Origin of the sequence: Roseobacter insulae, assembly GCF_019375555.1 — a bacterium.
Lineage (GTDB): Bacteria > Pseudomonadota > Alphaproteobacteria > Rhodobacterales > Rhodobacteraceae > Roseobacter > Roseobacter insulae.
On sequence record NZ_JAHXDN010000001.1, the window covers coordinates 287,501 to 344,207 of the forward strand.

Consider the following 56,707-nt stretch of genomic DNA (forward strand, 5'->3'; position numbering starts at 1 on the left):
CCGTAGAGAAGGGTATATTCCCACGCGTTACTAACCCGTCCGCCGCTCACCCGAAGGTGCGCTCGACTTGCATGTGTTAGGCCTGCCGCCAGCGTTCGTTCTGAGCCAGGATCAAACTCTCAAGTTGAAAAGCATTTGCATGCTTATCCTTGACGTTCGAACCTCTGCACATCGTTCTACACCCATTACTGTAAGGTGCAGAACAGTCTCTGTTTGTTGTGCTTCAGGTTACCAAAGTAACCGGAAAGCCGTCCAAACAGTGAAGCTGACACTCCATCATCGGCCGAAGCCTAAGAGCGCGATATACAGACGTTGATCCATCGAATGAACCAAACCGCCCACATATCTCTTCAGATATTCATCAATTTCAAAGAGCGTAGAGACAAAAGTGACAGTGTGCGCCCTAACTTCTTTGGCGCGCCCCGCCTCGTTTACCTCTGGTTTTTTAGTCTTGCGTCTCGTTTCGGTCCGTTCCGTTTCCGGTCTGTCCCGCCCGTCTGGCGCCCCGTTGGTGCATCTCTGCGCCGCCGGTGAGGGGGGTTCTACGGTTAGTACGGGGTACCCGCAACCCCTTTTTTTGGAAAACGTCATTTTTTTTACATGTTTCTGCTTTTCCCTTTAAAAACAGCTATTTGCTTGCAGAAAATTTCCCGTATCAGGGCTTTTCAGCATGAAAATTACGTTTACCGAGGGTCAGGGCTTTGCCCCAAAACCCTATATATTGCGTTATCCACAACTCTACCCCCAAGACTCCCCGAGTCTTTTGGCAAATCAGGGCCGACTCGGGGCCTGAATCAGATGAATCGGGGCCGGTTCATCCGCGTCGCAGCAAAGGATTCGTCCAAATGGTCAAAAATGAATCGGCCGCGTGGGGTGACTCGCGCCGATTCCACCGTTCGCGGCTGTTCTGCCGGGGTGCAGGTCTCGCCGCAGGTCGTCAGGCGGCCTGTTTGCTGCGCGCTTTTGGCAGCCGCAGCAGCAGCAGGCCCAGAATCACGGCCATGTAAACCATTGGCTCCAGCGCCCATGTCTTGGTGAGCATGATGTAATGTACTCCGCCGAGGATCACCACAACGTAGGCCAGCCGATGAAGCTTGCGCCAACCGGCGCCCAGCCTGCGGACCGCGTAATTGTTCGACGTGACTGCCAGCGGCAGCAGCAGCACAAAGGCACCCATCCCGATGGTGATGTAGGGCCGCTTGACAATATCCGCCCAAATCTGGCTGGGAATGCCGACATCCAGCACCAGCCAGACCAGAAGGTGAAGCGTGACATAGATAAAGGCGAGCAATCCGAAGGCACGCCGGAACTTCAGCAGGTTCAGCCCGAGGTACCGGCGCAATGGTGTGATCGTGAGGCTGATGATCAGAAGCTGCAGCGCAATCTCGCCCAGCTCATGTTCGAGGGCTTTGATCGGCTCTCGCCCCAGCCCGCCGGTCTGCGCCAGATAAAGCAGGTAAGGCACGGGCAGGAGATACAGTATATAGAGCGCCCAGGACGGCACCCGGCGCGCAAACCTGTTGATCTGGTCAACGACTGACATCCACATACCCTAGCACAAACGGCTTAATAGAACTTCCGCAGGTCCATGCCTTCGTACAGGCTGGCCACGTCTTCTTCGTAGCCGTTGAACATCAGCGTCGGCACGCGTTTGGAAAACAGCCCGCCGCCGATCTTGCGTTCCGTCGCCTGAGACCAGCGCGGATGATCCACCGTTGGGTTCACATTCGCATAGAAGCCGTATTCATTTGGCAGAATCTGTTGCCACGTGTTCAGCGGTTCCTGATCCGTCAAGGTAATGCGCACAATGGACTTGATGGATTTGAACCCGTATTTCCACGGCACAACCAGACGCATCGGCGCGCCGTTCTGATTGGGAATGGTCTTGCCGTAGATGCCGGTCGCCATGATCGTCAGCGGGTGCAGCGCCTCGTCAAGGCGCAGGCCTTCGACATAGGGCCATTCGATCGTGCGGTATTTCTGTCCGCGCATTTCTTCAGGCCGGTAGAGCGTTTCAAACCGGACATATCTGGCGTCCGGTTTCACACCGGCCATCGCCAGCAGATCCGCCAGCTCAAACCCGTTCCACGGCACAACCATCGACCACGCCTCGACACAGCGCAGACGGTAAATGCGTTCTTCGATGGTCATCTCGGCCATAATGTCCCTGAAGGAATAATCGCCGGGGGTATCGACCATCCCGTCGATCGTGACGGTCCAGGGGTCCGTTGTCAGCGCGTCCGCATAGGCAACGGGATCACCCTTGCCGGTTCCGAACTCATAAAAGTTGTTGTACTGCGTGATGTCTTCCCACGCGTTCGGCTCCAGCGCCTCGTCGGCAGTCGCCCGTGCACCGATCCCGGCCAGCCCGACACCGGCGACTGCCGCTGCCATCACCTGACGGCGGTTCATGAACAGTGCCTCGGGTGTTACATCTGCCCGGGACAGCCTGTTGGTCCACCGATATGCCATCACTTACTCCTGAACAATCGCGATGCGTATGATGTAGGCAGAAGTGGGCACAGCGCCAAACCAATTCGAGTCACGAATGAGACAGGAGACTGTAACGTTTCCGTGCCGGCTCACAGACCAAGCAATGTCGGGACGTCATGCATCGACGCAAACAGCACGTCGCAGATCGGCGCCAGCCGGTCCGGATCACTCACGGCGACATAGCCCATGCAATACATTCCCGCGGCCCGGCCGGCGCGGGCGCCGCTTGCACTGTCTTCTATGACCACGCACCGATGAGGGCTGATGCCCGCAACGCTCGCCGCCTTGAGGTACACGTCCGGCGCGGGTTTGGGATTGATCACATCCTCGCGCGAATAAACGCGCCCCCGCAATCGCTCCAGCAAGCCGGTGCGCCCCAGAGTGATCTCCATTTTCCGGTGCGGCCCGTTTGACCCGACCGCATAGGGAATGCCTGCCACGTCCAGGACGTCCAGAACCGCGGCGGCCCCGGGAACCGGCTCGACCTTCGCGGCCAGTACCTCAAAGATGTCACTGTATATACTGTCCAGCCAGTCGCCGGGCAGATCGGCCCCCATGCCGCGCGCCGTTGTCATGACACCGGACATGGTGCCGCCCACGAACAGATCGACGATACGGTCAAGTGAGATGTCCAGCCCGTGACGCAGCAGGTTGTCCCGGATCACCACGTTTGTCAGCGGTTCGCTGTCCACCAGAACGCCGTCACAGTCGAAAATCACCAGATCGGGGGGGAGTATCATGAAAAAGGCCGGGTCATATGCCCGGCCTTTCTGACGTTATAACCAGGACCGCGTCAATGCACGACTGCATCGTCGGGTTTTGGCCGGTTCGTGGCCGACACCCTGTCGCCGATAAGCAGTCCTTCGGGACCCGACGAGATGCTCAGCGTATCGCCATCCTTGACGTCGCCTGCCAGCAGCATTTCCGCCAGCGGGTCCTGCAGGGCCCGCTGGATCACCCGCTTGAGCGGACGCGCACCGAAGACCGGATCATAGCCTTCGTCGGCCAGCCACTTGCGGGCATCCTTGGTCAGGTCCAGCGCGATCTTGCGCGCCGCCAGCCGTTTGAGCAGGCGTGCCATCTGGATGTCGACAATCCCGTCCATGTCCTCACGGCCCAGCCGGTCGAAGATGATGGTCTCATCCAGACGGTTGAGGAATTCCGGCCGGAAGTGCGCCCGTACCGCATCCATCACATCGCGCTTGGCGTCCGAAGCATCTGCCCCGTCAGGCAGTTGGCTCAGCGCCTGTGCTCCAAGGTTCGACGTCAGGACGATCAGCGTCTGCTTGAAGTCCACTGTACGGCCCTGACCATCGGTCAGCACACCATCGTCGAGCACCTGCAACAGCACGTTGAACACATCCGGGTGCGCCTTCTCGACCTCGTCGAACAGAACCACCTGATAAGGCCTGCGTCGCACGGCCTCGGTCAGCGCCCCGCCCTCGTCGTACCCGACATAGCCCGGAGGTGCGCCGATCAGGCGGGCCACCGAGTGTTTCTCCATGTATTCCGACATGTCGATGCGCACCATCGCGTGTTCGTCGTCAAACAGGAACTCGGCCACGGCCTTGGTCAGCTCGGTTTTGCCCACGCCGGTTGGCCCGAGAAAGAGAAACGAGCCCAGCGGGCGGTTTTCGTCGTTCAGCCCGGCCCGCGCGCGCCGCACCGCATTGGCGACAGCCCGCACCGCGGTTTCCTGACCGATGACACGCTTATGCAGCTGGTCTTCCATCCGCAACAGCTTGTCACGCTCGCCTTCCAGCATCTTGCCCGCCGGAATGCCTGTCCAGCGTTCCACGACACTGGCGATCTGCTCCGGGCGCACCGCTTCTTCGACAAGGACGTCACTTTCGTCCCGCCCTTCCGCTTCACCCAGCTGCTTTTCCAGCTGCGGGATCACGCCGTAAGACAGCTCCCCCGCCTTGGCCAGATTGCCTTCGCGTTTGGCGATTTCAAGCTCGGCACGCGCATGGTCCAACTGTTCCTTGAGATCCCGGGCACTCGACAGCTTGTCGCGCTCGGCCTGCCATTGCGCCGTCAACTCATCGCTGCGCTCCTGAAGGTCGGCCAGATCCTTTTCCAGCGTCTCAAGACGGTCCTTGCTGGCCGCGTCGTCTTCGGCGCGCAGGGCTTCCGCTTCGATCTGCATCTGGAGGATCGACCTGTCCAGCGCATCGAGCTCTTCCGGCTTGCTGTCCACTTCCATCCGCAACCGGCTTGCCGCCTCGTCCATCAGGTCGATGGCCTTGTCCGGCAAGAACCGGTCGGTGATATAGCGGTGACTGAGGGTTGCCGCGGAAACCAGCGCGGAGTCCGAAATCCGCACGCCATGGTGCAACTCGTACTTCTCCTTGATACCGCGCAGAATGCTGACGGTGTCCTCAACGGTCGGTTCCAGAACCATCACCGGCTGGAACCGCCGCGCGAGGGCGGCATCCTTTTCCACGTATTTGCGGTATTCATCCAGTGTCGTGGCCCCGACACAGTGCAATTCACCACGGGCCAGCGCTGGCTTGATCAGGTTTGCCGCATCCATCGCACCGTCGGCTTTGCCCGCCCCCACAAGGGTATGCATCTCATCGATAAAGAGGATGATCTCGCCGGCGGCTTCGGTCACTTCGGTCAGAACAGCCTTCAGCCGCTCTTCGAATTCACCGCGGTACTTCGCCCCCGCAATAAGCGCGCCCATGTCGAGCGCCAGCAGCTTCTTGTTGCGCAGGCTCTCCGGCACGTCACCGTTGACGATCCGCAACGCCAGCCCTTCGGCAATGGCGGTTTTACCCACGCCCGGTTCACCGATCAGAACAGGGTTGTTCTTGGTCCGGCGGCTCAGCACCTGCATTGCGCGGCGGATTTCCTCGTCCCGGCCGATGATCGGGTCAATCTTGCCCGCTTCCGCCCGCTCGGTGAGGTCCATCGCGTATTTCTTCAGCGCGTCGTAGCCTTCCTCCGCATTCGCAGTGTCAGCCGTGCGGCCCTTGCGGATATCGTTGATTGCCGCGTTCAGCCCCTGGGCAGTAACGCCCCCTTCATCAAGTGCGGATTTCGCGGCCGATTTCACCATGCAAAGCGCCATCAGAACGCGCTCTACCGGGACAAAACTGTCGCCGGCTTTCTTGGCCAGCGCCTCGGCCTCTGCCAGAACCTTCTGCGTCGCGTTATCGAGGTAGATCTGTGCCGCATCGCCGCTGACTTTCGGCATTTTCGACAGCGCCAGCTCAACCGCCTGCACCACCTGCGCAGGTTGTCCGCCAGCCGCCGAAATCAGGTTGCTGGCCAACCCCTGATCGTCATCCATCAATGCCTTGAGGATATGTTCGGGCGCCAGTCGCTGATGGCTGTCCCGTGTCGCGATGGTCTGGGCGGCTTGAATGAACCCGCGCGACCGCTCCGTGAACTTGCTCAAGTCCATGGTATTTCTCCTTTTCTAAAGCGTCCCGGGTGCTGCGCCCGGCTTGGCGGCGCGTCAGCGGATAGGACCTTGCGTGTTATCTGGGGGGTCTCCGGGACCGCTTCAAGAGGCTGCGGCACCTGCACCACCCAAAGTCAGAATAAACCAGGACGGATTAACAATCGCTGATCCAGATCAATCGGATTTCTCATGGGAAGCTGCGGTGGTGTTTCCCCGTTACCCGCAGCAGGCCAATGCCTATTGTTTTACCAGACACGCAGCTTATTCCACTTCCGACGCTCCGTTTCACTGATAGTACATAACGATTTGGCTTGTTCTGCCAGTTCCAGTCGTACCGCCCACACCACTAAGAGACGTCAGTTCGGGGGGTATGGCAGGCCGTAACGAAAGGGGCCTGGTTTGCCCGAAGGTCGTTTGCATCGAGGGTAAGATCAGGCCTGTTTCACGGCCAATGACGACCACTTGACCCGGAGCATGTCCTCGGCATGTCTTCCGGGTCTTTTTTTGGTCTTTTTGTCCTGCTCATAGACATGCGTCCGGCATCCGCCTAAGGAGACCCGACATCCAAGGGAGCATGAATATGAGTGATGACAGACTGATCGTGGCGCTGGATGTGCCCAATGCGCTGGCAGGCCACCAACTGGCCGAAACTCTGGGCGATGCGGTCGGCTTTTACAAAATAGGTCTCGGCATGCTGACGGGGGGCGGGCTGGCGCTGGCCAATGAGCTCAAACAGGAACACGGCAAACGCATCTTTCTCGACATGAAGCTCTTTGACATCGGCGCGACCATCGAGGCGGCAGTGCGCGGTCTTGCCCAGTTCGAGCTCGATTTCCTGACCGTTCACGGCGACCCGCATGTGGTGCGCGCGGCCAAGGAAGGCGCCGCCGGGTCGGAGATGAAAATCCTCGCGGTTACCATTCTGACCTCGCTGGACCGGGCCGATCTCGACAGCTGCCAGATCCGCGCAGGCGATGTTTCAGACCTTGTGCAAGCCCGCGCAGCCTGCGCCTTCGAGGCAGGGGCCGATGGGGTCATCGCCTCCCCGCAGGAAGCCGCGATGATCCGGGCGCTGCCGCAATCCGAAGACCGCCTGATCGTCACCCCCGGGGTGCGCCCCGCTGGCGCCGATCTGGGCGATCAGAAACGAGTCGCCACGCCAGCCAGGGCCATCGCCAATGGCGCGGACCACATCGTCGTGGGGCGTCCGGTGTGGAAATCCCCGTCTCCGCGGATCGCGGCAGAGGCTATTCTGGCCGAGCTCAACAGCCCACAGGCACACAATCCAAACCACTGAAACTGCGTCAAAAAGCCGAGTTACCCACAAGTCTTGCCGAGGCCCGGAAGACGCCTGCCCCCTCAACAAACTGTGTCCCGGAAAGCACAGAATACAGGATGTTGATGGCGCGGGTCATTCGCAGGTAGGCTCATTCGCCTTAAGGTGGTAAGTTGACGTGAGGTGATACTCCCCAACGAACCGCGTCTTCCTGAGGTTCGTTACCTCCCCCCGCTTAATGCAGCGGGGGGTTTTTCCGGGACCTGCTCCTCCAGATACATCCGCAACCGTTCCTGGAACTGCGGTATGACCCCGGGATGGGCCAGGAAATCTGATTGCGCCATCATCTGCCAGCACTGACCCTCGTCGCCCAGGCGAATGCACTTTTCGATGCTGTCCTCCATCCGGGCGACAAAGAACCAATTGGCCGTTGGCCCGGCTGTGAAGCGGCGCCCCCACAGAATGTCCTGCGCGCGCGGCAAGACGCCCAATTCCTCCGACGTTTCCCGCAGCGCACAGGCCACCGGGCTCTCACCGGCTTCGCGCCCTCCGCCCGGCAAATCCCAATACCCGGGATAGGGAATATCCGGACGGTCGTCGCGCAGCAGGGTGATGATCCGGGACCCGACCAGCAGCGCCAGCTTTGCCCCCGCAAATTCCATGTTCATTTGATCTTCGGTCGCATATGGTTGCCGCATCTCTCGAGGATAACCGATAAGCTTGCAGATGCCCGCCCTTTGCCGCGATTGCCTGACAGAATTTGACGCCGCACGCCGTTGCCCCGCCTGCGGCAGTCCGCGCATCGTGGCGCATGAGGAACTCTTCTCGCTGTCGATTGCCCATATGGACTGCGACGCCTTCTACGCCTCGGTTGAAAAACGTGACGATCCGGGCCTTGAGGGCAAACCGGTGATCATCGGCGGCGGGCGGCGCGGGGTCGTCTCGACCGCCTGTTACGTAGCCCGCATCCGCGGCGTGCGCTCCGCCATGCCGATGTTTCAGGCACTGAAACTCTGTCCCGACGCGGTGATCATCAAACCGCGCATGCAGGCCTACGTCGAGGCATCCCGGGCGATCCGGGCGATGATGGAGGAACTGACACCCGATATCGAACCCCTGTCGCTGGACGAAGCCTTCATGGATCTCAGCGGCACCGCGCGATTGCATGGCCACCCGCCCGCCGTCATGCTGGCCCGGCTGATCCGGCGCATGCGCACCGAACTGGGGCTGACCGGGTCGATTGGTCTGTCTCACAACAAGTTTCTGGCCAAGGTCGCGTCAGATCTGGACAAGCCGCACGGGTTTTCCGTGATCGGCAAGGCAGAAACGGATGACTTCCTGCGCGACAAGCCGGTGCGCATGATCTGGGGGGTGGGCCCTGCCGCGCAGGCCGCTTTCGACAAGGCGGGTATCCGGACCTTCTCCGATCTGCTCAGGTGGGAGCGCACCGAACTGATCGCGCGTTTCGGCACCATGGGCGACAGGCTGTGGCATCTGGCGCGCGGCCAGGATCGCCGTCGCGTCTCCGCCCATGCGCCGATGAAATCCATCTCGAACGAGACAACCTTTCACGAAGACACCAACGACCCCGACCTGCTGGACGGACACCTGTGGCGCATGGCGGAAAAGGTCTCTGACCGTGCGAAGGCCAAGGACATCGCCGGGCGTGTCGTGACCCTCAAGCTCAAGCGCTCGGATCACTCTGCGCTGTCACGACGGATCAGCCTGCGTGATGCCACGCAACTGGCCGATACGATCTACCGCACGGCACGGGCGCTGTTTAATCAGGTCGGCGATCAGGGGCCTTACCGGCTGCTGGGGTGCGGGATATCCGATCTGGTGGATGCGGAGGGGGCGGACCGTTCCGGCGACCTGCTGGACCAGAATGCAAAACAGCGCAGCGACGCCGAGCGCGCGACCGACAGGATCCGCGCACGCTTCGGACCGGATGCCATTCTGAAAGGGCGGGCGCTGCGCTAGCGCTATTCCGCAGCCAGCGGCATACGTTCCTGACCGATCTGCGCAATATCGGCGATCACCGCCTGCAAGGTGCGCTGCACATCCGCAAAATTCTTGGACGGCTTGATGCGCTTTTCGTCCATGTAGATGGCCCGGTCGATTTCCACCTGAACCGCATGCTGGCCACGCGACGGGCGCCCGTAGGCCTGCGTCACATATGCGCCCGCGAAAGGTGCATTGCGGGAGACGACGAATCCCGCCGCGGAAAAAGCCGCTTCGACCCGGTCCACGACATCCCCGGCGGCGGCCGCGCCAAAGCGGTCCCCCAGAACGATTTCCGGGCGTTTGGCACCTGATCGCGCGATCCCCTGCAGTGCTTCATGCGGCATCGAGTGGCAATCAATCAACACGGCCTGACCATGGTGATGCAGCGCCCGGTCCAGCAGGTTTTGCAACATGCCGTGGTAGGGGTGCCAATAATCGTCCAGCCGCTGCTTGGCTTCGATCATGCTCATCTTGCCCCGGTAGATCGCCCGGCCGTTCGCAACAACGCGCGGGATGACCCCCAGCCCCGATGAAACCCGCGGGTTGTGCCCCCGGCGACGCACCCCATCGATCAGGGCGGGGTCCAGTTCATCACTGCTGCGGTTGAGGTCAACAAATGCCCGCGGGGCACCCGCCTTGATAAAACTCGCCCCGAATTGCGGGGCGCATTCAAAGAGCTGATCGACAAAGGCATCTTCCGAAGACCGGATCGCGTGATCATCCAGTTCCGTTGCCCGCAGCAACGCCAACGGATAGTCCCGCCCGCTGTGCGGTGATGCGAAAACAACGCAGGATGAGCTGTTTTGCGGGTAAATGACTTCAAAAGCTGACTTGGGCATACCGGTTCCTCTTCAACAGACCATAGACCAAAAAATACAAAAGCCAAAAGCCCTTGATCTTAACCGCGACTCCTTTTAAAGACCCCGCTACCGGCGCGTCTCTTCGCGCCCCATTTTTATTTGGGGCCTGAAAAACCGCGTGACATAGGGGTGATTAGCTCAGCGGTAGAGCACTTCGTTGACATCGAAGGGGTCACTGGTTCGATCCCAGTATCGCCCACCACCTATTGAACTGGTTCGGAAATTCCGGATCGCCCGCAACCCGGCGCTGGCCCGCGCCACGACATGAGGAGACCGACCATGAAGGTTCGCAATTCGCTCCGCTCGCTCAAGAATCGGCACCGCGACTGCCGTGTTGTGCGTCGCAAAGGCCGCGTTTACGTGATCAACAAAACGCAGCGCCGGTTCAAAGCCCGCCAGGGCTGAACCCCGCAAGGCACTCTGACGAAAAGCCGCTCCTTCGGGAGCGGTTTTTTTTGTGGTGCACCGGCTGAAACGAAAGGCACCGCGTGTCTGCCGATACCTGCCCGGGCGGTTACGGCACCTGCCGACCGCGCCAGAGGATGAAAAGGCCCGACAGCACGATCAGGCCAGACCCCAGCAGCATGGAGAATTCCAGTCGCTCGCCAAAGACGGCGACGCCGATGGCAATGCCAAACAGCAGCCGCGTGTACCTGAACGGGGTGACGGAAGATACTTCTCCGGTGCGCATTGCCCGCATCAGGCAGGCATAGGCCGCGACGCCCGACACCACCGAGGCCACCAGAAAAAGTGATGCCATTCTGCCGGGGGTGACAAATGGCACGGCCTGCCAGGCAGAAAACAAGACACCTGCGACCACAACGGACAGAAATCCGTAAAATCCCAGGGCTGCGGTGTTCAGCGACGCGGGCGCGGCCCGGCTGGCCAGATCGCGCCCCGCAAAGCCGATCATGCCGATGACCGCCAATACCGACAGCAGCGAAAAGCTGTCCGTGCCCGGCTGAACGATGACCATGACACCTGTCAGACCGACAACGACGGCCATCCACCGGCGCCAGCCAACCTTTTCGCCAAACACAACTGCCGCACCCGCCACCACCACCAGCGGCGTCGCCTGCAGGATGACCGTCGCGGCAGAAAGAGGGGTCAGCGAAATCGCCAGCACGTAAAATAGCCGTCCGATCACTTCGAACACCGCCCGCACGCGCATCGTGCCCGAGACCGCTTCCGCGACAAACAAAGGGTCATTCCTGATGCGGGCAAGACAGGCAAAGAGACATGCGCCGCCCAAGCCGAAGATAATCAGGATCTGTCCAACCGGCACCGTCACCGAGGCTGCCTTGATAAAGGCGTCTTCAACGGCAAAGGCCGCCATGGCCGCAACCATCCAGATACTGCCGGTCAGATTGGCCTCGGCGTGCGTGTTGATGCTCTGTGTCACAAACGATCCATTCCGAAGGTTCCGAACACGATCGGCGGATGGTCCGATCGCCTGTTTCCCGTGGGGCGATGACCCAATTGTCACGACCAGTCAACGGCAAAGCGGATAGGCTGCAACCGCAGATAGGCGCCGCCCCGTGGCATCACGGTAAGTTGCACCGGGCCGGCCGCACCGGAGCCTTGCCCTGTCAAGGCAATCACTTACGTGCAATAGTCATAGTGACTAAAAAGAGAGAGCCCGATGATCGAATATACCCCGCCGAAAGTCTGGACGTGGGACGCCGAAAACGGCGGCCAGTTCGCCAACATCAATCGACCCGTTGCCGGGGCGACCCATGACAAGGACCTGCCCGTCGGCAAACACCCGTTCCAGCTTTACTCGCTGGCGACCCCAAACGGGGTCAAAGTCACGGTCTTGTTCGAGGAATTGCTGGCACTGGGGATCGAGAAGGCGGAATACGACGCCTGGATCATCAGGATTGGCGACGGCGATCAGTTCGGCAGCGGTTTTGTCGAAGTGAACCCGAACTCCAAAATCCCCGCCTTGGTGGACCGCTCCGGTGATACGCCGATACGCGTATTCGAATCCGGCGCCATCCTGCTGCATCTGGCGGAAAAATTCGGCAGGTTCCTCCCCACGGACCCCGGCGCGCGGGCTGAAACGCTGTCGTGGCTGTTCTGGCAGATGGGCTCGGCCCCGTATCTTGGCGGCGGTTTCGGCCATTTTTACGCCTACGCGCCGGAGAAATTCGAATACCCCATCAACCGCTTCGCGATGGAAACCAAGCGCCAGCTCGACGTGCTGGACCGGCAATTGGCCGAGCGTGATTTCATCGCGGGCACCGATTACACCATCGCAGATATCGCCATCTGGTCGTGGTACGGGCAACTTGTGCTGGGTCGGCTTTATGACGCCGCGGAATTCCTCGATGTCGAAAGCTACAAGAATGTCGTGCGGTGGGCCAAGGCGATAGACGCGCGCCCTGCCGTTCAGCGCGGTCGCATGGTCAATCGCAGTTTTGGCGAGCCGGAGATGCAGCTGCACGAGCGCCATGACGCAAGCGATTTTGACACGATGACGCAGGACAAAATCGGCGAGGACGCCTGACCGCCCGCTGGCGGGATGATGCAGGCCGGTCGCCCCGGGCGGGTCAGCGCTGCCGCCCGACCTGACGGCAGATCAGGATCACCGGCATAAGCCCGATTGCGACAATCACAAGACTGGGCACCGCCGCCCCCTCCAACCGTTCGTCCGAGGCCAGGCGGTAGGCCTGCACCGCCAGCGTGTCGTAGTTGAAGGGACGCATGATCAGCGTCGCGGGCAACTCTTTCATCACGTCGACAAAGACGATCAGCAGGGCGGTCAGCAGGCTGGGGGCGAGAATCGGCAGATGCACCCGGCGCAGGGTGCCGATCGCGCTCTGCCCCAGTGATCGCGCTGCGGCGTCCATATTGGACGGCACCATTGCCTGACCGCCCTCATACGCCCCCATCGCGGCCGCAAGAAAGCGCACCATGTAGGCGAGCACCAGAAGCCAGATCGACCCGGTCACCAACAACCCGGTAGAGATATCGAATGTGCTGCGCATCCAAGCGTCCAGCGTATTGTCAAAGAGCGCAAAGGGCACCATCAGCCCCACGGCGATGACCCCACCCGGAACGGCGTACCCCAGTCGGGCGATATAGGCGGCGGATTGCGACCGGCGACCGGGATGGGATCTTTGGTAGAAACCCACCAGAATGGCCGCCATCACCGTGACCAGTGCAGCGGTCGCGGCGAGGGTGACCGAGTTTTGAATGAACCCCAGGTAGCGCGGGCTGAACAGGTTCTGCTCTGACCCGATGCCCATGTTCAACAGCACGACGACGGGCAGCACCGCGCCGAACAGCACGGGAATCCCGCACAGGACAACCGCCAAAGCCGCCTTGGCCCCGGCAAGCTGCGCGGGGTCCATGCGTTGCTGCCGCCGCGAGGTGTCATGATACTGCGCCCGGCCACGCTGCGCGCGCTCCAGCATCGCCAGAAACAGGGCAAAGCTCAGCAGGCAGAGCGCAAGCTGCGCCGCGCCCGCGCGATCCGCGAGGGCGAACCAGCTTGTATAGATGCCGGTGGCAAAGGTCTGCACCCCGAAATAGGCAACGGTACCGAAGTCCGCGATGGTCTCCATCACCGCCAGCAGAACACCGCCCGCAATCGCCGGTCGTGCCAGCGGCAGGCTGATCTTGAAAAACGCGGCCCAGGCAGAGGCCCCGAGCGCGCGGGCGGCGAGGAAGGTGGTGGCGCTTTGCTGCAAAAACGCCGCGCGCGCCAAGAGATACACATATGGGTAAAGCACGAGAACCAGCATGGCCGCCGCGCCGCCAAGGGACCGGATCTCGGGAAACCAGTAGTCGCGCGGCCCCCATCCGGTGACATCGCGCAAAGTGCTCTGGACAAATCCGGGATGATCCAGAACATGGGTGTAGGCATAGGCCAGCACATAGGCCGGGAAGGCCAGAGGCAGCACCAGTGCGATCTCGAAAAAGCGCACGCCGGGAAAGCGGGTCATCGTGACCAGCCAGGCAGCCCCGACACCCAAGGCGAAGGTCCCCACCGAGACCAGAACCGCCAGCATCAGCGTGGCACCGGCATAGCGCGGCAAGACCGTTTCCATCAGGTGGGAAATCGTTTCCGTACCGCCGCTCAGGGCGGCAATCGCCACCGCCAGCATCGGCAGCAGACAGATGCCCGCAACCAGCATGGTGAGGAACGCAAAACCGCGCAATCCGTCTCTGGGTCGGCGTTTTGGGTTCGCACGCGGTTGTGGCATCAGGCTCGGCACATCGGACATAAGGGTCTTTTTCGACGGTTTTAGTCAGAATTACCAGCCCTGTTCCGATGCGCGGTTCAGGTTACTTCGTAGTCGCGCTGATCCTCGATCACCAAACCGTCTTTCGGCAGGCTGCCCGGTGACACCACCTCCACGGCGCCCTTCAGCTTCAGCGTCGCCACAACGCTGTCGGCGAAGTCCGCCGCAGCCCCGCCCGTGGCCTCGACCTGTACCGTCATCGCATCGCGCCCGTCTTCCCGGCGCGCGATGACCCGTGCCTTGACGATCTCCTCATGGCGCGCGACGAGGCGCGCAACCTGTTCCGGCCGCACGAACATGCCCTTGATCTTGGTTGTCTGATCGGCCCGCCCCATCCAGCCCCTGATGCGCATATTGGTGCGCCCGCAAGGGCTTTGGCCGGGCAGCACGGCGCTCAGATCGCCCGTCGCGAACCGGATCAGCGGGTAATCGGGGTTCAGCGCGGTCACCACGACTTCGCCGACTTCGCCGGGGGCGACGGGATCGCCGGTACCGGGGGTGACGATTTCAACGATGACCCCTTCATCGACAATCATACCCTCCATCGCGGGCGATTCGTAGGCGATGTTTCCCAGATCGGCCGTGGCGTAGCATTGCAGGCAGGCAATGCCACGATCCGCATAGGCCTGGCGCATAGCGGGAAACAAGGCGCCACCGCCCACGACCGCCTTGCGGATGCCAAGCGAAACCCCCATCGCATCGGCTTTGTCCAGCAGCACCTTGAGGTAGTCCGGTGTGCCCGCGTAGGCCGTGGACCCCACCGCCTGGGCTGCCTGGACCTGCAGTTCCGTCTGGCCGGTGCCAGCGGGCAGGACCGTTGCCCCCACCGCGCGGGCACCGCTTTCAAAGATCATGCCGGCGGGCGTCAGGTGGTAGCCAAAGCAGTTTTGCACGACGTCTCCCGGGCCGATCCCGGCGGCGTGCAGAAAGCGGCCCATGCGCCACCAGTCGTGACTGACCCCACCGGGTTCGTAGATCGGCCCCGGCGACTGGAAGACATGTGCCACATTGCGCACAGGGATGCCCCCGAAAGGCGGCTTGTCGGCCTGCCATGCCGCCAGATCGGACTTGCGCAGGACCGGCAAGCGCTGCAAATCACCGAGGTCGCCGACCGCCCCCGCCTCGATCCGGCACGCGCCCGGCGCGGCGGCAACACGTTCGACATTGGCCTTGAGGGCGGCCAGCTGATCGCTTGCGCGCGCATCGGCACTGCGGGTCTCCAGATCGTCAAAATGAGAGGTCATGGTCACTCAGCCAGTGTTTGAAAGGGTTGGTCCGCACGCAGGATATGCGTCGTGACGATCTCGATATCGGTGTCTCCCTGATTGGTCACGCCCCCGTGCACCTGACCGGCCGGGAAAAACATTGGCGTACCGGCTGGCAAGCTCACCTCCTTGCCATTGGGCATCAGGGCCGCACCGCCGACAATCATCACCGCGTGTTCGTCGCCGGGGTGTATGTGCAGGGGGATGCGCCCACCGGGTTTCAGCGTAAGCTTGGAGACGATGACAACCCGGCCTTCCACGCCGCTCAGAGGCTCTTCGCTCAGGATATCACGCGTCACAAGCTCTTCGGCGAAGGCGGGGGCCGTCATCGATGCGGCTGCGACAGCAAGTGCAAACTTTCTCATAAGTCTCTCCCAGGTTTCAGGGTTTACGACAGCCAGCGTTTGCGGCGCCGGTAGCTGCGCACATCGCGGAACGACTTGCGCCCCTCTTCCGACATGCCCAGATAGAACTCCTTGACGTCAGGGTTTTCGCGCAGCTCCGCGGCAGGGCCATCCATCACCACGCGGCCCGATTCCAGAATGTAGCCGTAATGCGCAAAGCGCAGCGCCACGTTGGTGTTCTGTTCCGCCAACAGAAAGGTCACGCCTTCGTTTTCATTGACCGATTTCACGATCTCGAAAATCTGCTCCACCAGTTGCGGGGCCAGCCCCATGGAGGGCTCATCCAGCAGGATCGTCTCGGGCCGGGACATCAGCGCCCGCCCGATGGCGCACATCTGCTGTTCCCCCCCCGAGGTGTAGCCAGCCTGTGATTTCCGGCGCTCTTTCAGACGGGGAAAATAATCGTAAACCAGCTCCAGATCAGCCTGGATCGCGGCCTTGCCATCCTTGCGGGTGTAAGCACCGGTCAGCAGGTTTTCCTCAACCGTCAGATGTTCGAAACAATGACGCCCCTCCATCACCTGCACCACCCCGCGTTTCACGGTCTCTGCCGGGTCCTGATGCTGAATAACTTCACCGCGGTAGCGGATCGACCCTTTCGTCACTTCGCCGCGCTCCGAGGCCAGCAGCCCCGAGATCGCCTTGAGGGTGGTCGTCTTGCCCGCCCCGTTCCCGCCCAGCAACGCGGTGATACCGCCCTTGGGAACGTTCAGGCTGACGCCCTTCAACACGAGGATCACGTGGTTGTAGATCACCTCGATATTGTTGACCTCCAGCACCGTATCGGGCTTCGTGTCCTGTTCCTTCGCGGCATCGAGCATGGGGCGGTGACCTTTGTTGTTCACAGTAGGGCCCCGGCGGAAAAACCGCCGGGGCGATGCGTTTAGTTACAGTTGGAGGGGATGTTGTTTTCCGCTTTGTAAGCTGCGGAATCCTCTTCGATCAGAGGTTGTATGACATCCATGTCCGTGGGCGCGAAATCCGCGATCTTGACGAATTCGCCCGCACCGGCATCCCACTGGGTCACCGCGACCATGCCTTCACCGCCATGGTTCTCGCAGGAAACGGAGAACGACGGACCAAAGCCCGGCAGACCCGCCGCCGCCATCACTTCCTCGGTGATTTCCAGCGCTTCCATCCCGTCGCGCATCATGCCCGACGTGATATCGGTGACCCCGTGGATTTCCTGCGCCGTCTTCACCGCTTCTGCGGCCAGCATCGCCGCGTAGATTCCGCGGTTGTATGGCACCGTGCCAAGCTGATCGCCCGCACCGGCGGCCTTGCCGGTATCCACAACGTATTTCTGCAAATCGTCATAGAGCGGGAAATCATCGCCCACCGCCGTCAGCGCCAGCGCCTTGAAGCCGTTGGCCTTGTCACCCGCGGGCTGCACATCGATTTCCGCACCTGACCACCAGATGCCGATGAAATTCTCCATCGGGAACCGGATGTTGGCGGCTTCCTGCACGGCGACCTGGTTCATCACGCCCCAGCCGTACATGATCACGTTGTCCGGCTTTTCACGGCGGATCTGCAACCACTGCGATTTCTGCTCCTGACCGGGGTGATCGACCGCCAGCAGGCTCAGCTCGAACCCGTGCTTTTCGGAGAGTTTCTCCAGCGTCCGGATCGGCTCCTTGCCGTAGGCGGAGTTGTGGTAGACCAGTGCAATTTTCTTGCCCGAAATGTCACCGCCGTTCATGTCCAGAATATGGTTGATCGCCGCCGACGCCCCGTTCCAGTAGTTGGCCGGATAGTTGAAGACATGGCTGAAGACATCGCCGTTTGCAGCAGACGTCCGGCCATACCCCATGGAGTGGATCGGGATGTCATCCGCCGTTGCCTTGGGGATCAGCTGGTAGGTGATCCCGGTGCTGAGCGGCTGATACACAAGCGCGCCTTCACCCTTGGTGCTCTCGTAGCATTCCACACCCTTTTCGGTGTTGTAGCCGGTTTCGCATTCCAGCACGCGGGTCATGACCCCGCCGATGCCGCCGTCACGCTCGTTCAGCAGCGTGAAATAATCCGCATAGCCATCGGCAAACGGAATACCGCCCGCCGCATAAGGTCCGGTGCGGTAGCTCAGCGATGGAAAGACAAGATCCGCCATCACGGGGCTTGCCGCCATCAGGCCGGCCACGGCCATTGTTCCCAGTTTATACTTCATCGGTGTTACCTCCCTTGGTTTTTGTCCGATGTCCCGGTTACCCCGGGGTCTGTCGGGCGGGTTTGCCCGCCGTTTTTCTGTGGCCGCCCTAATGCGGGAATGGCCACAATCTCAGTTTCTCCTTGGCGACGCGCCACAGCTGAGCGAGCCCGTGCGGTTCCGCGATCAGGAACACCACGATCAGCCCGCCGACGATGACAAGGTTCAGGTGCGCCACGATGTCCGTGGGCCAGCCCAGCCAATCGACGCCGATGATCTTCAGCAGCACCGGCAACAGCACCAGAAAGGCCGCCCCTGCAAAGGAGCCGAAAATAGAGCCAAGACCGCCGATGATGATCATGAAGAGCACGAGGAACGACTTGGTGATGCCAAAGGCCTCGCCGACTTCGACAGCCCCCAGATAGATGGCGAAGAACAACGCCCCCGAGATGCCGACGAAGAAGGACGACACCGCAAAGGCGGTCAGTTTGGCCTTAAGCGGGTTCACCCCGATGATTTCAGCCGCGATGTCCATATCCCTGATCGCCATCCACTGCCGCCCCACCGACCCGCGTGTCAGGTTACGCGCGACCACGGCCGAGAAAATCGTGAAGATCAGGCAGAACAGATAGGTGGCCCAGGCTTCGGTATTCGGCCCGGTGATCAGGATGCCAAAGGTATCGCGTTCCGGCGCGTTGATCTGCCCGGAGGCCGAGTAATTGTAGAACCATGATACCCGGTTAAAGAGCCAGACCAGAAAGAACTGTGCCGCCAGCGTCGCCACGGCCAGATAGAATCCCTTGATCCGCAAGGACGGCAGGCCGAACAGCACACCCACCGCTGCCGTGATCGCCCCGGCCAGCAGCACGTGGATGAACATGCTGACCTCGGGAAAACCCGTCATCAGCTTGTAACAGGCATAGGCCCCCACGGCCATGAACCCGCCGGTGCCTAAGGACACCTGCCCGCAATAGCCCACCAGAATGTTCAGCCCGATCGCCGCAATTGCATAGATCAGGAACGGCATGAAGATCGAATTGACCCAGTAGTCATTGATCAGGAACGGAATGACAAAAACAGCAACGAAGAGCACCACGTAATAGCGCCACCGGTCGAACTTGATCGGGAACGTCTGGCTGTCTTCGGGGTAGGTGGTGCTGAAATCACCGGCTTCACGATAGAACATTAGGGGGTCCCCTGATTTTCTGGGTTGTAGTTCACACCGTCCAGCCACGGCACCGGGTCAATGTCGCGAGGGTTGATCCCCTCAAGACCGCCCACGTTTACGCCGAAGTCCGACGTGTCCGAGCTGCGCCTGTGGTGGGTGTAGCAGCCGCAGATGCTGCAAAAGTAATGCTCGGCCCGTCGCGGGCCAAACTGGTACAAGGCAAGCGCCGCGCCACGGATGATCCTGAGATCCCCGTCCCGCACGGAGACGTTCATGGCGCCACGCCGCCTGCAGAAAGAGCAATCGCACCGGCGGGCCGACTCCAGGCCCTCGGCCAGAACCACCTTCAGTTCGTTGGCGCCACAGTGGCACGTCAGACGCATCGGCTCCGCCATTGTCATGCGCGCCCTCCGGGTCCTTGAGGTGCAGGGCGCCGACCCTTGTCACCGTTAACCATTTCACAATCTTTCACGGATTTTCCCAATTTCGCCCCATTTCCCCCGGCAAAACCGTTCGCGGGGGCAGGAGCGGAAGACATGACAGCCATCCTGAAGGATCTGCGCGAGCTCGACACCCGTCTGGCGCGCGGCGAGATTACGGACGTGGAATACACAGCGCAGCGCGCGTTGCTGATCGAAAGCGTCGATGTCGTTGACACCGACTTCGTCGCAACGGGCAGCCCTGCGCCGCCCCCCGAGACGGAGCTTTCCGGCTCCATGACATGGGGTCTCGGCATCGTTATCTGCCTTGGCGTGATCGGCCTGTGCCTTTGCTTCGCGATGCTGGTTTTCGGTGACATGAACCTCGCGCTGACGCTGGGCGTCACGATCCTCGCCGCCCTCACCGTCGCGCTGTTCCGCTCGCTGGAGGAATAATGCCGCGCATTCGGTGCGCCACCCTCAGCGAGGCTCAGAACCTCCTCCGGAGGGGTTGCAAGGCAGCCGTCACACCCGTTCAATGATCTTCTCCCCGAAAAGACCCTGCGGCCGGAACACCAGAAACAGCAGCGCCAGCATATAGGCAAACCAGTTCTCGGTCGCACCGCCGAGATAGGGCGCGCCGATCAGGAACTCGAAAAGCTTCTCGCCCACCCCGATGATCAACCCGCCGACAATCGCGCCGGGGATCGAGGTGAAGCCGCCCAGCATCAGCACCGGCAGCGCCTTCAGCGCGATCAGAGACAGCGAGAACTGCACGCCCGACTTTGCGCCCCACATGATGCCCGCCACAAGGGCGACGAACCCCGCCAGCGACCACACCAGTATCCAGATGAAATTCAGCGACACGCCCACCGACAGCGCCGCCTGATGGTCGTCCGCTACCGCCCGCATCGCGCGGCCCTGCTTTGTGTATTGCGCGAACATCACCAGCGCTGCCACCAGAATGATCGCGACGACGCTCGCCACGATGTCGAGGTTGTCGATGAAGAAGCCATAGCCGAACCAGCCGAAGGTCACCTCATCGATCGTTTCGTTGATCCCCTGCGGCAGGCCCACATCCAGCGTCTTGATGTCGGAGCCCCACATCAGATCGCCGACCCCTTCAAGGAAATAGGCAAGCCCGATGGTGGCCATGAAAAGAATGATCGGCTCCTGCCCGACGAGGTACCTGAAGATGAACCGCTGCACCATCCAGGCCAGCAGGATCATCACCGCAATGGTCAGCAGGATCGCCGCAAGCGCGGGCACGTTCCAGCCGAAATAGTGGATCTCCGTGCCGAAGATCGCATTGATCAGATGCGCAAAGGGGACCTGCCCGTTCATGATCCCGTAAAGGGTCATGGCCGCGAACAGCGCCATGACCCCCTGCGCAAAGTTGAAGATGCCGCTGGCCTTGTAGATCAGGACGAACCCGAGGGCGACCAGCGCATAGAGCACCCCCGCCATCAGCCCGTTGAGAAACACCTCGATGGTAAAGGCCAGCTGTTCCGGCATCAGTTTGCTCCTTGCCCCAGCAGAAGCCGCGTGTGTTCGCGCTCCGGCTGATATGAGACTTTAAGCCGGGTCAGACCCGCCTCGCTCAGGTTCCAGTTCAGGGTGATCTCGGTCACCCGCCCGTCTTCCCGGGGGGCGGCAAGGAACACCGCCGCATAAGCGCGCGGCATCTCGCGTTTCGAGACCGGCTCGAACGGGGCGGTGGCGGCGAACTGCGCCCCTTCTCCCTCGCGCCAGTCGCGATAGGCGATCAGCAGGTCCGAGAACTGCATTCCCGTCATCAATAGCTCGCACGACGGGTATTCATCCCCGTAGACCACCGCCACCTGCGGGTTCGCCGTGGTGCGGTAGCCCAGCGTCACCTGCGTCAGCTCGCTGGCCGCGAACCGCGCCCGCGCGCCGCTGGGAATTTCGCGCAAGGTCGAGCGATCCAGCGAGGCCGGATCGTCCAGATAAGCTGCGCAGTAGGTTTGATAGACGGCGCAGGTCTCTGCCATCGCCGGGGTCGGTTCTCCGCAGAACTGCGGTGCCGCCTCGGCCTGCGCGCCAGTGAACAAGGCACTTCCAAGGGCGCATGCGCCCAGATACAGCCACTTACTCATATGTACCCTCCAAACGGTATACACTATCCGTCTGCACTATTACTCCGGCCTTCATGGACCGGTGTGATGAAAGAGGCAGGGCCACTGGCAGACAAAGCATGCTCATGCCTCCGCCATCGTCATTAGCATACAACCCATCGGCGAGCGGTTAACCATTTGTTCAAAAAATGTAACAGAAAGAGAAGGTTCGTGACCGTATGTTGGGGCTGCATAAAAGGCCGGCGTCCCGTCCCGGTCCGCGCCGATACTCTCCGGCGCGAAGGCATGTCGCGGTTCAGCTCTCACGGTACGTCTCCAGCACGGAATAAGAGCCCGCACGCAGGCCTTCCAGCACAAGCGTCACCTGCAACCGCGGTTCGATCCACTCAAGGCTCAACAGGACAGTTGCCGCGCCGCGCCGCGCCATCTCGTATCGATCCATGCGTATCTGTTCGACAATCCATGCGGCAATCTCATCCCGGTCTTCGATCTTGCCTGCGACGGCACACAACCGGTCACCCGGGGCCAGGGGCGCCGGGTCCAGAATAACCACATCACCCGCCCCCGTCGGGCCATATGCCGAGGCCTCTTGCGAATACGCCGCGGGCAATTGCGCATGCGTGATCCGCGGCAGATCGACAACGACGGCCGGAGAGAAAGCTTCAAAAGCATCGAGACAGCGTGTCTGAAACGTCCGCCAGGCATCGGCATGCGCCGCGCCTGCAGTCAGAAGCAACGCAAGAATGAGCGCACCGCACCCGCGTGCAACCGCCACGCTGCCAAAGCAGGACCGGCTGGTCGGTGACGGGATAACATCTCCGGGCGGTGTACGGCCTGTGCACAGGCGGTGCACAGATGTCATACCGCGTATTCCCGGCATTTCGCGGGTCAGGCGATCAGTCATGCGCGACCCCCAGATAGGCGTCGATCACCGCCTGATTTCCGCGCACCTCGGCGGGTGTGCCATCGCCGATCTTCTTGCCGTAATCCATCACCACGACCCGGTCGCTCAGGTCCATCACCACGCCCATGTCATGCTCAATCAGCGCAATGGTGGTGCCGAACTCGTCGTTCACGTCGAGGATAAAGCGGCTCATGTCCTCCTTCTCCTCCACGTTCATGCCCGCCATCGGCTCGTCGAGCAGCAGAAGCGACGGCTCCGCCGCCAGCGCCCGCGCCAGTTCCACGCGCTTTTTCAACCCGTAAGGCAGGCGCGATACCGGTGTCTTGCGGATCGCTTGGATCTCAAGAAAATCGATAATCTTTTCAGCAACTTCCCGATTCTCGGTTTCTTCCTTTTCGGATTTCCCGACCCAGAGCGCCTGGGAAAACAGCCCCGTCTTCATATGGGTCAGCCGCCCGGTCATCACATTGTCGAGCACGCTCATCCCTTCGAACAAGGCAATGTTCTGAAACGTCCGCGCAATCCCCTGCTGCGCCACCTGATAGGGCTTCATCGGCGGGCGCGGCGCGCCCTTGTAAAACACCTGCCCCTCCTGCGGCACGTAGAACCCCGAGATGACATTGAGCATCGACGATTTGCCCGCCCCATTCGGCCCGATGATCGCCCGGATCTCCCCCTCGCGGATGTCAAAGGAGATATCCTTGATCGCCTCAACCCCCCCGAATCGCAGGGTAATATTGCGCATCTCCATCACGACGCCGCCGATTTTACGGCCGTCCTCGGTGATATATCCGTCGCCCTGATCAAGCATGTTGTGCCCCCATCGTTCCAAGGGTCCGCGAAATATTAACCAATTTCGACTTAAGGTTGTCGAAGGAGCAGCAAGAGGGAACGTCACAATGCGCAAAGATTGGGAACGTAACTGCCTCATGTCGATGGCCGCAAAACGCAAGCGCAAAGGTCTCAGCCGCGCCGAAGCCATCCGCGACATCGAAACCATCCTGTGCGGATTTTCGACGCGATTTCACATCAGCCGGGCCGTCAGTGCCACCTATAACGGACCGTCGGGCGAGTATTAGGTGCTCCATATTCCAGGGCGCCCTGCGGGATGGTGGGTGGGGCGATGGCGCAGCCGAGCGTCGTCCCATCATTCCGCCGCCATCTTGGTAGCGACCGCCTGAACCGCCGCCGACCGCACTTCCAGCGTTGCTGAAATCGATCCCTTGCGGCCGTCTTCATAGGTCACTTCCGTCACCGTGCTGACCTCCGTCGACCCATCGTAAAGAGCTGCGATGATGTCGGCGAATTTCTCCTCGATGATCCGGCGTCGCACCTTGCGCGTCCGCGTGAGTTCGCCGTCATCGGCGTCCAGTTCCTTATGCAGCACCACGAAGCGATGGACCTGGCAGCCTGACAGCATCTCGTCCTGCGCGACCGACCGGTTGACCTCCTCCACGTGCGCCTGGATTGTCTCCATCACTTGGCTGTGCCGCGCCAGTTCCTGATAAGACGCGTAGCCGATGTTATTCCGCTCCGCCCAGTTGCCCACCGCCGTCAGGTCGATGTTGATAAAGGCCGTGCACTCATCCCGCCCGTTCCCGAAAACCACCGCCTCCAGAATATTGGGGAAGAACTTGAGCTTGTTCTCCACGTACTTCGGCGCAAAAAGCGACCCGTCGGCCATTTGCCCCACATCCTTGGCCCGGTCGATGATCCGCAGATGCCCGGTGTTTTCCTCGATGAAACCGGCATCTCCGGTGGCCACCCAGCCTTCCGCATCCTTGGTATCCGCCGTGCTTTCGGCGTTCTTGTAATACTCAACGAAAACACCGGGTGAGCGGTAAAACACCTCGCCATTCTCCGCGATCTTCAGCTCCACGCCCGGGCAACATACCCCGACCGTGTCGCTGCGCACCTCGCCATCCGGCTGCGCGGTGATAAAGACGGTTGCCTCGGTCTGCCCGTACAGCTGTTTGAGGTTGATCCCCAAAGAGCGGTAGAAATCGAAGATTTCCGGCCCAATCGCTTCACCTGCGGTATATCCAACCCGGATGCGACTGAAGCCCAGTGTGTTCTTGAGCGGTCCGTAGATGAGAAACTCGCCGATCTTATACTTGAACCGATCCCACTGGCTCACCGGCTCACCGTCCAGAATCGCCGGACCGACCTTGCGCGCGTGCGCCATGAACGTATCGAACAGCCATCTTTTGAAACGGCTCGCGTCCTCCATCCGGATCATCACGCTTGTCAGCTGCGTCTCGAAAACCCTTGGCGGCGCGAAATAATACGTGGGGCCAATTTCGCGCAGGTCCGTGTGCATGGTTTCGGCGCTCTCCGGGCAGTTGGTGCAGAAACCCGTCCACATCGCCTGACCGACCGAGAAAATGAAATCCCCCACCCACGCCATCGGCAGATAGGCCAGAATATCATCTGTCTGGCGCAGATCATCGAATTCAGAGGATGATTTGGCCGTCTCGATCACATTACGATTGCTCAGGACAACGCCCTTGGGCTTTCCGGTCGTGCCGGAGGTGTAGAGCATCACACAGGTGCTGTCATAGGTCAGTTTCGCCTGCAGCGCGTTGAGCGTCTTGGTCAACTCGTCGCGCTTGGCTCGTCCGGCTTCCTGAACATGCGCATACTGGTGCAGTTTCGAATGATCGTACTTTCGCAATCCCCGCGGGTCGAGATAGATCATCTGCTCGAAATTCGGCAGCTGATCCTGCACCTCGATCACCTTGTCGACCTGCTCCTGATCGCCGACGATCACAAACCGTGCGCCGCAGTGTCCCAGCACATAGGCCATCTCCTCGGCCACAGCATCCTGATAGAGCGGCACAGGGACAGCGCCACACATCTCCGCCGCCACCATGGCCCAGTACAGATAGGGCCGGTTGCGTCCGATAATCGCAACGAAATCGCCCTCCGCCACGCCGAGATCCAACAGGCCAAGCGCCAGCGCTTCGATCTCGTCGCGCGTCTCTTCCCAGGTCCAGGTCTGCCAGATGCCATATTCTTTTTCACGATACGCGGGCGCGTTCGCAAATTCGGTCGCGTTACGATGCAATAGCGCCGGGACGGACTGCGGTCCGTCAGCGCGCGTGGTGCGATTATTCAACTGTTGTCCTCCCAGACCTTGCCTGTCGCTGGCAAGCGCAGCCTTTTGGCTGTCATGTGAATAACAATGTTACTTTTAAGCTTAAGGTCAACTTTTTCGTCATGATTTCTCAATCCTTACGAATTGTTACAAGGTCGCTTTCCCTGCATCGCCGCCAAAAACCAGATTTTCGCGGTCGGTTTCCATGATAGGCTGCTATGGCGATGCCGACATGACAGGAGCGCCCCTTGGCCTTTTCCACCAACAAAACCCAGGAACTGACCGCTGCGGGCCTCAACCTGATCGGTCAGGCGCTGACAATCTACGATTCTGATCTGAAACTGGCGGTGTGCAACGTGCCTTTCCAGCGCATGTTCGATCTGCCGGACGCGCTTGTCACCCCGGGCGCGACCTTCGAAGACACCATCCGGCATCTGGTGCTGCGGGGCGAGTATGGCGAGGTTGCCGACGTCGATGCATTCGTGTCCGAACGCGTCGAACAGGCCCTCGCCTTCGAAGTGCATTACATGGAACGCACGCGGTCAAACGGGCGGGTTATCAGCGTCGAAGGTGCGCCGTTGCCGCAGGGGGGGTGGGTCACGGTCTACACTGATATAACGCGCACCAGACAACAGGAGGCACTGCTGCAAAGCCGCTCGGAAGAGCTGTCTGACCAGTTGATCACCTACGCCGAGGAACTGTCATCAACCAACCGCGAGCTTGCGGCGATGAACGCGGCGCTGGAAGAGGCCAAGCGCGAATTGACCGAGATCGAGGCGCGGACACGCCTCACGACAGAGATGATGCCCGCCCATATTGCCCATGTCGATGCCTCCGGGTACTACACCTACTCCAACCGGCAGCTCAGCGCGGTGATACCGGGCCGCCCGTCGGACATTCATGGCATGCATATCAGCGCAGCCCTCGGCCCTTCTGCCTATGAACGGATCACGCCGCATCTTGAACAAGCCTATTCGGGTCAGGCATCGGTATTCGAGTTTACCGATGATGTCAGCGCACGCCGTATCCGGGCCGCGTTTACGCCTGACGCGCGGGGTGGTGCGTATATCCTGTCAATGGACGTCACCGCAGAGATGCAGGCGCGTGTCGCCATGCAACAGACACGGCGGCGCACTCTGGCCGCGCAGATGACCTCGGGCCTCGCGCATGATTTTTCAAATCTGCTGACGATCATTCTGGGTCTTCAGTCAAAGCTGTTGCGAACACAGCCACTGCCACCAACCGTCACGGAACTGGCCGAGGGCACTTTGGCCGCCGCCCGCCGGGGCGGTGCCCTGCTCAGCAGTATCGCCGGAATGACGGCGCAACGCACCTTGCGCCCGGAAGCCACGGAACTTCACCGGATGATGGCAAACCTTGAAACGCTGGCGGCGCCGACACTGCCCCGGGGCGTGACCCTGCACGTCGAAAACTCCGCCCCTCAAGGCCCTGTCATGCTGGACGCTGGCATGGCGACGGACAGCCTCCTGAACCTGATCCTGAATGCCCGCGACGCCTGCGGTGCAAGCGGCCGGATTTCGGTATCCGTCAAACTGGTGCATGACACGTGGATTGAATGGCTCATCACCGACACCGGGCCGGGGTTCTCCGATCAGGCCCTGAGCCATGGATTCGATCCCTTTTTCACGACCAAGGGCGCGGAAGGTTCGGGCCTTGGATTGCCGATGGTCTACGACATGACCAAACTGGCGGGAGGCGATCTTCGTCTTGAGAATGCACAGACGGGCGCACGCGTTGTTCTGCGGTTGCCCTATCGGCCGGCTGCAAAAGCCGAGAAAGGGCTGGTGCTTCTGGTCGAAGACCGCGACGACCTGAGGGCTATTTACCGCAACATGCTGATAGATCTGGGGCACTCGGTAATCGAGGCGATCAATGCGGACGAGGCCAGCGCGCTGATGGCGGACTTGCCGCAAATCTCCTTTGTTCTGTCGGATGTGCAACTGGCGGGCGAGGCCACCGGCATCGACCTTGCCAAGCGCTTGAGAGGCGTGGTTCCGGTGCTGTTGATGACCTCGCTGCCACCCGATCACGCGCTCTACATCGCGGCGCAGCAAACGGCACCGGTCTTGCGCAAACCGTTTGATTCCGGCGATTTACGGGTTCTATTGGCACCAACACCCCCGGCAGAGATCACCGCATGACGGCACCACTTGTCACGATACTGGATGATGAACCCGCGATTCGCAGTATGCTGACCGACGCGCTGGAAGAGGCCGGGTTTCGCACCCTGAGTTTCGCGCGCGCGCAGGCGTTCAACGCAGCCCTTGCCCAGCACAAGCCCGACGTCTGTCTGGTTGACCTGTCATTGCCCGACACGGACGGGCTGACCCTCGTGCACAAGCTGGCGCTCGAACAGGGGGCCATCGTCATCATCATCTCCGGCCGCGCCCTTGTGCAGGACAAGGTGACCGGGTTGGAACTGGGCGCGGATGACTACATCATCAAACCCTTTGATCCCGCCGAAGTCGTGGCGCGGATCCGGGCGCGGCTGCGCACGTCCAAACCAGCACAAACCGTCGGACAGATTGCCCGGTTCTCCGGATGGCGCGTTTTTTTCGATCAATACATAATGGAAGACGACGATGGCCAGCAGACAGCGTTTTCCCATGCAGAGGGGGAAGTCCTGCGCCTGTTTTTGGAGAATCCGAAACGACTGATCAGCCGTGCGCAGATGCAGGACAGCCTTGGCGGCGCTGCAAGTGAAAGCTTTGACCGCGCGATGGACGTGCGCATTTCGCGGCTGCGGACCAAGCTGCGCGACGATCCCAAGGTGCCGCAACTCATTAAAACCATCTACGGGGCCGGGTACATCTTTCTGGGCGACGTGGAATGGCTTTAGCCAGAGACGGCTTGCAGGCCCGTCTTCTCACAGGGTGGACACGGCACGCGCCAGCACCCGTAGGCCGGTGACGAGATCTTCCTCCCTGGTGTCTTCTTCAAACGCGTGACTGACCCCGTTGATGGAGGGCACAAAGAGCATTGCCGCAGGCATAAGACGCGAAACATTCGTGGTATCATGCAGCGCTCCGGAGGGCATCTCGCGCCAGCGACCGGGCACCACGTGCCCGGCGGCATCCGACAGGGCCGCCCGCAACCTGCCATCCATGACAACCGGGTCGAGGCCCAGCAGCGGGCCATGGGTAAACGTCATCCGGTGCCGCGTCGCGATGTCCACGGCCGCGTCCCGGATGACCTGCTCCATCCGCGTCAGGCGATCCGTGTCCGCATCCCGCCACTGCATCGAAAATGTCGCCTTTCCCGGCACAATCGACGATGCATTGGGATGCAGGGCGATATGACCAATCGTCCAGACTGTCTGCGGCGTCACCACATTGCGCAAGCGGTCGTTCAATAACGTGTTGAATGCCGAAACGGCCTGGAAAGCGTCACGCCGCAGGTGCATCGGGGTGGTACCTGCATGGTTTTGCTGTCCCTCAAAAGTGATGTTCATGTCACGGATGCCAACAATGCCGGTTACAACGCCAATGGCGTCGCCACTGGCATCCAGCACCGGCCCCTGCTCGATGTGCATTTCGATGAACCCGGTGAACTGCCCGGGATCGACGCGCCCCGTCACCATGTCGGCCATCGCCTCTCGCGCATCCGATAGTTGTACTCCGGTATGGTCAAGCAGGGTGCAGGCCCGTGCGTCGCTGAGTTGCCCTGACCAGACAGAGCTGCCCGTCGTGACCCCAAAGCGTCCTTCCTCGTCCTGAAAGGACGCCACTGAAACCTGCGGGCCACCGTTTTCGCGGCTGCTTCTTGCAATCTCCAGACCTGCAATTATCCCCAGCGCCCCGTCGAGCCAGCCGCCCTCCGGCTGGCTGTCCGAGTGTGAGCCCAAAAGCAGCGAAGGTCCCTCGGCCAAGCCGAAGACATTGCCCATCGCATCCACCCTTGCCGTCAGACCGGCTTGCCTGAACTGCCCGGCAAGCCAGCGGCGCGCGGCGATGTCAGCCTCAGAGTAAGCCGGGCGCACGACACCTCTGCCCACGCCCGCAGCGCCAAAGCTGCGCAAATGATGGAGGTTCGACAAGAAGCGATCAGGGTTGATCATGGGGCACATCCGACCTGGTGAAGGTGTGGCCTGCATACCCTCTGACACGCGGAATTTGAAGGTCAGTCGATAACGCCCGTCGTCGGGAACCCGCATTGCTCGGCCATTTTGCCATAGGCTGCGGTAAAGCCGGCAAGCGATGCGCCATAGACCACCTCCCCGTCGAGGGTGATCCAGAGCACGCCGGCCCGACGCATGGTTTGCAGCAGGCCAAGGCTGTCGTTCTGGTGGGCGCGCGCAACCGCCTGTGCAAACCCCTCGTCATCGAAACCGGCGGTCACAAACCCTTCGGTGCGCCAATCGACATCAAACACGAAAAGGACACGCGCACCATCCTGCATAACGGTGCCATAACCGCGCGGGGCATGTTCATGCAGTTCGGGGCCGGGGTAGTAAAAGGGTGGTGCTGCGTCGCCGTTGGAGAGCGTAATGGAAAGGGTCGGGTCACCGTCCCCTCCGGTCGACGCGGTACAGGTGATACGCAGGTCTTCCCCGGTATCGACCTGCTCAACCCAGACGGTCCAATCCTTGTAATCCCAGTATTGGCTTTCCGCCTGAGCCGCCATCGCCCAGAGGCTCGCCAAACCCGCCAAAAGACCACGCATCCCACGCCCCCCGTTTCCAACTGTCTGTCAGACGAGATAGGCGATCGCCTTAAAGAAAAGATTTACGACATCCCGCCCGACTATTCGGCCGCGATGTCGCTTTCCGCTTTTTCCACGCGTACGGCAGAAAACTTGAATTCCGGAATCTTGCCGTATGGATCAATCGCCGGGTTGGTCAGAACATTTGCCGCGGCTTCTACATAGGCAAAGGGCACGAACACCATATCGGGTGCAACCGCGCGGTCCTCGCGCGCCATGATCGAAATGCTACCGCGTTTGGTGGTCAGGACAACATGTTCGCCCGGTGCCACGCCCAGCTTGCGCAACGTGCTGGGGTGCAAAGAGCAGTTCGCCTCGGGTTCCAACCCATCCAGAACGGCCGACCGGCGGGTCATGGATCCGGTGTGCCAGTGTTCCAGCTGACGGCCCGTGGTCAGGATCATCGGGTAGTCGGCATCCGGCACGTCATCGGGTGCGATCACGCTCGCCGGGGTGAACCGGGCACGGCCATCGGGGCGCGGGAAACCTTCGCCGAAAACAATCGCCTGACCGGGGTCTTCAGGGCTGAGCGATGGGTAGGTCACGGCGTTTTGTTCCATCAGCCGTTCCCAGGTGATGTTTTCCAGGCTGCGCATGTTCTGCTTCATCTCGGCAAACACGTCAGCGGGGCTTTCATAGCTCCACCCAAGGCCAAGACGCTTGGCCAATTCCACCTCGATCCACCAGTCCTCGCGCGCCTCGCCGGGCGGCGGCACCGCAGGGCGCCCCATCTGAACCTGACGGTTGGTATTGGTCACCGTGCCGGATTTCTCGGCAAAGGCGCTTGCGGGCAGGATCACGTCAGCATAATTCGCCGTCTCGGTGATAAAGATATCCTGCACCACAAGGTGGTCCAGTTTCGCCAGAGCACTGCGCGCATGTTCCACGTCCGGGTCGGACATGGCCGGGTTTTCGCCGAGCACATACATCCCCTTGATCGCGCCATCGTGCACAGCATCCATGATCTCGGTTACGGTCAGGCCCTTCTCCTTGGAGAAGTCCTCCGATCCCCAGACCGAGGTGAAGGCTGCGCGCACGCCGTCGTCGGTCACCGGCTGGTAATCCGGCAGGAACATCGGGATCAAACCCGCATCGGATGCCCCTTGAACGTTGTTCTGACCGCGTAGCGGATGCAGGCCCGAACCCGGCCGCCCCACCTGCCCCGTCATCAACGCCAGGGAGATCAGACAGCGGGAGTTATCCGTGCCATGAATATGCTGAGAAACCCCCATCCCCCAGAAGATCATTGCCGCCTTGGCACCGGCAAAGGTTCGGGCCACATCGCGCAGCACCTCCGCTTCGATCCCGCAGATCGGGGCCATCGCTTCGGGTGAGAAATCCGCCAGATGCGCTTTTTCCGCCCCCCAGTTCTCGGTGTAGGCGTCGATGTATTGCTGATCGTACAAGCCTTCCTCGACGATTGTATGCATGATCGCGTTCAGCATCGACACATCCGCGCCCGGGCGGAATTGCAGCATGTGGCTGGCAAAGCGTTTCAGCGCCTGACCGCGCGGGTCCATCACGATCAGCTTCCCGCCACGCTTGGTGAACTGCTTGAAAAAGGTCGCGGCGACGGGGTGATTCTCGACCGGATTGGCCCCGATCACGATCGCCACATCGGCGTTTTCTATCTCGTTGAAGGTCGCCGTCACTGCGCCGGAGCCTACGTTCTCCATCAGCGCGGCCACCGAGGAAGCGTGGCAAAGCCGCGTGCAGTGGTCGACGTTGTTATGGCCAAAGCCCTGACGGATCAGCTTCTGGAAGAGATACGCTTCCTCGTTCGTGCATTTGGCAGATCCGAATCCTGCAATCTCGCGGCCCCGTCCTTTCATGCCCGCAGCGGCGAAATCCAGCGCTTCGTCCCAGCTCGCCTCCCGGAAGTGGGTCTGCCAGTTTTCCGGGTCCACGTTAAGGCCCTTCCCGGGCGCATCCTCGCGCCGGATGAGCGGTTTGGTCACGCGGTGTTTGTGGTGGATGTAATCAAAGCCAAAGCGCCCTTTAACACACAGCCGCCCCTCGTTCGCCGGACCGTTGATGCCATCGACATATTTGACCTTGCCGTCCTTGACCTTGAGCGACACTTGGCAACCGACGCCACAGAACGGGCAGATGCTCTCAACCTCGCTGTCGTAATCCGCACTGTCGCCGACCTGGTTCTCGTCCACCACCGTCGCGGGCATCAGGGCGCCCGTCGGGCAAGCCTGCACACATTCGCCACAGGCCACGCAGGAGCTGTCGCCCATGGGGTCGGCCATATCAAACGTCGGGTATGCGTCATGTCCGCGTCCCGCCATGCCGATCACGTCATTGACCTGCACTTCGCGACAGGCCCGCACGCAAAGCCCGCACTGGATGCAGGCATCGAGGTTTACGGACATTGCCACATGACTGTCATCAAGCAAGGGGATGCGGCCGTCTTCAAGCTTTGGAAAGCGGCTTTCCGACACACCGTTCAACGCCGCCATCTCCCACAGGTGGCTGGACCGGTCGTGCGCAACCTCCTGCTCGGGCTGATCAGCCAGCAGCATCTCAACGACCATCTTGCGCGCACCTTCTGCCCGCGCGGAGTTGGTGGTCACCACCATGCCGTCCGCAGGCTCGCGAATGCAGGAAGCGGCCAACGTGCGCTCGCCCTCGATCTCCACCATGCAGGCGCGGCAGTTGCCATCGGGCCGGTATCCGGGCGCGGGCTTGTGGCAGAGATGCGGGATCACGAGGCCACGCCCGTTGGCGACCTCCCAGATCGTCATGCCCGCGTCGGCCTGAACTTCCTGTCCATCCAGCGTGAATGTGATTTTGCCCGACATCGGCGCATGTCTCCTCAGATTCTTTTGCCAACTATACGGATCACCCGGCGCGTTCAGCACCCCAATCCCGACACATCCCACCAGATTTCCGCCAGATCCGTTTCCCATGGGAAAACCCGGGTCCCGATCCACCCCGCACCGCTGGAAAAACACTCAGGCTGTACGGCCACCCTTCCAACCCCGCGGACAGTCGCCTAGAAAAGCGGGAACAGCGACGAAAGCAGATATGTCCCATATTACCCTCATCCGCCACGGTCAGGCAAACTCCGGCGCACAGGACGAAGCCAGCTATGACAAGCTGAGCGCCCTGGGGCACCAGCAATCCCAATGGCTTGGGGATCATCTGCGCGCCCAGCGACAACATCATGCGCGGTTGTATACCGGCACGCTGAAACGACACATGGAAACGGCCGCCTCCATGCAAACCGGTCTTGAGCCGATAGAAGATGCGCGCCTGAACGAGCTGGAATACCTGACGCTGGCGAGAGCCCTGGAGTCTGAAAAAGGTGTTCCGTTTCCACAGGATCAGGCCGCTTTCACATCACATCTGCCCCAGGTTTTCGCGGCCTGGCAAAATGACGAAATCAAGGGCGCGCCGGAACGCTTCGCCGATTTCGAAGCGCGGGTACTGGCTGCAATCAAGGAAATCGCACAGGGCGAAGGTCCTGCGCTGGTGGTAACGTCAGGCGGGTTGATCTCGATGGTGATGCGGCAGGTGCTGCGGCTCGACATTCACGCAACGGCGCATATGGCGCTGGCGATCTACAACACATCGCAGCATCGCCTGTTTCCCATCGGGGGCAATCTCTCCCCGACGATGTTCAACGCCATTCCACATCTGGAAAACCCAGACCGGCACTACGCCCAAACCCACGTTTGAAAGGTCATCCAATGCGTCTCTACTATGCTCCCCGCACGATTTCGATTGCCGTTGCCATCGCCCTGGAAGAAGCGGGCCTGGCCTATGAGTCCACGCCCTTGGATTTCACATCGGCGGAGCAGACCAAGGAACCCTACCTGACGCTCAACCCCAAGGGCCGGGTGCCGACGCTGGAAACCGACGATGGTGTCTTGCTGACCGAAACCGGCGCGCTGCTGGAGTATATCGCAACGCTGGCGCCCGAGGCAAAGCTGGTGCCCGAGGATCCTGTGCGCGCGGCCGAGATGCGCAGCGTGATGTATTATCTCGCGTCGACCATGCACGTCAATCACGCCCACATGCGCCGCGGCGACCGGTGGGCAACACAGCAATCGAGCTTTGACGACATGGCCGCCAAGGTGCCGGAAACGATGGCCGGGAGCGCGCGCTACCTCTCCGATCACTGTCTGCGGGGTGACTTCGTCCTGGGCGCCGGGTTTTCGCTGGCCGACCCCTATGCCTACATGCTGTGCAGCTGGTTACCGAGGGACGATGTCGCCCTGTCCGGCTTTCCGAAGATCGCGGCCTATCTGGATCGGATGAACGCCCGGCCCTCGGTGCAGGCGGTGACCGCGAAAGGGATGCTCTGATCATGACGCATCTGTGGGTTCGCGCCGAACAGCGCGCCAATGAGACACGGGTCGGCCTCACCCCAGTGGGGGCCGCGGATCTGCTCGCGGCGGGCTTCGATGTAACGGTCGAGGAATCGCCCAGCCGGGTCATCGGGGATGCCGCATACCGGCAGGCCGGATGCACGATGGCCGCGCCGCACACGTGGCCGCAGGCCCCCGCCGACGCCATTATCTTCGGCCTCAAGGAATTGCCGGAGGTAGATACACCCCTGACCCACAGACACATCATGTTCGGCCATGCCTTCAAGGGTCAGCCAGCCGGGTTGCGGCTGCTGGACCGGTTTCGCCGGGGGGACGGCACGCTGCTGGATCTGGAGTACCTGACCGATGAAGACGGTCGCAGGCTGGCCGCTTTTGGCTATTGGGCAGGATACGCAGGTGCTGCCGTCGCCCTAAAATGCTGGGCGGCACAGCAAAACGGGTCGATTGCCGGGGCTTTGAGCGCTTACCAAAGTTCCACGGCGCTGCTGTCGGAATTGCAGGCTGATCTGGTGGCGACCGGCAGTCACCGGCCCACTGCGCTGATCATCGGGGCCCTGGGGCGCGTTGGCACCGGTGTTGCGGATCTGTGCACCGCGATGGGCGTTCCGACAACCAAATGGGACATGGCAGAAACTGCCACCGGCGGGCCGTTTCCGGAAGTCTTCGCACATGACCTGTTTTTCAATTGCGTGCTGGCGCGCCCCGGCACGCCCGTTTTCGTGCCCGCTGACACGGTTTCGCGGCAACGGAAGCTGAGCGTCATTGCAGACATCGCCTGTGACCCCGACAGCGATTTCTCCCCGATCAAAGTATACGACAAGACAACGACCTGGGATCGTCCGGCCCTGAGGGTGCACGACACCCCGGTTCTGGATTTCACCGCCATCGACAATCTGCCATCGATGCTGCCCCTTGAAAGCAGCGAGGACTATGCCGATCAACTGTTGCCGGTCCTCAAGACGCTGGCACAGCCCGACGCGCCGGTCTGGTCACGGGCCGCTGCCACTTTCGCGCAGCACGTCGCCAGACTTTAGGAGAACACGCGGTAGTAGAGCCAATCCGGCAAAAACTGGCTTCCCCGGAACACCAGAGAAAAAAGCCGGGGGAAGCTGACTTTGAACTTGCTGGTATTCATCTGCCGGTACATCTCTTCCGCCGCTTCTTCGGGCGTCATGATAAATGGCATCCGGAAGGTGTTCTTCTCGGTCAGCTGTGTCTTGATGAAGCCGGGATTGGACAGCTGAACCTGCACCCCGGTATCCCGCAGATCGGCGTATATGCATTCGGCCAACGACATCGTGCCCGCCTTGGATGCTGTGTAGCCGATCGACCCCGGCAACCCGCGAAAGCCGCTCAGACTGCCGGTCACCACGATATGGCCCGCATCACGCGACACCATGTCCGGCACAACCTGACCCAGGACGCGGACAAGCCCTGTGAAATTGATATCAGCCATCGCGGTTGCCTGATCACTGTTCCAGGCTTCGGCGCCAAAAGGCCAGTAGACACCCGCCAGATACACCACGCCATCGATCCGCCCCACCGCGGCAGCGGCGGTTTTCACGCTTTCGTCACTCGCGACATCCACCGTCTGGTATGATCCTTCGCCGAGCAATTCGGCCACCAGTTGCTTCAGCTTGTCTTCTGACCGTGCCGACACGATGACATGCGCGCCCGCCTTGCTCAGGCGTTTGGCGAGCGCGGCCCCCAGACCGTCGCTGGCCCCAACGAGCCAGTATCTCTTGCCTGACCAGTCCTTCATTGAGCGCCTTTCGGTCTCATCGTGGCAACCAGTTCGGCGACCTTGACACCGAACTTGCGAAACTGGGAGCGGTTCATGATCGTGCCATTCGGCGTCAGGTACATCCAGTCCACTGTATCCAGAATGTGACCTCCGGAGGCCTCGGGCAGTCTGATCTTGTACTTCAGCAGGACGGTAGGCCCGGTCTGGCACCCCGATCCCTCACCCACCACATCATCGGCGGTGGCGCGAATGGATCCGTCGTCTCCCACCGTGAGGTGCCACTCACGGTCCTGAATGCTGCCGTCGTCATAGGTGAACCGCTCTTTCATCGACCCGGAATTGCCGGACCACGATGCCTCGAAATCCGCGACAAAACGGCTGCTCACACGTCCAAAAGGACCATAGATGACGCCCTCGCAGAGGATTGGCCCGTCAAGATGCTGCCGCACATCGAAGGCAGGCGCGGCATCTTCGTAATCTTCCGGTTTCTGTGCCGCGAAGCCCATCCAGCGCCGCAGGCACCAAACGCCGGTCACCCCAAGAGCGATGCCGATGATCACGTAAATCCAATCACTCATCCGTCAAACCTCTCTCAGATTGGTTACTGCCAACAGGGCAACCGCGACAAGTTTCAAAACACAGGGCACCGCTGCGTAGAGCAGGGCGAGCAGCGCCAACGCCTTTTGCGGGTTGTCCGCAGCGCTGCCGCTCTGAAATCCGGCCTGCTCCAACAGCGGCAGCAATGTGACCGCCGCAAATGCCAGGGTAAGCTTGGACACGAAAGACCACAGGCCAAAGCCTTCCGCAGCGGAGGGCGATATCTGGGCCAGACGTTCGGCAAAGAGTGCGGGCAACAAGGTCAGGTCCGCACCCAAGGTCGCACCGGATGCCACGCAGATGAGTGCGAACAGAACCCAATCACCCGGCCCGAGGGTTAGGGTCAGTCCAAAGGCCCCGATGGCAAGGATCATCGCAAGGATCAGCACGTCCTTCGCGCCGAAGCGTTCGGCCATTTTCCCCCAGAACGGCGCCGCGACCGCTGCTGACAGGAAAAAGACCAGTAAGAGCGGACCTTCCAAACCGGGTGATTCCAGTCTGCTTTCAACGAAGAACAAAAACAGCGTCGAGCTTACCGCGACCGGCGCTGCATTCACCAAGGCGATCAGCAGCAGCCTGCGGGCCAGCCTGTCTTTCAGAACGGTGCCAAACCCGGTGGAGGGCGCTGTGCCCGCCATGCTCCACTCAGGGCGCATCACCAGCGCCGCCAAAAGCGCAAGGCAGGCAAAGCCGGCTGCAAACCAGCCAAACGGCGTGTCAACGTAAGCGGCAAGTCCCACCGGCGCCACGGCCGCAATGCAGACGCCGATCAACGCCCCGCTTTCGCGCCATCGGGCCAGCTTCAGATGACCTTGACCGGACAGCTGCGATGCTTTCAGGACGCCCTGCGCATAGAAGTTGATGGTCAGGAAGCTGAAGGCCGAAAACACCAATGTCAGCGTCACGCCGAACCAGATCAACGGAGGCAGCAAAGGCGGCACCGCAAACAGTCCGATCATCGCAGCGGCGATCAGCGCACACCCGATGAGCACGTTCGCCGCGCGGCGGTCACGCGTTCTCTCGGCCAGCTTTCCCAACAGCGGATCCTGCACCACATCGAGCAACCGCAACCCAAAGAGAACCGCCCCCAATGCCGCAAGAGACACGCCGTATTCATCGACATAGAATTTCGGAGCATGGATATAGATCGGCAGACCCGCGGCAGACAGCAGGGCCGCGAACATCGAATAGGCTGGCAGCCGTTCAGCGTGTTGCGTCACCGGGACACCTCTTTTTCAGGTGGTGCCGGCCGCGGTCTGTACTGCGCCCGTTTGAACCAGAGCTTCAAAGCCTGCCAATGGATCAGCGTCAGGACACGTCTCGCGCCGAACGGGCGGCGCAGGGCGGCCCGCATGATTGAGCGGTTTGTCAGGGGTTCACGTTTCCCGGTCAGGGTTGCAATCAGACCGCCTTTTTCGCAGGCGTAGTCGATCCAGATACCGATGCGCGCCTCGGTGATATCGAAACGGAAGGTATAGCCCCCTTCAACCGGCTGAAAGGGAGACACGTGAAAAATCTTCGCCGCCTGCAACGTGTCGCTGGGGTCAATCGGGCGCAAGTCGGGATGATGGCACAGATAGCTGTGACGGTCGCCGAATGTGTTGCTGACTTCGGCGATTACCGCGATCAGGGCATTGTCCGCGCGTCGGCACAACCAGAAGCTTACCGGGTTGAAGACATGCCCGAACATTCTTGGCTGTGCGAGCAGTTCGACCTTTTCAACGCCGGTGATCTGATGGCTTTCAAGCACACGCCGAACCCAGAACGCCCCCGTGCCTGCCCCGGGCGCACCGCCGTGGTCACTGTCATGCAGTGACGTGACCCCACGCCCGTTGCGCGTGAACAGGCCCGGCGTCCGCACCTCGGCCTCCGCGTCCAGCAACACGTAGTCCACAGAATAGCGAAAAGCGTTTTCGATCGCGCCCTTTCGCCCGTGATAGGTTTGCCCCGCGATATGATCGACCTGAGATGTCATTCTGCCGCAAGGGTCCCGTATTGCTTCTGTTTCAACGCCCGCACCACATCCACTGCGCTGGACAGTCCGTCCTCGTGAAACCCGTTCTTCATCCAAGCGCCGCAGAACCACGTATTCCGTGTGCCGTTGAACGCGGCAACTTTCTTCTGTGCGCTCAGCGCGGCAAGATCGTAGACCGGGTGGCGCAATGTCACCTGATCATAGATCAGATCGTCGCGGATCGTGCGTTTTGTGTTCAGGGTCACGAAATGCGGATCGTCCAGCGGAATGGGCTGAAGGGAGTTCATCCAATAGGTCAGGTCAATCCGGTCTGACCGCGCGGCGCGGTCTTCGGTGTAGACCCAACTGGCCCATGTCTTGCGTCGTTTCGGCATAATGCTGGTGTCGGCATGCAATACGATGTCATTGGGCTGATACGCGATGGCGCCGAGCGCCGTCTTTTCTTGCGGGGTCGCGTCATCCAGCAGCCGCAGGCTGTCATCGGAATGCGTTGCAAAAATCACATCGTCGAAAGCCTCGGGGTCACCTTCATAGGGCCGCACGATCACCTGCCCGGCCGCCCGGGTCACGGATTCTACCGGCGCCCGCATGCGCAGATCCACGCCAGCGCCTTCCAACGCGTTTTCAAGCCGACGCACATATTGGGTCGATCCGCCATCAACCGTGTACCACTGGTGCTGACCGGTGACGCCCAGCAAAGCATGATTTTCGAAAAACCTGATCATCGCATGCGCCGGGAAATCCATGATCTTCTCGGTGGGGGTAGACCAGATCGCGCCCGACAGCGGCAGCAGGTAATAGTTGCGAAACCATGCACCCGAGCCAAGCTCGTGCAAGAAATCCGCCAGCGTCAAGGATTTGTCCTGCGCGATAACGACCGCCTGCCTGTTGAATTTCAGGATGTCCCGGACCATGCGCAAAAAGGCCGGTGTTGCGGCATTGCGGCGCTGCGCGAAAAGAGCGTCAAGCGAGGTCAGCGCGTATTCAAGACGGCCACCATCAATCGATGCGCCAAAGCTCATGTTCGATTTGACCACCGGCACAGCCAATTGTTCGAAAAGCGCTGCCATGTAAGGATAATTCGCATAATTATATACAATGAAACCCGTATCGACCGGTTGGTCGCCAGACTTTCCTGCCATCACGGTGCGCGCGTGACCACCCAGCCGCGGTTCCGCCTCGAACAGGGTCACCTTATGGCTGTTGCGCAGCATGAACGCCGCGCCCATGCCGGAAATACCGCCGCCGATAACTGCTATTTTTTTGGGATGTTGGTGGTGCTCAGCTGGCGTGAATGTGCCTGTTGTAAGCGCGTCGAAAGGCATAGAAATCGGTTCCAGAACTCGTGTCAGTGATGCGATGTATACGCCCTGCCCGGAAAAATGGATGCATCCATATGCAAACAAAAATAATTTGATCCAATTATGCACCTGCAGCGTAACCATGGCATGTTAGCAGATGTTGAGATCGATCCGACTTTAGGTGATGCAGTCAGCATCCCCGCAATGGTGGCGAAAGCTGCCGCGACGAGTATGAAGGCTAGGCAACGACAGGTGACGCCGAAGAACGCAGCAACAAGGCTTCTCTGGGTCGAGCATGTGGCCCGTATCAGGGACCATAAAGACACTCAGGCCTTTGCAGAACTGTTTGGCCACTTCGCGCCGCGCGTGAAGGGCTTTTTGATCAATTCCGGCGCGGATGCGTCGCTGGCGGAGGAATGCACGCAGGATGTGATGGCGACACTGTGGAACAAGGCGCATCAGTTTGATGCTTCCAGAGCTTCCGTGGCCACGTGGATTTTCACCATCGCGAGGAACCGCAAGATTGACCTCTTGCGGCGTCAGCGCAGACCTGAACCGGAAGACCTAACCTGGGGTCCCGAAGAAGAACCAGATCAGGCGGATGTTCTGACTCTGCAACAGGAAACGGAACTATTGGGCGCAGCGCTGGCCGATCTGCCGCACGCCCAGCGGGAGTTGATAGAAAAGGCGTATTTCGGGGATCTGACCCATAGTGAAATCGCCGCGGAAACCGGTCTGCCTCTGGGCACGATCAAATCGAGAATACGACTGGCGCTGGACCGTCTGCGCCATGCAATGAAGTGAAACGCAATGACTGACAACATTAAACATCACCTGAACGACGCCGTGCTGATGGCCTACTCAGCAGGTTCCCTGCCCGAAGCCTTCAACCTGATGGTCGCGGCACATTTGTCGCTTTGCGATGCGTGCCGGGCCCGGGCAGAGAGCTTCGATGCCCTGGGTGGCGAAGTGCTGGAGCAGCTTGAAAGCGCCGCAGTTGCTGCATTGCGCCCCGGCAGTTACGAGGCCACCTTGGCGCTGATCGCCGGCGGGCCGGTCGCTGAAAAAACCAGGGATGACTTGCCCTGTGCGGTATTGCCCAAGCCCTTGCGCGACTATGTGGGCGGAGATTTGAACGCCGTCCGCTGGAAGCCGGTCGGTATGGGCGTGAAACAGGCGATCCTGCCAACGTCCAAGGATGCCTCCGCCCGTTTGCTGTTGATCCCGGCGGGTACCGCGATGCCGGACCACGGTCACCACGGCACTGAAATGACGATGGTGCTTCAGGGCGCGTTTCAGGACGAAGATGACTATTTCGCCCGGGGTGACGTGGAAATCGCAGACAGCGACCTGCACCATACGCCGGTGGCAGACATTCACGAAGACTGCATTTGTCTGGCTGTGACCGATGCTCCGCTACAGTTTGACCGGCTGATCCCGAAGATCGCGCAAAGGTTTTTGCGCATCTGACAAAAAACGGGCCACCTCTGGCCCGTTTTTGTGGGCGTTGCGACACTCGCGCTTTACATATCTGCACATTCCGGCACCGGGCTTACCACGGTGCCTTCTTGCAGATGCTGCAGCAGGTTATCCACGGTCAAGGCCCCCATTGCGACACGGGTCTCAACGGTTGCGCTGCCGACATGCGGTAACAAAACGACGTTGTCGAGCTTGCGCAACGCCTCCGGCACTTTTGGCTCCGCCTCAAATACGTCGAGGCCAGCCCATCCCAGACGTCCCTCCTGCAGGGCGAGGATCATTGCCTCTTCGTCAACGACTGTCCCGCGGCTGACGTTGATCAGGGTGCCCTGTGGCCCCAGCGCGTCCATCACCTCGCGATTCACGATCTTGTTCGTTGCCGGCCCACCCGGAGTGATGCAGATCAGAACATCCACATCCCGCGCCATATCCGTCAGGTTGCCATAGTACTTGTACTCAACATCCTTGGGACTGCGCGAGTGATAGACAATTGTCGTGTCAAAAGGGGCCAGCTTGTCAGCGATCGCCTGACCGATCCGGCCCAGCCCGAGGATGCCAACGGTTTGCCCGTCAACCGACCGCGTCAGAGGCGCATTGCCTTCCACTTCCCAACGACCGGAGCGCACGTATGCGTCGTCGCGCAGCAATTCGCGATAGCAGGCCATCATCAGCATCACAGCCGTGGTTGCAACCTCGGCATTCAACACGTTGGGCGTATGGGTGACCACAACACCCTTGGCCTTCGCCGCATGTGTGTCGATAGCGTCATACCCGACCCCGTAGCAACTGATCACTTTCAGGTTTGGCATCGCGTCCATGAAAGATGGTTTGACACCGTCATGACCGTTGGTTGACACATATTCAATCATGGCGCCGTTTTCGTTCAGCCAGGCCTGCGGGTCGTCCATATCCTTGGCTCGGTGGATGGTGAACTCAGCACCCAGACGTTCCAGCATCGCGTCTGTCGCCCCGCCAATCATAAAGAGATCTGCCATGCTCACGTATCCTCTGTCACTGTCTGGCGCTGTTGGCCCAAACCTTCGATGGTCAGTTCCATCACATCGCCCTTTTTCAGGTACACCGGTTCCGGTTTCATCCCCATGCCGACACCGGGCGGGGTGCCCGTTGTAATCACATCACCCGGATGCAGGGTCATCAGGCCCGACAGATGTTCGATGATTTCAGCGACCGTGAAAATCATGGTCGACGTATTGCCGGTCTGCATCCGCTTGCCATTGACATCGAGGCTCATGGCAAGATTTTGCGGATCAGTCACTTCATCGCGCGTCACCAGCCACGGCCCCGTGGGACCAAAGGTGTCGCAGGATTTACCCTTGGTCCACTGGCCGGTCAGCTGCGTCTGGAAATGCCGTTCGGACACATCGTTGACCACGCAATAGCCTGCGACGTGATCCAACGCATTTGCCTTGCTGACATATTTCGCCTTCGTGCCGATCACCACGCCAAGTTCGACTTCCCAATCCGTGTGGGTCGATCCGCGCGGCATCGACACCTCGTCATAGGCACCAACCACAGCCGAATTCGCCTTGAAGAACAAAATGGGGTGTTCCGGGATCGCGGCGCCTGTCTCTGCAGCATGGTCCGAGTAGTTCAGACCGATGCAGAGAAATTTGCCGATATTGCCGACACAGGCGCCGATCCTTGGGGAGCCTGGCACCTCGGGCAGTGTCGTCGGATCAATGGCGCGCAGCTTCTCAAGACCCGCATCCGATAGGGCTTCGCCAGCGATGTCGCTGACGTGGGCCGACAGGTCACGCAAGGTACCCGCCGCATCCAGCATACCGGGCTTTTCGGCGCCCACCGCGCCATAACGTACTAATTTCATGTAATTTTCCTCAGTGGTTGTCGCGTGGCATCGACGTGCGCGCGATATCTTGGTATTTGTCTGCGTCCTCCAGGATCATGCCCTGATCGAAGCGGCCTACTTTTTCCCGGAAATACTGCTGCCACGGCGATTGGCTTTCCGGCGCATCATAACCGCCCTCGGCCTCAAATTTGCGCGCACGCTCAGCCAGCTCCTCCAGCGGGACCAACATGTCCGCCGTGCATTTGTTCAGGTCTATGCGGACCCGGTCACCATTTTGTAGCAGCGCAAGGCCACCGCCGTCTGCCGCCTCGGGTGACGCATTCAGGATCGACGGGCTGCCCGACGTGCCGGACTGGCGGCCATCACCGACGCAAGGCAACGCTTCGACACCCTTTTTGAGCAGGTAGGACGGCGGACGCATATTCACGACTTCCGCGCCCCCGGGGTATCCTTTCGGACCCGCTCCGCGCATGAACAGAACGCAATCTTCATCAATATTTTCAGACGGGTCGTCGATCCGATGATGAAAATCCTCGGGGCCATCAAAGACCACGGCCCGCCCTTCGAACGCGTTCACATCGTCCGGATTGGACAGGTACTTTGCGCGAAAGCTGTCGCTGATCACGCTGGTTTTCATGATTGCACTGTCAAACAGATTGCCCGTCAGGTTGATGAACCCGGCCTGCGGTTTCAGCGGATCGGACGCAGGCTTGATCACCTTGGTGTCTTCGCTGCGTCGGTCACCGCAGTTGTCAGCCATGGTTTTGCCATTCGCCGTTATCACATCCGGGTACGGCAGCAGGCCGGCGGCAATCAACTCGCCAACAACGGCGGGCACACCGCCCGCATGCTGGTAGTCTTCGCCGAGGTATTCGCCCGCAGGCTGCAGGTTCACCAGCAGGGGCACATCGTGGCCGATGGCCTGCCAGTCGTTGTTGTCTAGCGGCACGCCCAGGTGCCGCGCGATAGCGTTCAGGTGGATCGGGGCGTTGGTGGACCCGCCAATCGCCGAGTTGATCACGATGGTGTTCTCGAAAGCTTCGCGTGTCATGATGTCGGAGGGTCGCAGATCTTCCCAGACCATATCGACGATCCGGCGACCGGTCTCGTAACTGATCTGTCCCCGCTCACGGTAGGGTGCGGGGATGGCGGCTGAACCGGGCAGCTGCATGCCCAGGGCTTCGGCCAGGGAATTCATCGTCGTCGCCGTGCCCATCGTGTTGCAATACCCGACCGAAGGTGCAGAGGAGGCCACAAGCTCCATAAACCCATCGTCGTCGATCTCACCCGCGGCCAGCAATTCGCGCGCTTTCCAGACGATCGTGCCCGACCCGGTGCGTTCGCCGCGGAACCAGCCGTTCAGCATCGGACCGACGGAGAGTGCGACGGCGGGAATATTCACCGTTGCCGCCGCCATCAGCAGAGCTGGCGTGGTCTTGTCGCAGCCGATGTTCAGCACCACGCCGTCCAGCGGATAACCAAAGAGCGTCTCGACCAACGACAGATAGGCAAGATTGCGATCCAGCATGGCGGTCGGGCGCTTACCGGTTTCCTGAATGGGGTGGACGGGCACCTCGATACAGGTACCGCCTGCGGCGATGATACCGTCCCGCACCCGTTTGGTCAGCTCCAGATGGTGGCGATTGCATGGGCTGAGGTCACTGCCGGTCTGGGCGATGCCGATAATCGGTTTGCCGGACTGAAGCTCCTCGCGGGTCAGCCCGTAGTTCAGATACCGCTCAAGATAGAGCGCCGTCATTTCCGGATTATCGGGGTTCATGAACCATTTGCGTGACCGCAGATCCTCAATGCCGATTTTCTTGCTCATTGGCCTGACCAGCCTCCGTCGATGATATGTGGATGTCCGGTTGTGAAGGCGCTTTCGTCACTGGCCAGATAAACGACCAGCGCTGCAATCTCCTCCGCCGTTGCGACCCGCCCCATGGGCTGGCGCGACACGAATTGCTTCAGCGCTTCCTCCTTGCTGCCCAGCTGTTTACCGAGCGCGTCAACCCGGTCGTGCCAGCTGGGGCTTTCAACCGTTCCCGGGCAAATGCAGTTGCAGCGAACGCCGGTCGCCACATAGTCCACCGCAACCGATTTTGTCAGTCCGATGACCGCCGCCTTGGTTGTGCCATAGATGAACCGGTTGGGGGCCCCGATCACAGAGGAGCAGGCGGAAGACATGTTGATGATTGAGCCGGATCGTCGCTCGACCATGCCCGGCAGCGCGGCGCGGATCGTGCGCCACATGGATTTGACATTCAGATCGAAGGCAAAGTCCCACTCGTCATCGGTGGCATCCAGAACGGTACCGTGATGAACAAACCCGGCGCAGTTGAACAAAATGTCAGGGTTTGCCTGGGCGATCCCTGCCGCGACACTGTCGTCACTCCGCGCATCAAGTTCGAAAATTTCGATATTTTCGTGATTCGCATCGCGAATCGTGGATAGCGTTTCGGCGTTGATATCGGTGGCAAACACTTTTGCGCCTGCCGCAGCCATTGCCAGCGCGCTGGCCCGACCGATCCCCTGACCTGCCGCCGTCACCAGCGCTCGCTTTCCAGTAAGCCTTTGTCCTGGCATGTTTTTCCCCCGTCACACTGCACCCTCGACCTACCGCTCTTCGCATCGGTCCCCATCACTTCGGCGCAGGCTTTATGCTTTCTTCGTCAAAAAACCATCGGACGGGCTGGTCCAATGGCTGGTTTACGTTAGCGTATGACACAGGCATGGATTTGGCTACAGCTTTGCAAACGATCATCAAAGGACAAACGCAAAAATGACAACAGCGCGCAGGATCACCTTGATCGGAACCGGATTAATGGGGTTCCCGATGTCGCAGAACCTGATAAAGGCAGGCCATCATCTGACAGTGTGGAATCGCAGCGCCTCGCGGGCAGAACCGCTGGCCGCCGAGGGCGCGACCCTGGCTGCCAGTCCGGCAGAGGCCGTCGCAGATGCGGAAGTCGTCATCACCATGCTGTCGGATGGGTTCGCGTCAGGCGCGTTGATCGGTGATGCGGCGGTGCAGAAGGCACTTGGCAGGGGAACGATCTGGCTCGATATGTCGAGCGCCAAACCGGAACATGCGCGCTCGCAATCCGCTACGCTCAAGAAACTGGGCGTGGCCCATCTGGACGCACCGGTCTCCGGCGGGACAAAGGGGGCCGAAACCGGATCACTGGCCATCATGGTGGGTGGCGATGCCGAAACATTCGAAGCCGCGCGCGAGGTTTTCGAAGCCATGGGGCGACCGGTGTATGTCGGCCCGTCGGGTGCGGGTCAGCTCTCCAAGCTGGCCAACCAGACCATCGTGGCCGTGACCATCAGCGCCGTTGCCGAGGCCATGCTGCTGGTGGAACAGGGCGGCGCTGATCCGGCAGCCGTGCGTGCAGCACTGAAGGGCGGTTTTGCCGACAGCACGATCCTGCAACAACATGGCGCCCGGATGACGAGCGGCGATTTCGAACCCGGGGGCCTGACCAAGTTTCAGGTCAAGGATCTCAACAACACGCTCGACGAAGCGCGGCAGCTGGGGCTTGAACTGCCCGCGACGCAAAGCGTGCGCGACCGGTTTCAACACTTCATCGATGCGATGGACGGTGCGGAGAAGGACCATTCCGGGCTCTACCTCGAACTCAAAGCCCGCAACGGGCTGCCGACATGACCCGGGTCGTGATCATCGGCGGCGGCGGCATGGTTGGCCAGAAACTGGCCGGCCGCCTGATCCGTGAAGGATTGCCGGGCCATAAAGCCCTGACCATCACCCTTTTTGATGTCGCTTTCCCTGCGCGTGGCGTCTCCGGTCTGGTGCAGAAAACCGGCAACCTATCGACGCCCGGCATCGCACAGACACTTGCCGCCGAACGTCCGGACATCGTGTTCCACCTCGCGGCCATCGTCTCTGGCGAGGCCGAGACGCATTTTTCGAAAGGCTGGGACATCAACATGATGTCCATGTGGCATCTGCTCGAAGCCTTTCGCACCGAACATGAGGCATCGGGTGGCAGCTATGTGCCCCGTATCGTTTTTACCTCGTCTATCGCGGTGTTCGGTGGTCCTTTCCCCGAGAAGATCGACGACCTGTTTCTGTCTGCGCCCCAAACCAGCTACGGCGCGCAGAAAGCCGTGAGCGAACTGATGCTGACAGACTTCAGCCGAAAAGGGTTTGTCGACGGGCTGTCCCTGCGATTACCAACAATCTGCGTGCGGCCGGGCAAACCCAACCTCGCGGCCTCGTCGTTCTTCTCAGGCATCATCCGTGAACCGCTGAACGGTCAGAAGGCGATCCTGCCGGTGGATGATAGTGTTCGGCACTGGCATGCATCGCCCAAATCCGCGGCTCGATTCCTCGCTCATGCGGCCGGGCTGGACACCAGCCTGCTAAACGGCCGGCGCGCCCTCAATCTGCCCGGTCTCAGCTGCACCGTGGCGGAGCAGATCGACGCACTTCGGGATCTCGCCGGGCAGAAAGCGGTCGATCTGATCACACCGCATCCCGACCCGGACATCATCAAGATCGTTCAGGGCTGGCCGCGCGATTTCGATCCCGCCCGCGCCATTGCACTGGGCTTTGAAGCTGAAAGCAGTTTCGACCAGATCATCCAGACCTACATCGCGGAAGACCTGCCTACCGCCGCGGGTTGAGATTTCTGTGGAAGCGGCTTGATCAGGTTACGCGCCAAATGATCGTGGACGCGCACGCGCATCAGATCCTCATTGCGTTCGAGCGCCGCATCGAGAATCGCCTGATGCTCGCGAATGTTCTCGGGAAAGTAGCCATAGTTCGTTTCCGCCGAGACGAGCTGCTGCCGAAATTGCTCGTAGATGACCTGATGCGTGCGTTTGAGCAATTTCGAATCGCAGGCATCAATCAGCGTTTCGTGAAACTCCTGTTCGGCGCGGCTCCAGAGGCCAAGAAGGGGAATCACATCTCCGGACGACCGCACGCGCATCTCGATATGGGACAGTTTGTGATGCGCTGCGGTCAGGCGGGATTCCCATTCCACCCCGCCCAGCCGGATTGACAAACATGCGCCTTCGCTCTCCAGCATAATACGCATCTGCGTCAGATCGTGCTGCCGCTCAAGCGATTGATGTGGCGCGCGAAATCCGCGTTGTTCCTGAAATTCGACCAGCCCGACAGTGGATAGGCGAAACAGGACTTCCCGCACCGTGCTGGCTGAGCAATTGTAATCTTCCCGTAGCTTTTCAGCGCGCAACTTGCTACCGTAGCCGAACTCGCCAGTGATCAGGCGGTGCCGCATATCGTCGAAAATGTCGGCGTCTTGCCCGGCCATTCCAATCCTCCCAGTGATCATTTTTGATACCGCCAAATTTTCGAATTTCAAACAAAATCTCGAAATTTCGGAAAAATAAAATATTTTCTTGCCTGCAACCGCTGCCTCAGCCTAACGTTCCGTTAGCGTAATCACGAATGGGATTTCACCGTCCCGACTTAAACGTGCGCTCAACGTCTGGGAGGACAACAATGAAACTTATGAAAAAGGCGGCCACTGTCGCCGCGCTTGCAGCGCTGACTGCAACGTCTGCATTGGCGGATGGCCACGCGACCACCAAGCTGCGCATCCAAACGCACTATGCACCTGAAACCGTATCCGGCAAACTTGCCGCACAATACGTCGAAGATATCGAGGCGATGTCCAACGGTGAGATCGCAGTCGAAATGTTCTACAGTGCGTCCGTTGTGAAGCCGACAGAGACATTCGACGCGGCAGCAACGGGTATTCTTGACTGTGACATGACCGGCGGCGGTTATCAGACCGGCAAGAACTCTGCATTCCAGTTTGTCGGCGATATCATGGGCGGCTACGAGACGCCCTATCAACAGCTGAGCTGGTTGTATTTCGGTGGCGGTCGTGAAGCGGCGGCTCCGCTCTACAATAAATACGGCATGGAGCTGATCGGCTGGTGGGTCTACGGTCAGGAATCCTTTGCCTCCGGCAAACCGATCGAAAAGGTTGCCGACTTCCAGGGTTGGAAGTTCCGGTCGCCCCCCGGCATGGAAACGAAGATCTTTGAGAAGCTCGGCGCAAACCCGATCGTCATGGATTTCACCGAGATTTTTACCGCTCTGGAAACCGGCATCATTGATGGCGCGGACGCCTCCGGCCTCGCCAACAACGTGGGTCTCGGTCTTTATGATATCGTGAAATATGCCAACTTCCCCGGCTTCCACTCGATGCCATCTGACCACCTCGCGTGCAACAAGGCCGTTTTCGACGCGATGCCGGAACACCACCAGCGCATCATGAAAGTGACCATGGAAGCGCTCGCACTGCGGACCGCTCTGACGTTCGAGAAGAAGAACGCCGAAGCAGCCGCGCAACTGCGTGAGCAAGGTGTGACCCTGTCGCAATGGGCACCGGAAGAGCTTCAGAAGTTCCGGGACGCGGCCCAGGCCACATGGCCGGAGTTCGCAGACACACCGGAAGCCGAAGCGCTGGTAGAGGCACACCTGTCCTACCTCAAGCAACTCGGCCTCGTTTCCGAATAAACACACTGTTTGTCAGGCCCTGCACATCTGTCGCGGGGCCTGACAGCTTTTTGACCGTGGTAAAACAACCAATCACCCGGTCATCAGGGGGGACATCATGCAGGAAAAATCAGGCAGCCTTGTCGAATGGCTGGTGCCATTGGGCTTCATTTTCTGCGGGAGCTGGCTCATCTGGCACATGCCCGCCTTCATTCTGGACTGGGGCGGCCACGCCGATCAGCTTGCCGCGCATTTCGCCCGCGTCGATGTGACGCCCAATATGCCGGTCGTGATGGGCGCCCATATTGACGTCTTCGATCTTCTGGCCTTTGTGCTGCTGCCGGTTCTGGCGGTCGTGGGCATCCTGACTGTCCGGCGCGCGCCAATGGAATTCGAAGCATGGGGGCCGCTTGACCGGACGGCCGTTTTCGTCGGTCGCGTGACAATGATGCTCATCGTCTTGCTGATGTGTGTCATGCTCTATGAGGTGTTTACGCGCTACGTACTGGCGTCCGGCACGCTTTGGGCAAATGAGTTGTCGCTCTGGCTCGCGGGATTCATCTTCCTCTGCTCTGGACTTTACGCCATGCAGCAGCGCAGCCATATCCGGATTTTCATTATTTATGACGCGATGCCGCGCTGGCTGCAGCATGTTTGCGACGTCATCTCGACGCTGATGATCGTGACGTTTGCCTTCTTCCTCTTCTACGGCGGCTACGGTGAGGCGTTCCAGAAATTCGCCCGGTGGGAGTTATACGGCTCCGCTTTCAACCCGCCTATTCCGGCCACGGTCAAACCCGCGGTGCTGTTCATCGTGTCTATGGTGGCCGTGCAATCGGTTATCAACCTGATTGCCGACTGGAACACCGAACCCGTTGTTCACACAGCGGCAGATGACATTGACGAAGACGAAATTGCCCGCTTGCGCGAGGCCGTTGGCGCAGACGAAGCGGAGCAAAAGTAATGGATATCGGAACCATCTCGCTGGTCCTCATGCTGGGCCTTGTTCTCTTGCTTGCCATCGGGATGCCCCTGGGGTTTGCCTCGGCCATTCTGTCGGTGCTGGTGCTGGTCATGAAGTTCGAGCCCACGTTGCTCTATGCGCCGTGGACCTTCGGGGATGGCATCCTGACCGGACGACCCGGCAGCGGGCCGCTCAACATCCTGGCCCAGAAGATATTCGGGCTCTTGACCGACTACGTGCTCATATCCATTCCGCTGTTCATTTTCATGGCAGCCTTGCTGGAACGCTCCGGCATCGCCAAGGAAATGTACTCCTCGCTCAATGTCTGGCTGAACCGGACGCGCGGCGGCATTGCCATTGTGACATCCATCATGGCGGTCATCATGGCGGCGATGTCGGGCATCATCGGCGGCGAGGTTGTGCTGCTGGGCCTGATTGCCCTGCCGCAGATGTTGCGGCTGGGTTACAGCCAGAACCTCGCCATCGGCACGATCTGCGCCTCCGGGTCGCTGGGCACGATGATCCCGCCATCGATTGTCCTGATCATCTATGGGCTGATCACCGAAACCTCGATCAAGGCGCTCTTTACGGCGTCCTTCCTGCCGGGGTTCATGCTGGCGAGCTTCATCATCATCTACATCGTCATCCGAACTCAGCTGCGCCCACAGGATGCACCCCTGCCTGAGCCGGTCGAAGGCGAGCCCTACGGGTTCGAGAAATTCAAGCTCTTCTCGGCCTTCCTCTGCGTCCTGGTCGCTGGCTTCGGCACGGTACTGTTCCTGCGCGCGCTCTTCTTCGAGCTGAGCGGACAGAACGCTGCCCAAACCGGCGATGCCATTGCCTATGGTACCGCCGATTACCTGCCGTGGTTCGGCGGGGCGGTGCTCGTTGCCTTCGGGATCATGTTCGGGGTGCTCGGCCGGGCCCGCACTGCGCTGGGGTGGTCAATGGGGAAGGGTCTCGTGCCGCCCATTGTCGTGATCGGCGTGGTTCTCGGGTCCATCTATGGCGGCATCACCGGCATTACCGAAGCGGCCGGCATGGGCGCGCTGGCGGTTCTCGTCATCGCGATTTTCCGGGGCGAGGCGTCCTTTGACCTTGTGTGGGACAGCCTGATGCGCACGCTGAAATCCACCGGCACGATCATCTGGGTAACCATCGGGGCAGCTGCCCTCGCAGGGGCCTATACCATCGCCGGGGGACCGGTCTACGTGGCAGACTTCATCGTTGGCTCCGATCTGCCCACCATGGGGATCATCCTCGCGATGATGCTGATCCTGCTCTTTATGGGGGCATTCATGGATTGGGTGGGCATCGTACTGCTGATCATCCCGGTTTTCCTGCCAATCGTTCAGCGCCTGCCGATCGAGGAAATCGGGCTGTTCGGCGAGCTCAACCCCCGTCACGTGGCGATCTGGTTCGGTGTCGTTTTCTGTATGAACATGCAGGTCAGCTTCCTGTCGCCACCCTTCGGTCCTGCCGCGTTTTATCTGAAATCCGTGGCGCCACCGCACATCAGCCTGACCGATATCTTCAAAGGTTTCCTGCCCTTCATCGGCATTCAGCTATGCGCCCTGTCCGTGCTGCTGATCTGGCCACCTATCGTGTCGTTGCTCTTGCCGTAACTGATGGAGACCACGAATGCTGTCTTATGGGCAAAAACGCACGTTTGAGACAGACGGCTACCTCGTCCTGCCCGACATCGTGCCGCAGGGCATCCGCGACGCGGTCATGTCGGAATACGCCGCCCTTCTGGACGATCTCTGCGCAGCGTGGCAGGCGGAAGGACGCTTGCCGCCGTCAGTGCACGATGAGGATTTCTGGGGTAAACTGCTGACAGCCTACCAAGCAGGCTGCGACTGGTTTCAGCCGATGGACATCAGCCTGCCGGGTGACGAAATCGACGCGGATACGCCGATGCATTTCGGACCAGCGGTTTTTGATCTGGTGACCTGCCCAATGATTCTGGATGTCGTTGAGGCCCTGATCGGGCCGGAGATCACTTCAAATCCAATCCAGCACATCCGCATCAAACCGCCACGTCCGGCGCTGAAGAGCCACGAAGTGCGGGCTCATGTCACACAAACCGACTGGCATCAGGACCGTGGCGTGGGTCTGGAAGAAGCCGACGCGACGGAGATGGTCACGGTCTGGATCGCCATGACCGATGCAACGCTGGACAACGGATGCCTGCAGGTTCTTCCCGGGTCCGGTCAGAAGATGCTGCCGCACTGCCCGAAAACGCAAACCGCCATCGCGGACGGATTTATCGAAGAGGCTGACGCGGTCCCGCTTCCTGTCCCGGCGGGCGGTATCGTGATCCTGCATCCGATGACACCACATGCGTCATTGCCCAATGGCACACATGATTTCAGATGGTCCTTCGACCTGCGATACAATGTTTCCGGCCAACCGACGGGGCGCGCGCATTTCCCGGATTTCGTAGCCCGCAGCGCCGAGCACCCCGACCGGGTCTTGACCGACTGGCGTCAATGGAGACAGATGTGGGAGGACACGCGTCAGAGACTGGCGGGTCAGTCCCACATCCCTATCCATCGCTGGCAAAGCGATGCGCCGTTTTGCGCCTGAGGAGACCCCATGGATACCGTACGTCTTGATCCGACCGATAACGTCGTCACCGCCACCCGTGCCCTGGAAGCCGGCGTTCAGGTTGAGGATGTCAGCACGCGGGTGCTTATCCCCTCCGGCCACAAGATCGCAACCTGTGCGATTGCCAAGGGGGATGTCATTCGAAAATACGCTCAGATCATCGGCTACGCATCCTGCGACATTGCCCCAGGCGATCACGTGCACACGCAGAACGTCGCCTTTCGCAACACCGATGCGGCATATGAGTTTTCAACCGATCTGCGCCCGGTGACGCCTGTTCCGGAGGATCAGCGCGACACTTTCATGGGCTACAAACGTGAAAACGGCGACGTGGGAACGCGCAACTACATCGCCATTGTCACCTCGGTAAATTGCTCTGCCACCGCGGCCCGTCGGATCGCCAGCCACTTCACCCCCGACATCCTGGCCAACTACCCCAATGTCGACGGGGTCGCGGCCTTTGTGCACGGCACCGGCTGCGGCATGGCCGGTGACGGCGAAGGGTTCGAAGCTTTGCAACGTGTCATGTGGGGCTACGCGCGCCACCCCAATCACGCGGGCGTTCTGATGGTGGGTCTGGGGTGCGAGATCAACCAGATCGACTGGCTGCTCGAAGCCTATGGCCTGCAACAAAGCCCGACATTTCAGGTGATGAACATCCAGTCTGTCGCCGGGCTACAAAAAACAGTTGAACTGGGGATCAGGAAGATCGAGGCGATGCTGCCCATCGCCAATCAGGCCACCCGGACGCCCTGCCCCGCATCGGGCCTTATGGTTGCCCTGCAATGCGGCGGCTCTGACGCATGGTCGGGCATTACCGCCAACCCGGCGCTGGGATACGCCTGCGATCTGCTGGCAGCGCAGGGCGGCACCGGCGTTCTGGCGGAAACGCCGGAGATTTACGGGGCCGAACATCTGCTGACGCGCCGCGCCATTGATCAGGCCACCGGGGACCGTCTGGTCAGCCTGATCAGATGGTGGGAAGACTACACCGCACGCAACAAGGGGTCGATGGACAACAACCCAAGCCCCGGCAACAAGAAGGGCGGGCTGACCACCATTCTTGAGAAATCGCTGGGGGCGGCCGCCAAGGGCGGCACCAGTCCGCTGATGGGTGTCTACAAATACGCCGAGCCGGTCACGGCGCAGGGCTTCACCTTCATGGACAGCCCCGGGTACGACCCTGCGAGCGTAACCGGCCAGATCGCGGGCGGCTGCAATCTGGTGTGCTTTACCACCGGGCGCGGCTCCGCCTTCGGATCGAAACCCAGCCCGACGATCAAGATCGCCACGAACTCCGAAATGGCCAGACGCATGTCCGACGATATGGACGTGGATGCCGGCAGCATTCTCACCCGGGGCGTGAGCGTCGAAGAGAAGGGCCGCGAGATCTACGACATGTTTCTCAAAGTCGCGAGCGGGCAGGCAACCAAATCCGAGGCCCAGGGCCTTGGTGACTACGAGTTCGTGCCCTGGCAAATCGGGGCGGTGATGTGAGCCTGACCGAAATCATTCACCGCAACGAAGTGACGACGCTTCTGCTCAGGAAAGGCTACAATATATACCTGCCCATGGTGGACCACGGTATTGATTTCATCATTCACCATGACAGCGACGGTGATCTGAAAATGGTGCAGCAGAAATCACGCTGGACCATCCACAAGAAATACATCGGGCGCGACATCTGGATCGCTTTTCGCAGCCATGAAAACTGGTACTTGATCGAGCACGACAGAATGATCGACCTTTGCGCACGATCCGGGACGCAACTGGACAGCACGTCATGGAGAGAGCGCGGATCCTATTCAAGGGCACATCTGTCGCGCGAGCAGGTGCAGGTTTACCGCGATTATCTGATAGGCGCAGCATGACACGCAAATCACGCATTCTGGTTGTCGGCGGCGGGTTGATCGGCATCCGCCACGTGCAGGCGGTGGAAGCACATCCGGAGTGCACGCTTGTTGGATTGGCCGATCCCGATATGTCCCTGGCACCGGAAGTGCCCCGATTTGCGGATATGTCCGACGTCGACCAGCCGGTGGATGGCGTTATCATCGCCACCCCGACCGGGCTGCACGCTCCGCATGGCATCTACGCGGCAGAACGCGGGTGGCATATGCTGATCGAAAAACCCGTCGCCAGTGATCTGCCCGGTGCCAGGGCCCTGAGCCATGCGGTGGCTCGGGCTGCTGTAGGCTCGCTGGTAGGACATCACAGGCGGTATCACCGCAAGGTACAACAACTAAGAGAGTTGATTGCCGGGAACGCGATCGGCACACCGGTCTGTGCCAATCTCATCTGGGCAATGCGCAAACCAGACGCCTATTTTGAAGGAAACTGGCGCGCGGCTGGCGGCAGCCCGGTCCTGATCAACCTCGTGCATGATATCGACATACTGCGTTTCGTGATAGGCGAGATCGCCACCGCAACCGCGCTGCGTGGCAGGGGCCTGCGCGGAGATACACGGATCGAAAGCGGTGCGGTCGCGCTGGCCTTTGAAAGTGGTGCCACCGGCACGATCAGCTTCGCAGATACCGCGCCAAGCCCGTGGGGTTTCGAGGCCGCGACCGGCGAAAACCCAAACATCGGCACCACAGGCCAGGACATGATGTGGCTTATGGGGACAAAGGGCGCGATCAGCTTTCCATCGATGACCCTGTGGTCCGGCTCGGACTGGGGTCAGCCGGCGGTCCGGATGCCGCTGAACCCCGCGGAAAACATCAAAGCGCCGCTTGATGCGCAGCTCGATCACTTCATCCAAGTCATCGGCGGCGCAGCACCCTTGATCGACGTCGCGGACGCCACCCGAACCCTCGAAACCGCCCTGACCATAGAAGCGCACCTGTCAGAGCAG

The 56,707-nt window shown here is 60.5% G+C and carries 54 protein-coding genes, 1 tRNA gene and 1 rRNA gene (2 of these 56 cut by a window edge); 23 read left to right on the forward strand and 33 right to left on the reverse strand.

From position 1 onward, the window contains the following. The 5 genes from KX928_RS01415 to clpB all read right to left on the reverse strand — a co-directional run. Nucleotides 1–127, reverse strand: a 16S ribosomal RNA gene (locus KX928_RS01415) (it extends 1,333 nt beyond the left edge of the window). An 810-nt stretch (nt 128–937) separates the two neighbouring features. After that, nucleotides 938–1,543 carry a protein-methionine-sulfoxide reductase heme-binding subunit MsrQ gene (gene msrQ / locus KX928_RS01420; protein WP_219498069.1) on the reverse strand — a complete coding sequence of 202 codons (606 nt, stop codon included), beginning with the start codon at nt 1,541–1,543 and terminating at the stop codon, nt 938–940. 23 nt (nt 1,544–1,566) lie between these two features. Continuing rightward, nucleotides 1,567–2,472, reverse strand: coding sequence for a protein-methionine-sulfoxide reductase catalytic subunit MsrP (gene msrP / locus KX928_RS01425; RefSeq protein ID WP_219498071.1), 906 nt, complete (start codon nt 2,470–2,472; stop codon nt 1,567–1,569). A 110-nt stretch (nt 2,473–2,582) separates the two neighbouring features. Further along, the gene (locus KX928_RS01430) at nt 2,583–3,233 is read right to left on the reverse strand and encodes an HAD family hydrolase (protein ID WP_219498073.1); all 651 of its coding nucleotides are present in this window, start codon (nt 3,231–3,233) and stop codon (nt 2,583–2,585) included. Between the two features lie 53 nt (nt 3,234–3,286). Further along, nucleotides 3,287–5,905: an ATP-dependent chaperone ClpB gene (gene clpB / locus KX928_RS01435; protein ID WP_219498075.1), complete on the reverse strand. Its 2,619-nt coding sequence runs from the start codon at nt 5,903–5,905 to the stop codon at nt 3,287–3,289. A gap of 580 nt (nt 5,906–6,485) precedes the next feature. On the opposite strand from clpB, the gene pyrF reads away from it, so the two are divergent. Beyond that, complete coding sequence (gene pyrF, locus KX928_RS01440) at nt 6,486–7,202, forward strand: orotidine-5'-phosphate decarboxylase (protein ID WP_219498077.1); 717 nt, start codon at nt 6,486–6,488, stop codon at nt 7,200–7,202. Nucleotides 7,203–7,402: 200 nt separating this feature from the next. Here pyrF and KX928_RS01445 read toward each other — a convergent pair whose 3' ends face one another. Next, nucleotides 7,403–7,849: an NUDIX hydrolase gene (locus KX928_RS01445; protein WP_257883478.1), complete on the reverse strand. Its 447-nt coding sequence runs from the start codon at nt 7,847–7,849 to the stop codon at nt 7,403–7,405. 58 nt (nt 7,850–7,907) lie between these two features. Here KX928_RS01445 and KX928_RS01450 point away from each other — a divergent pair, with 58 nt between their 5' ends. Continuing rightward, nucleotides 7,908–9,161 (forward strand): DNA polymerase IV, encoded by a 1,254-nt coding sequence (locus KX928_RS01450; protein ID WP_219498079.1) that lies wholly within the window; start codon nt 7,908–7,910, stop codon nt 9,159–9,161. A gap of 2 nt (nt 9,162–9,163) precedes the next feature. Here KX928_RS01450 and KX928_RS01455 read toward each other — a convergent pair whose 3' ends face one another. Next, on the reverse strand, nt 9,164–10,024 hold the full coding sequence (locus KX928_RS01455) for an N-formylglutamate amidohydrolase (protein WP_219498081.1): 861 nt from the start codon (nt 10,022–10,024) through the stop codon (nt 9,164–9,166). Nucleotides 10,025–10,172: 148 nt separating this feature from the next. Between KX928_RS01455 and KX928_RS01460 the strand changes: the two genes are divergently transcribed. Both KX928_RS01460 and ykgO read left to right on the forward strand, forming a co-directional pair. Beyond that, a tRNA-Val gene (locus tag KX928_RS01460) sits at nt 10,173–10,247 on the forward strand. 77 nt (nt 10,248–10,324) lie between these two features. Beyond that, nucleotides 10,325–10,450, forward strand: coding sequence for a type B 50S ribosomal protein L36 (gene ykgO / locus KX928_RS01465; protein WP_005850168.1), 126 nt, complete (start codon nt 10,325–10,327; stop codon nt 10,448–10,450). A gap of 109 nt (nt 10,451–10,559) precedes the next feature. Here ykgO and KX928_RS01470 read toward each other — a convergent pair whose 3' ends face one another. Next, entirely contained in the window at nt 10,560–11,447 is an 888-nt protein-coding gene (locus KX928_RS01470) for a DMT family transporter (RefSeq protein WP_308342053.1), read from the reverse strand. Between the two features lie 240 nt (nt 11,448–11,687). Between KX928_RS01470 and yghU the strand changes: the two genes are divergently transcribed. Next, on the forward strand, nt 11,688–12,554 hold the full coding sequence (gene yghU / locus KX928_RS01475) for a glutathione-dependent disulfide-bond oxidoreductase (RefSeq protein WP_219498083.1): 867 nt from the start codon (nt 11,688–11,690) through the stop codon (nt 12,552–12,554). A gap of 43 nt (nt 12,555–12,597) precedes the next feature. Here the strand turns inward: yghU and KX928_RS01480 are convergent, their stop codons facing one another. From KX928_RS01480 to KX928_RS01510, 7 genes are all read right to left on the reverse strand, one after another. Continuing rightward, complete coding sequence (locus KX928_RS01480; protein ID WP_373274782.1) at nt 12,598–14,277, reverse strand: ABC transporter permease; 1,680 nt, start codon at nt 14,275–14,277, stop codon at nt 12,598–12,600. A gap of 56 nt (nt 14,278–14,333) precedes the next feature. Further along, nucleotides 14,334–15,539: a phenylacetate--CoA ligase family protein gene (locus KX928_RS01485; protein WP_219498085.1), complete on the reverse strand. Its 1,206-nt coding sequence runs from the start codon at nt 15,537–15,539 to the stop codon at nt 14,334–14,336. Between the two features lie 2 nt (nt 15,540–15,541). After that, the gene (locus tag KX928_RS01490; RefSeq protein WP_219498087.1) at nt 15,542–15,925 is read right to left on the reverse strand and encodes a cupin domain-containing protein; all 384 of its coding nucleotides are present in this window, start codon (nt 15,923–15,925) and stop codon (nt 15,542–15,544) included. Between the two features lie 23 nt (nt 15,926–15,948). Beyond that, a complete protein-coding gene (locus tag KX928_RS01495) occupies nt 15,949–16,785 on the reverse strand; it encodes an ABC transporter ATP-binding protein (RefSeq protein ID WP_219498089.1) in 837 nt (278 codons plus the stop codon). 62 nt (nt 16,786–16,847) lie between these two features. After that, entirely contained in the window at nt 16,848–18,131 is a 1,284-nt protein-coding gene (locus KX928_RS01500) for an ABC transporter substrate-binding protein (RefSeq protein ID WP_219498091.1), read from the reverse strand. A gap of 88 nt (nt 18,132–18,219) precedes the next feature. After that, a complete protein-coding gene (locus tag KX928_RS01505) occupies nt 18,220–19,296 on the reverse strand; it encodes a branched-chain amino acid ABC transporter permease (RefSeq protein WP_219498093.1) in 1,077 nt (358 codons plus the stop codon). Next, a complete protein-coding gene (locus tag KX928_RS01510) occupies nt 19,296–19,673 on the reverse strand; it encodes a GFA family protein (RefSeq protein WP_257883550.1) in 378 nt (125 codons plus the stop codon). Before KX928_RS01510 ends, KX928_RS01505 begins: the two co-directional genes overlap by 1 nt. A 141-nt stretch (nt 19,674–19,814) precedes the next feature. On the opposite strand from KX928_RS01510, the gene KX928_RS01515 reads away from it, so the two are divergent. Continuing rightward, nucleotides 19,815–20,153, forward strand: a complete 339-nt coding sequence (locus KX928_RS01515; RefSeq protein ID WP_219498095.1) for an SHOCT domain-containing protein — start codon at nt 19,815–19,817, stop codon at nt 20,151–20,153. A gap of 69 nt (nt 20,154–20,222) precedes the next feature. Here the strand turns inward: KX928_RS01515 and KX928_RS01520 are convergent, their stop codons facing one another. The 4 genes from KX928_RS01520 to KX928_RS01535 form a co-directional block, all read right to left on the reverse strand. Then, the gene (locus KX928_RS01520; protein ID WP_219498096.1) at nt 20,223–21,212 is read right to left on the reverse strand and encodes a branched-chain amino acid ABC transporter permease; all 990 of its coding nucleotides are present in this window, start codon (nt 21,210–21,212) and stop codon (nt 20,223–20,225) included. After that, nucleotides 21,212–21,814, reverse strand: coding sequence for a hypothetical protein (locus KX928_RS01525; RefSeq protein WP_219498098.1), 603 nt, complete (start codon nt 21,812–21,814; stop codon nt 21,212–21,214). Before KX928_RS01525 ends, KX928_RS01520 begins: the two co-directional genes overlap by 1 nt. A 274-nt stretch (nt 21,815–22,088) precedes the next feature. Next, nucleotides 22,089–22,697, reverse strand: a complete 609-nt coding sequence (locus tag KX928_RS01530) for a hypothetical protein (RefSeq protein ID WP_219498100.1) — start codon at nt 22,695–22,697, stop codon at nt 22,089–22,091. After that, on the reverse strand, nt 22,690–23,508 hold the full coding sequence (locus KX928_RS01535; protein WP_219498101.1) for an ABC transporter ATP-binding protein: 819 nt from the start codon (nt 23,506–23,508) through the stop codon (nt 22,690–22,692). The genes KX928_RS01530 and KX928_RS01535 overlap by 8 nt, the downstream gene beginning before the upstream one ends. An 88-nt stretch (nt 23,509–23,596) precedes the next feature. Here KX928_RS01535 and KX928_RS01540 point away from each other — a divergent pair, with 88 nt between their 5' ends. Then, nucleotides 23,597–23,776 (forward strand): hypothetical protein, encoded by a 180-nt coding sequence (locus KX928_RS01540; RefSeq protein ID WP_219498103.1) that lies wholly within the window; start codon nt 23,597–23,599, stop codon nt 23,774–23,776. 68 nt (nt 23,777–23,844) lie between these two features. Here the strand turns inward: KX928_RS01540 and KX928_RS01545 are convergent, their stop codons facing one another. Beyond that, nucleotides 23,845–25,815 (reverse strand): AMP-binding protein, encoded by a 1,971-nt coding sequence (locus KX928_RS01545; protein WP_219498105.1) that lies wholly within the window; start codon nt 25,813–25,815, stop codon nt 23,845–23,847. Nucleotides 25,816–26,042: 227 nt separating this feature from the next. Here KX928_RS01545 and KX928_RS01550 point away from each other — a divergent pair, with 227 nt between their 5' ends. Beyond that, nucleotides 26,043–27,956: a PAS-domain containing protein gene (locus KX928_RS01550; protein WP_257883480.1), complete on the forward strand. Its 1,914-nt coding sequence runs from the start codon at nt 26,043–26,045 to the stop codon at nt 27,954–27,956. Then, complete coding sequence (locus KX928_RS01555) at nt 27,953–28,654, forward strand: response regulator transcription factor (RefSeq protein WP_219498107.1); 702 nt, start codon at nt 27,953–27,955, stop codon at nt 28,652–28,654. Before KX928_RS01550 ends, KX928_RS01555 begins: the two co-directional genes overlap by 4 nt. Before the next feature lie 27 nt (nt 28,655–28,681). Here the strand turns inward: KX928_RS01555 and KX928_RS01560 are convergent, their stop codons facing one another. The 3 genes from KX928_RS01560 to fdhF form a co-directional block, all read right to left on the reverse strand. Next, nucleotides 28,682–29,872 carry a hydantoinase/carbamoylase family amidase gene (locus KX928_RS01560; protein ID WP_373274783.1) on the reverse strand — a complete coding sequence of 397 codons (1,191 nt, stop codon included), beginning with the start codon at nt 29,870–29,872 and terminating at the stop codon, nt 28,682–28,684. A gap of 62 nt (nt 29,873–29,934) precedes the next feature. Next, complete coding sequence (locus tag KX928_RS01565) at nt 29,935–30,477, reverse strand: hypothetical protein (RefSeq protein WP_219498108.1); 543 nt, start codon at nt 30,475–30,477, stop codon at nt 29,935–29,937. Between the two features lie 80 nt (nt 30,478–30,557). Beyond that, nucleotides 30,558–33,323, reverse strand: a complete 2,766-nt coding sequence (fdhF, locus tag KX928_RS01570) for a formate dehydrogenase subunit alpha (protein ID WP_219498110.1) — start codon at nt 33,321–33,323, stop codon at nt 30,558–30,560. A 226-nt stretch (nt 33,324–33,549) separates the two neighbouring features. Here fdhF and KX928_RS01575 point away from each other — a divergent pair, with 226 nt between their 5' ends. Genes KX928_RS01575 through KX928_RS01585 form a run of 3 tightly spaced genes read left to right on the forward strand, consistent with a single transcriptional unit; the run spans nt 33,550 to nt 35,890 of the window. Beyond that, entirely contained in the window at nt 33,550–34,203 is a 654-nt protein-coding gene (locus KX928_RS01575; RefSeq protein WP_219498112.1) for a histidine phosphatase family protein, read from the forward strand. A gap of 11 nt (nt 34,204–34,214) precedes the next feature. Then, nucleotides 34,215–34,832, forward strand: coding sequence for a glutathione S-transferase family protein (locus KX928_RS01580; protein ID WP_219498114.1), 618 nt, complete (start codon nt 34,215–34,217; stop codon nt 34,830–34,832). A gap of 2 nt (nt 34,833–34,834) precedes the next feature. Next, nucleotides 34,835–35,890 carry a saccharopine dehydrogenase gene (locus KX928_RS01585; RefSeq protein ID WP_219498115.1) on the forward strand — a complete coding sequence of 352 codons (1,056 nt, stop codon included), beginning with the start codon at nt 34,835–34,837 and terminating at the stop codon, nt 35,888–35,890. On the opposite strand, the gene KX928_RS01590 is transcribed toward KX928_RS01585, so the two are convergent. Genes KX928_RS01590 through KX928_RS01610 form a run of 5 tightly spaced genes read right to left on the reverse strand, consistent with a single transcriptional unit; the run spans nt 35,887 to nt 40,497 of the window. Continuing rightward, nucleotides 35,887–36,618: an SDR family NAD(P)-dependent oxidoreductase gene (locus tag KX928_RS01590; RefSeq protein ID WP_219498117.1), complete on the reverse strand. Its 732-nt coding sequence runs from the start codon at nt 36,616–36,618 to the stop codon at nt 35,887–35,889. The two genes, KX928_RS01585 and KX928_RS01590, sit on opposite strands and share 4 nt — an antisense overlap. Continuing rightward, nucleotides 36,615–37,178, reverse strand: coding sequence for a DUF3833 domain-containing protein (locus KX928_RS01595; RefSeq protein WP_219498119.1), 564 nt, complete (start codon nt 37,176–37,178; stop codon nt 36,615–36,617). Before KX928_RS01595 ends, KX928_RS01590 begins: the two co-directional genes overlap by 4 nt. A gap of 3 nt (nt 37,179–37,181) precedes the next feature. Beyond that, nucleotides 37,182–38,381 carry an MFS transporter gene (locus KX928_RS01600; protein ID WP_219500046.1) on the reverse strand — a complete coding sequence of 400 codons (1,200 nt, stop codon included), beginning with the start codon at nt 38,379–38,381 and terminating at the stop codon, nt 37,182–37,184. A gap of 32 nt (nt 38,382–38,413) precedes the next feature. After that, complete coding sequence (locus KX928_RS01605; RefSeq protein ID WP_219498121.1) at nt 38,414–39,172, reverse strand: DUF1365 domain-containing protein; 759 nt, start codon at nt 39,170–39,172, stop codon at nt 38,414–38,416. Further along, on the reverse strand, nt 39,169–40,497 hold the full coding sequence (locus KX928_RS01610; protein WP_219498123.1) for an NAD(P)/FAD-dependent oxidoreductase: 1,329 nt from the start codon (nt 40,495–40,497) through the stop codon (nt 39,169–39,171). The genes KX928_RS01605 and KX928_RS01610 overlap by 4 nt, the downstream gene beginning before the upstream one ends. A gap of 207 nt (nt 40,498–40,704) precedes the next feature. On the opposite strand from KX928_RS01610, the gene KX928_RS01615 reads away from it, so the two are divergent. After that, a complete protein-coding gene (locus tag KX928_RS01615) occupies nt 40,705–41,277 on the forward strand; it encodes a sigma-70 family RNA polymerase sigma factor (RefSeq protein ID WP_219498126.1) in 573 nt (190 codons plus the stop codon). A 6-nt stretch (nt 41,278–41,283) separates the two neighbouring features. Further along, nucleotides 41,284–41,943, forward strand: a complete 660-nt coding sequence (locus KX928_RS01620) for a ChrR family anti-sigma-E factor (RefSeq protein ID WP_219498128.1) — start codon at nt 41,284–41,286, stop codon at nt 41,941–41,943. A gap of 53 nt (nt 41,944–41,996) precedes the next feature. On the opposite strand, the gene KX928_RS01625 is transcribed toward KX928_RS01620, so the two are convergent. From KX928_RS01625 to KX928_RS01640, 4 genes are read right to left on the reverse strand one after another with little or no spacing between them, the layout of a single operon-like run. Continuing rightward, nucleotides 41,997–42,947, reverse strand: coding sequence for a 2-hydroxyacid dehydrogenase (locus tag KX928_RS01625; RefSeq protein WP_219498130.1), 951 nt, complete (start codon nt 42,945–42,947; stop codon nt 41,997–41,999). Nucleotides 42,948–42,949: 2 nt separating this feature from the next. Continuing rightward, nucleotides 42,950–43,798 (reverse strand): fumarylacetoacetate hydrolase family protein, encoded by an 849-nt coding sequence (locus tag KX928_RS01630; RefSeq protein WP_219498132.1) that lies wholly within the window; start codon nt 43,796–43,798, stop codon nt 42,950–42,952. 10 nt (nt 43,799–43,808) lie between these two features. After that, nucleotides 43,809–45,608 (reverse strand): IlvD/Edd family dehydratase, encoded by a 1,800-nt coding sequence (locus KX928_RS01635; protein ID WP_219498134.1) that lies wholly within the window; start codon nt 45,606–45,608, stop codon nt 43,809–43,811. Continuing rightward, nucleotides 45,605–46,366 (reverse strand): SDR family oxidoreductase, encoded by a 762-nt coding sequence (locus tag KX928_RS01640; RefSeq protein ID WP_219498135.1) that lies wholly within the window; start codon nt 46,364–46,366, stop codon nt 45,605–45,607. The genes KX928_RS01635 and KX928_RS01640 overlap by 4 nt, the downstream gene beginning before the upstream one ends. Before the next feature lie 196 nt (nt 46,367–46,562). Between KX928_RS01640 and KX928_RS01645 the strand changes: the two genes are divergently transcribed. Both KX928_RS01645 and denD read left to right on the forward strand, forming a co-directional pair. Continuing rightward, complete coding sequence (locus tag KX928_RS01645; RefSeq protein ID WP_219498137.1) at nt 46,563–47,450, forward strand: NAD(P)-dependent oxidoreductase; 888 nt, start codon at nt 46,563–46,565, stop codon at nt 47,448–47,450. After that, nucleotides 47,447–48,430, forward strand: a complete 984-nt coding sequence (denD, locus tag KX928_RS01650) for a D-erythronate dehydrogenase (protein ID WP_219498139.1) — start codon at nt 47,447–47,449, stop codon at nt 48,428–48,430. Before KX928_RS01645 ends, denD begins: the two co-directional genes overlap by 4 nt. On the opposite strand, the gene KX928_RS01655 is transcribed toward denD, so the two are convergent. Continuing rightward, nucleotides 48,394–49,134, reverse strand: a complete 741-nt coding sequence (locus KX928_RS01655; RefSeq protein WP_257883481.1) for a GntR family transcriptional regulator — start codon at nt 49,132–49,134, stop codon at nt 48,394–48,396. The two genes, denD and KX928_RS01655, sit on opposite strands and share 37 nt — an antisense overlap. A gap of 140 nt (nt 49,135–49,274) precedes the next feature. On the opposite strand from KX928_RS01655, the gene KX928_RS01660 reads away from it, so the two are divergent. From KX928_RS01660 to KX928_RS01690, 7 genes are all read left to right on the forward strand, one after another. Further along, nucleotides 49,275–50,300, forward strand: coding sequence for a TRAP transporter substrate-binding protein (locus KX928_RS01660; RefSeq protein WP_219498140.1), 1,026 nt, complete (start codon nt 49,275–49,277; stop codon nt 50,298–50,300). Nucleotides 50,301–50,397: 97 nt separating this feature from the next. Beyond that, on the forward strand, nt 50,398–51,243 hold the full coding sequence (locus KX928_RS01665) for a TRAP transporter small permease subunit (RefSeq protein WP_219498143.1): 846 nt from the start codon (nt 50,398–50,400) through the stop codon (nt 51,241–51,243). Further along, nucleotides 51,243–52,868: a TRAP transporter large permease gene (locus KX928_RS01670; RefSeq protein WP_219498144.1), complete on the forward strand. Its 1,626-nt coding sequence runs from the start codon at nt 51,243–51,245 to the stop codon at nt 52,866–52,868. The genes KX928_RS01665 and KX928_RS01670 overlap by 1 nt, the downstream gene beginning before the upstream one ends. Nucleotides 52,869–52,884: 16 nt before the next feature. Continuing rightward, nucleotides 52,885–53,832: a phytanoyl-CoA dioxygenase family protein gene (locus KX928_RS01675; protein WP_219498146.1), complete on the forward strand. Its 948-nt coding sequence runs from the start codon at nt 52,885–52,887 to the stop codon at nt 53,830–53,832. Between the two features lie 9 nt (nt 53,833–53,841). After that, a complete protein-coding gene (locus KX928_RS01680) occupies nt 53,842–55,350 on the forward strand; it encodes a UxaA family hydrolase (RefSeq protein WP_219498148.1) in 1,509 nt (502 codons plus the stop codon). Then, nucleotides 55,347–55,724 (forward strand): hypothetical protein, encoded by a 378-nt coding sequence (locus KX928_RS01685; RefSeq protein WP_219498150.1) that lies wholly within the window; start codon nt 55,347–55,349, stop codon nt 55,722–55,724. The genes KX928_RS01680 and KX928_RS01685 overlap by 4 nt, the downstream gene beginning before the upstream one ends. Continuing rightward, nucleotides 55,721–56,707 carry the 5' portion of a Gfo/Idh/MocA family protein gene (locus KX928_RS01690; protein WP_219498152.1) on the forward strand. Its footprint extends 39 nt past the window's final position, so the window shows 987 of its 1,026 coding nt (coding positions 1–987); the start codon lies at nt 55,721–55,723; the stop codon falls past the right edge of the window. Before KX928_RS01685 ends, KX928_RS01690 begins: the two co-directional genes overlap by 4 nt.

Bases quoted from the DNA above. Each gene is read 5' to 3' on its own strand.
- KX928_RS01565 (WP_219498108.1), bottom strand. From the start codon at position 30,477: ATGCGTGGTCTTTTGGCGGGTTTGGCGAGCCTCTGGGCGATGGCGGCT.
- KX928_RS01635 (WP_219498134.1), bottom strand. From the start codon at position 45,608: ATGAGCAAGAAAATCGGCATTGAGGATCTGCGGTCACGCAAATGGTTC.
- yghU (WP_219498083.1), top strand. From the start codon at position 11,688: ATGATCGAATATACCCCGCCGAAAGTCTGGACGTGGGACGCCGAAAAC.
- KX928_RS01580 (WP_219498114.1), top strand. From the start codon at position 34,215: ATGCGTCTCTACTATGCTCCCCGCACGATTTCGATTGCCGTTGCCATC.
- KX928_RS01630 (WP_219498132.1), bottom strand. From the start codon at position 43,798: ATGAAATTAGTACGTTATGGCGCGGTGGGCGCCGAAAAGCCCGGTATG.
- KX928_RS01445 (WP_257883478.1), bottom strand. From the start codon at position 7,849: ATGAACATGGAATTTGCGGGGGCAAAGCTGGCGCTGCTGGTCGGGTCC.
- KX928_RS01595 (WP_219498119.1), bottom strand. From the start codon at position 37,178: ATGAGTGATTGGATTTACGTGATCATCGGCATCGCTCTTGGGGTGACC.
- KX928_RS01450 (WP_219498079.1), top strand. From the start codon at position 7,908: ATGCCCGCCCTTTGCCGCGATTGCCTGACAGAATTTGACGCCGCACGC.
- KX928_RS01585 (WP_219498115.1), top strand. From the start codon at position 34,835: ATGACGCATCTGTGGGTTCGCGCCGAACAGCGCGCCAATGAGACACGG.
- KX928_RS01490 (WP_219498087.1), bottom strand. From the start codon at position 15,925: ATGAGAAAGTTTGCACTTGCTGTCGCAGCCGCATCGATGACGGCCCCC.
- KX928_RS01660 (WP_219498140.1), top strand. From the start codon at position 49,275: ATGAAACTTATGAAAAAGGCGGCCACTGTCGCCGCGCTTGCAGCGCTG.
- KX928_RS01520 (WP_219498096.1), bottom strand. From the start codon at position 21,212: ATGCCGGAACAGCTGGCCTTTACCATCGAGGTGTTTCTCAACGGGCTG.
- KX928_RS01600 (WP_219500046.1), bottom strand. From the start codon at position 38,381: ATGTTCGCGGCCCTGCTGTCTGCCGCGGGTCTGCCGATCTATATCCAT.
- KX928_RS01645 (WP_219498137.1), top strand. From the start codon at position 46,563: ATGACAACAGCGCGCAGGATCACCTTGATCGGAACCGGATTAATGGGG.
- fdhF (WP_219498110.1), bottom strand. From the start codon at position 33,323: ATGTCGGGCAAAATCACATTCACGCTGGATGGACAGGAAGTTCAGGCC.
- KX928_RS01575 (WP_219498112.1), top strand. From the start codon at position 33,550: ATGTCCCATATTACCCTCATCCGCCACGGTCAGGCAAACTCCGGCGCA.
- KX928_RS01515 (WP_219498095.1), top strand. From the start codon at position 19,815: ATGACAGCCATCCTGAAGGATCTGCGCGAGCTCGACACCCGTCTGGCG.
- KX928_RS01640 (WP_219498135.1), bottom strand. From the start codon at position 46,366: ATGCCAGGACAAAGGCTTACTGGAAAGCGAGCGCTGGTGACGGCGGCA.
- clpB (WP_219498075.1), bottom strand. From the start codon at position 5,905: ATGGACTTGAGCAAGTTCACGGAGCGGTCGCGCGGGTTCATTCAAGCC.
- KX928_RS01665 (WP_219498143.1), top strand. From the start codon at position 50,398: ATGCAGGAAAAATCAGGCAGCCTTGTCGAATGGCTGGTGCCATTGGGC.
- KX928_RS01615 (WP_219498126.1), top strand. From the start codon at position 40,705: ATGAAGGCTAGGCAACGACAGGTGACGCCGAAGAACGCAGCAACAAGG.
- KX928_RS01500 (WP_219498091.1), bottom strand. From the start codon at position 18,131: ATGAAGTATAAACTGGGAACAATGGCCGTGGCCGGCCTGATGGCGGCA.
- KX928_RS01535 (WP_219498101.1), bottom strand. From the start codon at position 23,508: ATGCTTGATCAGGGCGACGGATATATCACCGAGGACGGCCGTAAAATC.
- KX928_RS01480 (WP_373274782.1), bottom strand. From the start codon at position 14,277: ATGTCCGATGTGCCGAGCCTGATGCCACAACCGCGTGCGAACCCAAAA.
- KX928_RS01625 (WP_219498130.1), bottom strand. From the start codon at position 42,947: ATGGCAGATCTCTTTATGATTGGCGGGGCGACAGACGCGATGCTGGAA.
- KX928_RS01610 (WP_219498123.1), bottom strand. From the start codon at position 40,497: ATGCCTTTCGACGCGCTTACAACAGGCACATTCACGCCAGCTGAGCAC.
- msrQ (WP_219498069.1), bottom strand. From the start codon at position 1,543: ATGTCAGTCGTTGACCAGATCAACAGGTTTGCGCGCCGGGTGCCGTCC.
- KX928_RS01560 (WP_373274783.1), bottom strand. From the start codon at position 29,872: ATGATCAACCCTGATCGCTTCTTGTCGAACCTCCATCATTTGCGCAGC.
- KX928_RS01670 (WP_219498144.1), top strand. From the start codon at position 51,243: ATGGATATCGGAACCATCTCGCTGGTCCTCATGCTGGGCCTTGTTCTC.
- KX928_RS01495 (WP_219498089.1), bottom strand. From the start codon at position 16,785: ATGCTCGATGCCGCGAAGGAACAGGACACGAAGCCCGATACGGTGCTG.
- KX928_RS01485 (WP_219498085.1), bottom strand. From the start codon at position 15,539: ATGACCTCTCATTTTGACGATCTGGAGACCCGCAGTGCCGATGCGCGC.
- KX928_RS01455 (WP_219498081.1), bottom strand. From the start codon at position 10,024: ATGCCCAAGTCAGCTTTTGAAGTCATTTACCCGCAAAACAGCTCATCC.
- msrP (WP_219498071.1), bottom strand. From the start codon at position 2,472: ATGGCATATCGGTGGACCAACAGGCTGTCCCGGGCAGATGTAACACCC.
- denD (WP_219498139.1), top strand. From the start codon at position 47,447: ATGACCCGGGTCGTGATCATCGGCGGCGGCGGCATGGTTGGCCAGAAA.
- KX928_RS01430 (WP_219498073.1), bottom strand. From the start codon at position 3,233: ATGATACTCCCCCCCGATCTGGTGATTTTCGACTGTGACGGCGTTCTG.
- pyrF (WP_219498077.1), top strand. From the start codon at position 6,486: ATGAGTGATGACAGACTGATCGTGGCGCTGGATGTGCCCAATGCGCTG.
- KX928_RS01540 (WP_219498103.1), top strand. From the start codon at position 23,597: ATGCGCAAAGATTGGGAACGTAACTGCCTCATGTCGATGGCCGCAAAA.
- KX928_RS01675 (WP_219498146.1), top strand. From the start codon at position 52,885: ATGCTGTCTTATGGGCAAAAACGCACGTTTGAGACAGACGGCTACCTC.
- KX928_RS01605 (WP_219498121.1), bottom strand. From the start codon at position 39,172: ATGACATCTCAGGTCGATCATATCGCGGGGCAAACCTATCACGGGCGA.
- KX928_RS01555 (WP_219498107.1), top strand. From the start codon at position 27,953: ATGACGGCACCACTTGTCACGATACTGGATGATGAACCCGCGATTCGC.
- KX928_RS01530 (WP_219498100.1), bottom strand. From the start codon at position 22,697: ATGACTGATCGCCTGACCCGCGAAATGCCGGGAATACGCGGTATGACA.
- KX928_RS01590 (WP_219498117.1), bottom strand. From the start codon at position 36,618: ATGAAGGACTGGTCAGGCAAGAGATACTGGCTCGTTGGGGCCAGCGAC.
- KX928_RS01680 (WP_219498148.1), top strand. From the start codon at position 53,842: ATGGATACCGTACGTCTTGATCCGACCGATAACGTCGTCACCGCCACC.
- KX928_RS01620 (WP_219498128.1), top strand. From the start codon at position 41,284: ATGACTGACAACATTAAACATCACCTGAACGACGCCGTGCTGATGGCC.
- KX928_RS01510 (WP_257883550.1), bottom strand. From the start codon at position 19,673: ATGGCGGAGCCGATGCGTCTGACGTGCCACTGTGGCGCCAACGAACTG.
- ykgO (WP_005850168.1), top strand. From the start codon at position 10,325: ATGAAGGTTCGCAATTCGCTCCGCTCGCTCAAGAATCGGCACCGCGAC.
- KX928_RS01525 (WP_219498098.1), bottom strand. From the start codon at position 21,814: ATGAGTAAGTGGCTGTATCTGGGCGCATGCGCCCTTGGAAGTGCCTTG.
- KX928_RS01505 (WP_219498093.1), bottom strand. From the start codon at position 19,296: ATGTTCTATCGTGAAGCCGGTGATTTCAGCACCACCTACCCCGAAGAC.